Source organism: Streptomyces sp. AV19 (assembly GCF_015999245.1).
In the GTDB taxonomy this organism is placed as follows: domain Bacteria; phylum Actinomycetota; class Actinomycetes; order Streptomycetales; family Streptomycetaceae; genus Streptomyces.
Genome location: NZ_JAEAMR010000003.1, coordinates 47340 through 105010 on the forward strand (window position 1 = coordinate 47340; position 57671 = coordinate 105010).

Sequence of the window (57671 nt, forward strand, 5' to 3'; positions counted from 1 at the left end):
GGGGGCTCCCGGGGGCGGCGGGCGCGGGCCCGGGGCCGGGGGGCGGGCCCGGCCCGCCGCCCCCCGGCCCCCCCAGCGCGCGCTCGCCGGCGCGACGGCGGAGGCCGTGGGCCGGGCCCGCCGGGCCCTCGCCGCGGTCACGGGCGCGGCGCTGCTGACCGGCGCGTGCGCCCAGGCGGGCACGGTGGCGTACGCGCTGCCGGCGCGCGCCGCCCGGACCGTGCGCGAACACGTCCCGGCCGTCGCGCCGTGGCCGTCGTTCGGCTGGGCGGCCGGTCAACTGCCTGGCGATGCCACGGTGATGACGAACGACTACTTCGCGCTGCGGATGCTGCCCGCCTACGGGCCGTACACCGTCGCCCCGGCCTGGCCCGACGTCTTCCTGCCGGACGAACGGGCGCGCCGCGAGGCGACCCGGCGCTACTACGCGCCCTCCGCCTCCCGGGCCGAACGGCTCGGCCTGCTGGGGCGGTACGGGGCGCGCTGGGTACTGCAGAAGGACGGCGCCCCCGGCCTGCGGCCGGACGACCCGGCGCTGCGACGGACGGTCCGCGGACCCGGAGGGTTCGCGTTGCTGGAGGTGGAGGCCCGATGAGCCCGATGAGGAGGGCGGCCGGGAAGGCGCGGACGCCGGAGGGGGCGGGCGGGGACGGGCTCGCGCGGTGGGCGCGCGGCCGTGCCTCGTGGCCGCTGCTCGCCGCCGCGTTGCTCGTGTACCTGCTGAGCGCCGGGCGGATGCTGGGCGTCCGCCGTACGGGCATGGACAACGCGGTCGTCGTCCGGGCCGCCCGCCACCTGCTCGACGGCGGGTCGCCCTACGCCGACAAGCGCTTCCTCTACCTGCCGGGCGCGGTCTTCGCGGCGCTGCCCCAGGCGCCGTTCTCCGACCGGACGCTGACGCGCGCGGTGCCCTTCGTCACCGCCGCGTTCGTGCTCGCCGGCGTGGTGCTCGCCCTGCGGATCTTCGACGTGCGGGCGGACAGCCGGCTCGCGGCGGCCGTGACCGCCGGGCTCGCGCTCTTCCTGCCGTTCCAGGGCATCGTGCACCTCGGCAACTGGACGGCCGCCTCGGTCGTCGCGTTCCCCGCCGCGCTGCTGCTGGCGCTGCGCGGCCGCTGGAGCGCGGCGGGGGCGGTCGTCGGCGCGGCGATCGCCCTCAAACCGATGCTCGTGCCACTGTTGCTGCTCTTCGTCCTGGCGCGCCGATGGCGGGCGTTGGCCTGGGCGGTGGCCCTTCCGTCCGTGATCTCCTCGGCGGCGGCGCTCGCCATGCCCCGGCCGCAGCTGTTCCTCACCAAGACGCTGCCGTTCCTGCTGCACGGGCAGGACGACTACGCCGCGCCGTACGACGCCTCGTGGACCGCGGTCCTGCCCCGCCTGGGCGTGCCGCACCATCTGGCGTTCGCCCTGGGGGCGTGCGCCGCCGTCGCCGCGCTCTGCTTCGCGCGGGCGCGCTGGCGCGCCGGGGGCGACGAGGCGTTGCGGCTGGTGGAGTGCGGGTCGCTGCTGATGCTCGCGGCGTTCCTGGTGTCCCGGCCGTCCTTCCTGCACTACGCGCTGGTGATCCTGCCGGCGCTCGTCGCGTCGGTGGTGGTGCGCGGGGCCGCCGCGCGCCAGGTGTGGTTCTGGATGCCCCTGGTGCCGCAGATCGCCGGAGTGCCCTGGCCGGAGCTCGGCGGGTCGCGGAGGCACGCCTTCAAGGACATCGTGATGTTCACCGGGGCCGCCGCGGTCCTGGCCCTGGCCGTGTGGCGGAGGCGGGCCACGACCGCCCGGACGGTGACTGTCAGTGGTGCCCCCTACTCTCTGGGTAGTGATCCGGAGCCCCGGAGCCCATCGGAGACGAGGTGACCCATGCCCGCCGCGCGCCCCCTTCCCGACGTCAGCGTCGTCGTGATCGTCCACAACGACGCGGAACGGCTTCCGCGCGCCGTGCGGTCCGTCCTGACCCAGTCGCTGCGCAACCTCGAAGCGCTGATCGTGGACGACGGCTCCACCGACGCCACCCCGGACGCCGTCCGCCGCCTCGCCGCCACCGACCCCCGGGTCCGCCCACTGCGCCTGCCGGCCAACAGCGGCGGCTGCGGCACCCCGCGCAACGCGGGCATCGACGCGGCCCGGGCGCCGTACGTGATGTTCCTCGACAGCGACGACGAACTCCCGTACCACGCCTGCAAGTCACTGCTGCTCACCGCCGAACGCACCGGCGTCGACCTGGTGGCCGGCGAGGTCACCCGGCTCTTCGAGGACACCGGCGCCACCGGCCTGTGGTACCCCCATCTCTTCGGGGAGGCACGGGTGTTGGCGGGCATCGCCGAGGCGCCCGAGTTCTTCCTCGACCACCTCTCCACCAACAAGCTCTACCGCGCCGCCTTCCTCGCCCGGCACCGGCTGCGCTTCCCCGAGGGCCTCCACTACGAGGACCAGCACTTCAGCGCCCGCGCCTACACGCTGGCCGAGCGCTTCGCCGTCGTCCCCTGGCCCGTCTACACCTGGCGGCTCGACCCGCGGGCCGCCTCGATCACCGCCGGCCGCCACCGCATCCGCAGCGTCGAGGACCGCGTCGCCGTCGCCCGGCTGACCGACGCCTTCCTGGAGGAGAGCGGGCACGCCGCACTCGGACCCGCCAAGGACGAGGCGTTCCTCCGCCACGACCTGCGCCTCCACCTCGGTGACCTGCCCTTCCAAGGGCCGGGCTGGGCCGCCGGGTTCGCCGCGGCCGTCACGCCCTACCTGGCCGGCCTCGCCCCGCGCGCCGTCGAGGCCCTCCCGCGCGAGCAGCGGATCTGCCAGTACCTGCTGAGCGCCGGCCGCCACGCCGAGGCGGCCGACTGCGCCCGCACCCTCGGCCGGCCCCTCCTCGCCCCGCGCCACACCGTACGCGCCGCGGGCCGCACCTACTGGGGCGCCACCCCTCCCCCCGACGCCCGCGCCGCCGCCGAACTGGACATCACCGACTGGCACGTGACGGACCAGCCGTTCGCCACCGCCGCGCTGCGGCACGAGGTCACCCGCGTCACCCCCCACGGCACCCGCCTGCGGATCTCCCTGCGCACCCACGATCCGGCGCGGCTGCTCGCCGGGCCCGTCACCGCCGAGCTGCGCCTCACCGCCCGCACCGCCCCCCTCGCCGTGCCCTTCGGCTACGCCCCGGCCCCCGACGACGCGACCGTGCGCACCGCCGACCTCGTCCTCGACCTCGGCAGCGCCCGCCTCGGCCCCCAGGGCTTCGGCGGCCGCCGCCACCCCGTCGTCGTCCTCGAACGCCTGGGCCTGCACCGCACCGACCCCCTCCTCGCCATCCCCGGCGCACCCGCCCTCCGCGCCCGGATCAACGGCCACGACGTACGCGTCGGCTGCGAGGACCGCGGCGCGGGCCGCCTGGAGATCCGGTGGGAGCGCACGGGCGTCCGCGCCCGCGCCGAGATCCTCGCGCCGCGCCTGGCCCCCGTCCGCCGCCTGGCCCGCCGCGCCACCGGCCCCGGCGCCCGGGGCCTCGCCTGCCGTGAGCTCCACCGGCTGCCCGTCGACGACGAGCTGGTCGTCTTCGAGGCCCTGGAAGGGCGCGGCTACGCCGACAGTCCCCGTTACATCCACGAGGAACTCCTGCGCCGCGGCCTCCCGTTGCGCGCCGTCTGGTCCTATGCCGGCAGCCGCGCCGGCTATCCCGAGGGCGTCCCGCTGGTCCGGCGCGGCAGCTGGGAGCACCTCCGCGCCGTCGCCCGCGCCCGCTACTGGGTGGACTCCCACGGCTTCCCCGCGCACCTCGCCAAGCGCCCCGGCACCCGCTACCTCCAGACCTGGCACGGACAGGCGTTCAAGCACATGGGCTTCGACGTCCCCGAGCTCCGGCTCGCCGGACCCGGGCGGCGCCGCCGGCACCGCGCCATGATCGGCCGCTGGGACGCGCTCGTGGCCCCCAGCGAGGAGTTCGAGCGCACCTTCGTCCGCGCCAACGAGTACACCGGAGCCCTGCTGCGCACCGGACTGCCGCGCAACGACGTCCTCGTCCGCTGGGACGAACCGGCCCAGCGCGAGCGCGCCGCCGCCGCCCGCGAGCGGCTCCAGATCCCGGACGGGGCGCGGGTGCTGCTCTACGCGCCCACCTTCCGCGACGGGGCGCGCGGCAGCGGTGAGTCCGTCCGGGCGGACCTCGCGGAGCTCGTCCGCCGCACCGGCGGAGCGTGGACGGTCGTGGTCCGCCCGCACTACTACGAGCGCTACACCGTCCCCCGTGAGCTCGGTCACGCGGTGCGCGACGGACGGGAGTTCGCCGACCTCAACGACCTGCTCCTCGCCTCCGACGCGCTGCTCACCGACTACTCGTCCGTGATGTTCGACTACGTCAACCTGGGCCGGCCCGTCCTGTTCCACGCCGACGACTACGACCGGTACCGGTCCGCGCTGCGCGGTACCTACTACGACCTGCCGGCCATCGCCCCCGGCCCGTTGATCACCACCGCCGGTGAACTCGCCGCCGTGCTGCGGGACCTGGACGCCGTGCGGGAGGAGTGGGCCGGGGCGTACGAGCGGTTCCGGGCCCGGTTCAACCCGTACGAGACCGGGGCGTCCAGCAAGGCCGTGGTCGACCTGTTCTTCGCCGAATCCTTCTCCGAATCCTTCGCGGGAGGTGCCCGGTGACCCGGCGCAACCTATTCCTGATCGGCGTCGACGTGGACTCGATGGGCGGCTCCCAGCGCGTGCTGCACACCCTTGCCCAGGGCTTCGCGGAGCGCGGCCACCGGGTGGAGCTGATCGGCATCCGGCCGAGCCCCGAGCCGCACACCTTCCACGCCCGCCCCGCCTACCGGCGGGCCACGCTGCACCGGGCGCCGGCCGCCCCCGACTCCGACGCCGCCACGCTCGGCGAACTGCTGCGGCCCGCCCGGCTGCGCGCCCTCCGCGCCGCGCGGCGGGACGGCGAGCGGGCCCGCGCCCGGCTCGCCCGGCGGTTCGCGGCGGTGCGCGACGGATACGTGGTGATCGGCTCGCCCTGGGCGGTGGACTGGCTGGCGGGGGTGGAGCGGGCGCACCTGAAGTGCGTCGGGCAGTACCACGAGTCCTTCGCGCAGGCCGCCTGTTCGGCCAACCTTCGGCTGATCCTGCGGCATTACGCCTCGCTGGAGAAGGCCGTCTTCCTCAGCGAGCCGGACGCGGCGGAGTTCCGGCGGCTGCGCCTGCCGAACGTGACGGTGGTTCCCAACCCCCTGCCGTTCGCCGCCGGTCCGCCGGCCCCGTTGGACACGCGGCGGGTCGGGGCCGTCGGCCGGCTGGATCCCGTCAAGCGGCTCGACCGGCTCGTCGACGCGTTCGCCGCGGCGAGCGCTCAAGTGCCCGGCTGGGAGCTGCACTTCTTCGGTGACGGGCCCGAGGAGCCGGGGCTGCGCGAGCGGGCGGCACGGCTCGGCGTCGCCCACCGGGTGCGGTTCCGCGGCACGGTGCGGGACGTGGCGGCGGCGTACCGCGAGCTGTCGGTGCTCGCGCTCACGAGCGAGTACGAGGGCCGTCCCATGGCCCTCGCCGAGGCGTCGGCGTGTGGGGTGCCCTGCGTGTCCTTCGATCTGTCGGGCGGGGTGCGGGAGTTGGTGGCGGACGGGGAGACGGGTGTGCTGGTGCCGCCGGGGGACGTGGGCGCGTTCGCGGAGGCGCTGGGCGGGTTGATGGCGGATGCGGGTCTGCGAGGGCGGTACGGGCGGGGTGCGCGGGAGCGGGTCGCGGGGTTGGCGCTGCCGGTGGTGCTGGATCGCTGGGAGGCGCTGTTCGAGGAGGTGGACCGGTGAGGGATTTCGCCCCTGGCCCTCCCCCAGAGGGGGTACCCCCACTTTCGCCGTTTCTCCCGGGGCTGTGCCCCTCGGCCCCGCAATGCGGCTCCGCCGTATCTCCCTCGAACTCCCCGGAGGGGGCAGCCCCCGGACGGGCTGAACAGCGCGCCCGGGCGCGGAAACCAGCCCGTCCGGGGGAGCTTGAGGACAGTGCCCGGAGGGCGCTTCGGGGGGCAGGGGGCGGAGCCCCCTGCGGAACGCTGAAAGGGCGGGATGGGGGAGCGCTCTCCCTAACCCCACCACCGCAACCGCCTCGCCACCGCCGTCAGCGCACCCCCGACCCCCACCACCACCCGCATCGCCAGCGCCCCGCCCCCCGTCGCATGGGGACGAAGGAGCAGCACGCCGTACCGCAGGCTCGGCAGGGCGACGCGGCCGCGCGGCAGGGGGCCGGTGGCCCGCGCGGCCGTGCGGAGTACGCCCCCGTGCGCGCAGTGCAGGCGCACGCGCACCTCCCAGGTCCGGGTCCCGTACGACGCCAGCGGCCCGAGGCCGAAGCGCAGCCGGGCGGACCAGCCGGGGCCCTCGGGGTGCAGGGGCGTGCGGAGCACCAGGGCCCAGGAGCCGCCGCGCGGGCGGAGTTCGACCTCGGCCGTGTGCGGCCGGGCGGCGGCGAGGCGGCCGTAGAGGTCGTGGACGTGCAGGGTCAGGTCGGCCCGCAGCAGCAGGCGCAGCGTCGCGTCGACGGTGACGGGCAGCCGCCGGGTGGGAGCCGCGGCGAGGCCGTCGAGGACGGCGGCGGGCAGGTCGTCGGCCCACACCGGCCCGCCGGACACCGCGGCGTAGGGCGGCAGCAGCCGGGCCGGCCGGGCGGCGAGCTGGGCGAGCCGGTCAAGGTCGCGCGGGGCCGGCGCGGCCAGGACCACCCGGGCGATCCAGCGGGCGGGCGCCCGGGCGGCCGCGAGCTCGGCCTCGTCGTAGCCGGCCAGGCACGCACGGGCGGCGCGCCACCACGCATGCCGGTAGACGGCGTCGCGCCGCGGCAGTTCGCGGACGTATATGCGCAGGTCGTGGTCGAGGAACTTGACGCGTGCCGCGAGGGCCAGCCGCTCCCGGCCGGCCGCGCGATAGATCTGCTCGCCGCGCCGGTGGGCGCGCACCCGGGCGTGCCAGTTGGCGATCCGGTCGCGGTCGAGCGAGAGCGACGGCCGGGCGGCACGGCGCCGCACGTGCCAGACGTAGACGGTGTCGGGGACGGTCGCGACGGCAGGTCCGGCCGCGAGGAGCCGGGCGCTGAAGACGAAGTCCTCGTAGGGATAACGGCCTTCGGGGAAGAGGACGCCGTGCTCGGTGAGGAAGGCGCGTGCGTAGAGCTTGTTGACGCACAGGGTGTCGTGGAGGAGCGCCGGATGGTGTTCGGGGGAGGGGTGCAGGGCGGCGGTCCGGTAGAGGCCGGGCTGCCAGCGGGTGTCGATCCGCTGGGGGAGTTCGCGGCGGACGCACAGGCCCGCGGCCACGGGGACGCCGTGCCGCAGGGCGGCGCCCAGCAGTGCCTCCGCGGCGCCCTCGGGGAGCACGTCGTCGCTGTCGAGGAACATCACATACGGAGTCCGGGCGGCGCGCAGGCCCTCGTTGCGGGGCGTGCCGCAGCCGCCGCTGTTGACGCGGCGGTGGATGACGCGCAACCGGGGGTGGCGCGCGGCCAGCCGGTCGAGGACGGCGGCGGTGCCGTCGGTCGAGGCGTCGTCCACGGCGATGACCTCGGCGACGGCGGGATCCTGGGCGAGGGCGGAGCGGACGGCGTCCGCGACGTGCGCGGCGTCGTCGTAACCGATGACGATCACGCTGACCAGGCCGGGGGGCAGCGTGCCGGGAGCGTTCGGCCGGCCAGGGGTTCCGCTCTCGTTCACCGTCACGGAACTCATTTTTATCCGGCGAGTACGACAAACCGGGCCATTGTGGGGCCGAATGTGTCGAGGAGCGGGAGGGAGCGGCGATGGGGCGGACTCCGGTGCGGGCCGCGCTGACGGATCGGGCGTCGACGGCCGCCGCCGGGGCGGTCGCCACCGCGTCGGCAGGCGGTCGCGGGCGGGCGGCGGCGCGGGCGGCCGTGCTGGGCCCGGCCGGCGTGGCGGTGACCCTGGGCCTGTGGGGGCTGGACCGCGGTTCGATGTGGCGCGACGAGGGCGCCACCTTCCAGGTGGCCCGCCGTTCGGTGCCCGAGATACTCCGGCTGCTCGGCTCCGTCGACGCCGTGCACGGCCTCTACTACCTGCTGATGCACGCCGTCCTCGCGGTGCGCGCGGACGAGGTGACGCTGCGGCTGCCCTCGGTCGCCGCGACGGCCTGCACCGCCGCCCTCGTCGGGGCGCTCGGCAGCCGGCTCGCCCGGCCCCGCGTGGGCCTGTGGGCGGGCCTGCTCTACGCGGTCAATCCCTTCGTCGGCCGCTACGCCCAGGAGGGCCGCTCGTACGCGCTGGTCGCGGCGGGCGCGGCGCTGGCGACGCTGCTGCTGGTCCGCGCCGCCGAGCGCGGTTCCGCCGCCCGCTGGTGCGGCTACGGGGCCGTCGTCATGGTCAGTGCACTGCTGCACGAGTTCGCCGTCCTGCTGCTGCCCGCGCACGCCCTGACACTGTTCGCCTCGCGCGTGCCGTGGCGGACGTGGCGCGGCTGGGGGTGCGCGGCCCTGGCCGCCTGTGCGGCCGTCGCGCCGCTGGCGGTCTTCTCCCGGGGGCAGAGCGGGCAGGTCTCCTGGATCAGGACGCCCGGCTCCGCGGAGGCGAAAGCGCTGGTCCTCGCCTTCGCGGGCCCGAGCGATGCCGTCCTGGCCGGCACCCTGGCGCTGGCCGCCGTCGCCCTGCTCGCCCCGCTGCCCCGCACCGGTCCGCCGGCGGCGCCCCGGCTTCCGCTCCACGCCGTGGCCCTGCCGCTGGCCCTCGTCCCGCCCGTCCTGCTGTACGCCGCGTCGCAGAGCACACCGGTGTTCCTCGACCGCTACCTGCTCTTCGGTCTCGCGGGCGTCCCCCTGCTCGCCGCCGCCGGAGCGGAACGGCTGCTGGGGTTCCTGCCCCGGCGCGGCGTCGCGGTGACCGTCGGCGTCGCGGCGATCGCGGCGTCCTTCCTGTGGCAGCTCCCCGTCCAGCAGCGCGAGCGGCTCCCCGCGAGCCGGGGCGACGAGCCCGCCCGGGTGGCCGCCGTCGTCGGCCGGCTGGCGAGGCCGGGCGACGCGGTGCTGTTCCTGCCGCACCACGAGCGCCGCATATCCCTGATGTACCCGCGCGACTTCACCGGCCTGCGCGACCTGACGCTCGGGCGCGGCGCCGCCGCCTCCGGCACGCTCTACGGCGAGGAGGCCGACTCGGCCGAACTGCGCCGCCGCCTGGCCCGGTTGCCCCCAGGCACCCGTGTCTGGGTGGTGTGGGACACGACCACCGTCGGCGGCCGCTGGTTCCGGGCGCAGCGCGCCGAGTACGCCAAGTCGCGCGTGCTCGGCGAGCTGTGCCGCGAGGAGGGGGCGACGGTGTACGTACGCGGCGGCGCGGTCACGCGGTACTCCTGCCGGCCGGGGCAGGCGGGAGGTATATCCGGCGTTCCCGCCGCGCCTCCCGCTTCACCACCCCCTGCTTCACTGCACCCGACTACTTCACCGCCCCCGCCATCACGCCGCTGACGAACTGCCGCTGGAAGGCGAAGAACACCGCGAGCGGTACGACCATGGAGAGGAAGGCGCCCGACGCGAGGATGTCCACGTTGTCGCCGAACTGCCGCACCTGCTGCTGGAGGGCCACCGTGATCGGCGGGTTGCCGCTGTCCGCGAAGATCAGCCCGACCAGCATGTCGTTCCACACCCACAGGAACTGGAAGATCCCCAGCGAGGCGATCGCCGGACCGCCCAGCGGCAGTATCACCCGCAGGAACAGCCGCAGTTCGCCCGCGCCGTCCAGCCGGGCCGCCTCCAGCAGTTCGCGGGGGATCTCCGCGAAGAAGTTCCGCAGCAGGAAGATGGCGAACGGCAGGCCGAACGCGGTGTGGAAGAGCACCACGCCCGGCGTCGTCTCGAAGATGCCCAGGGTGTTGAACAGCTTGGCCACCGGGATCAGGGCGACCTGCACGGGGACGACGAGCAGGCCCACCACGCCCATGAACCACCAGTCCCGGCCCGGGAATTCGAGCCAGGCGAAGGCGTAGCCCGCGAACGCCCCGACGAGGATCACCAGGACCGTCGCCGGCACGGTGATCAGGGTGGTGGTGAGCAGCGAGTGCATCACCTTGTCGTTGTGGAGGAGGGTGTCGTAGCTCGCGCCCGTCAGCTGTCCCGGGTGGGCGAAGACCTGCCACCAGCCCGAGGAGGCGATGTCGGACCGGTCCCGCAGGGAGGACAGCAGCAGGCCGACGGTGGGCATCAGCCAGAACAGCCCGACCGCGACGAGGAAGAGGCGTACGGCCCCGCCGCCCAGCCGGGCGGCCAGCCGGGCGGCCAGCCGGGCGGGCCACGCCCGCCGGGCCGGCGCGGTGTCCACGGTCGTCATCGCCGCCGCTCCTTACGCATGCGCCGGATGTTCACGATCACCACCGGCAGCACCAGCAACAGCAGGAGCACGGCGATCGCGCTGCCCAGCCCCTGGTTGACGGCCGTGCCGAAGGACGACTGGTAGAGCTGGAGCGCCAGCACGTTGGCGTCCGGCAGGCTGGAGCCCGGGGCGATGATGTAGACGAGGTCGAAGATCTTCAACACGTTGATCATCAGCGTGATGACCACGACCCCGAGCACCGGCGCCAGCAGCGGCACCGTGACCCGGCGGAAGACCTGCCACTCGTTCGCGCCGTCCACCCGGGCCGCCTCCAGCAGTTCGCGCGGCACGCCCGCCAGGCCCGCCGCGATGAGCACCATCGCGAAGCCCGCCCACATCCAGATGTAGGCGCCGATGATGGACGGCGTGACCAGCGTCGGGCCGAGCCACTCGGCGCCGCGGTAGCGCTCGGCGAAGTTCGCGGCGGGCAGCCGCAGCCGGGCGCCGTCGGCCGCGGCCGACAGCGTGAACGTCCCGTCGGAGCCGGTCGTCGCCGACGCGACGGTCCGGCCGTCGCGTACCGCCTCGACCGTCACCCCCGACAGGGCCTTCTCACCCTTGTCGACACGGCCCGGTGCGCCCCCGCCGCCACGCACGAAGTCGAGCCAGACCGTCCCCGTCACCTTCCCGGGCTCGGCCCGGGCCGGTGCGGCGGCCCGTTCGTCCTCGGCGTCCCCGGGTTTGACCGCCACCAGCGGTACCGGCGCCGGGGTGCCGGCCCGCAGCGCGGACTTCGCGGTGAACGCCCCGTCGGCGTCCGCCGTCAGATCGCCGCCGGTGCGGGGATGCGCCCCCGGATACGGGGCGGACGCCGCGAAGGTGTCGTGGACGCCCACCCACACGGCGTTGGCCACACCCCGGTCCGGGTCCTGCTCGTACACCAGCCGGAAGATGATCCCCGCCGCCAGCATCGAGATGGCCATCGGCATGAAGACGACCAGCTTGAACGCCGTTCCCCAGCGCACCCGTTCGGTCAGCACGGCGAAGACCAGGCCGAGGACGGTGGCGATGCTGGGCGCGACGACGACCCAGATGACGTTGTTCTTCAGGGCGGTACGGATCCGGGTGTCGGAGAACACCTCGTGGTAGTTGTCGAACCCCACGAAGCCGTGGCCGGAGGCGTCGAAGAGGCTGCGGTGGACGGAGTACCCGATCGGGTAGACGACGAGCGCGCCCAGCAGTGCCAGCGCGGGCAGCAGGAACGCGGCGGCCACCCAGGGGCGGGTGCCCGACACGGGCTTGACGCGTCGCGGGCGCGTGGCCGGCGGTGTCGCGGTGGTCATGGGGCCGCGCCCGTCAGTCGCCGAACGCCTTGGCCGCGTCGGCCTCCAGCTTCCGCTGGGCGCCCGCCACGTCCGCCGGGTTCCGCAGGAAGTCCTGGAGGTCCTTCCACTCGCCCTGGCCCGGCTTGCCGCCGAACGCGGCGGGCGCCTGGTCGGACATGTCGAAGCGGAAGTCGTCACCGGCCGCGACCAGCGCCTTGGCGATGGAGCGCTGGACGTCGTCCGGGTAGGCGGCCGGATCCAGGTTGCGGTTGGCGGAGAGGAACCCGCCCTCGCGGGCCCAGATCGACGCCGCGTCCGGCGAGGCCAGGAATGTCAGCAGGGCCTGCGCGGCCTTGCCGTCCTTGAGGGCCACGCCCACGTCGCCGCCCGTCACCACCGGGGCCTTCGCGCCGACCTTGGGGAACGGGAAGACCTTGGCGTCCGTGCCGATCCTCGCCTTCGCCGCGGTGATGTTGGCGGCGGCGAAGTCGCCCTCGTAGACCATGGCGGCCTTCGCCTTGTCGCCGCCCGCGAAGGTCTGGGTGACGGAGGCGGGGAACGGGGTCTGCAGCGCGCCGTCGTTGCCGCCCGCCAGCAGCTCTTTCTTGCCGAAGAGCTGCCCGAGCGTGGTCAGGGCGTCCTTGACCGACGGATCCGTCCACTTGAGCTTGTGGGTGGTCAACCGGTCGTACTTCTCCGGTCCGGCCTGCGAGAGGTAGATGTTCTCGAACCAGTCGGTGAGCGTCCAGCCGTCCGCGCCGCCGACCGAGACCGGCGGTACGCCGTAGTCCGCGATCGTCTGCGCGGTGCGCAGCAACTCCGGCCAGGAGGAGGGCTCCTTGACCCCCGCCGCGTCGAAGACCTTGGTGTTGTACCAGACCAGCGACTTGTTGCTGGCCTTGAAGTAGACGCCGTACGGCTTGCCGTCCGCCGAGCCGAGCGTCTGCCAGCCCTTGGCGAAGTTCTTGTTCAGCTCGGCCGTCGCCTCGGGGGAGAGCGGCTTGAGCCAGCCCTTCCTGGCGAACTCCCGCAGCACGCCCGGCTGCTGGAGCAGCGCCACGTCCGGCGGGTCGCCGCCGGCCACCTTCGAGCCGACGAACGCCGACATGTCGTCCCCGCTGGGCACGAACGCGACCTCGGCGCCGGTGCGCTTGGCGAACTCGTCCAGGACCTTGGTGAAGCTGCGCTGCTCGGCGCCGGTCCAGACGGCGGTCACCTTGATCTTCTGGCCGTTGAGCTTGGGGAGCGTGACGGTGTGGGGTATGACGTCCGAGGTGCGGGACGCGGATGGGGTGCCCGGTGTGCCGTCGTTCTTGTCGTCCTTGCCGTCTCCGCCGCCGCAGGCCGCCGCGGACAGGGCCAGGGCTCCTGCCGCCAGTACGGCCAGCGTGCCGCGTGCCGTGCGGCTCCTCGTCCGTGTCGTACGCATCGCCGTCCCTTCCGTGCCCGGTCGTCGCGGACGGCCGCCCCGTACGTTCGCCCCCGTACGACCGCACTTCCGTGCGACAGTCCTACGCCGGGGCGGGGGTGCTCGCAATACCGCCGTCGGTGTCAACTCGGCGATCGTGACAGGGATGTGATGGTGGGGCGGGGTGGTGGGGTGGGGGGTGGTTGGTGGGGTTTTTGTGCCCCGGTCCCGCCCTCACAGCAGCGGCGGAGCCGCCACCGCCCCCGCCGACTGCGCCGCCCGCTGCAGCGCGCTCGCCAGCAGCGCGAGGTCCGTCGGCCCGTTGCCCAGCTCGCGCAGTGGCCGGCGCGTCGGCGGGTCGCCCATCCGCTGCCAGTCCAGCGTCACCACGGTCGGACGCTGCGTCGCCGTGCGCGGGATCCGGCCGGTGACCCGCCCCGCCTGGAACGGGGTCACCGCGCCCGCGCGATGCAGACGGCCGCGGCCCGGCGCGGGGCCGTCCGTCGCCCCGCCCCCGTCCGAGGCCGGGGCGATCTCCAACGCGGCGCGCAGGGCGGCCCGTTCGGCCACCGCCGTGTCCGCCGTGCGGTCCGGGCGGCCCGACGCGGCGACCAGGTGGATGCCCAGCCGCTCGCCCTCCCGGGCGACGGCGTCCAGCGCCCGCACCACCGAACCGGCCGCCGGCCGGCCCGTGCTGCCCAGGGCCGGGGCGACCAGTGCGTCCAGGTCGTCGACGAGCACGACGAGCCGGGGCAGCGCGTTCTCCGTGGTGTGCGCCGGGCCGTCGGCCCGGGCCGCGCGCAGCTTGAGCGTGCCGGTGGCGGCCGGCTCCAGGTCTCCGGAGGCGCGCGGGGGCACCACCTGCGGCGGGGGCGGGGAGTGCCGCTCGTGCCACGCCGCGAAGTCCAGCGTGCCCAGCAGCTCGGCCCGCCGCTTGAGCTCCGAGCCCAGCGCCTGCGCGAACTCCCGCATCCGCAGCGGGTCCGCGGCCGCCAGATACGTCGAGACGTGCGGCAGGTCCGTGCACATCCGCAGGCCCTCGCCGCGCTCGGACGCCGCGCCGTCCACCAGGACGAGCGAGAGGCGGTCCGGCCGGTCCGCGGCCGCGAGCGACGCGGCGAGCGAGCGCAGCAGCTCGGTCTTCCCGCTGCCGGGGCCGCCCTCCACCAGCAGATGCGGCCCGTCCGCCGCCAGGTCCACCGACAGCGGGCCGTGCGGGCCCGCGCCCAGGACGGCGACGGCCCGGCCGCCCGGCCGGCTGCCGGGGTCCGTGGCCGAGGCCCAGCGCGCCGTCAGCGAGGCCGGGGTGGCCCGGGCCAGGCCCAGCTCGTCGAGCAGCCGCGCGGTGCGGGGCAGGGCCGCGACCCGCGCCGAACGGGCGTCGCCCTCGGCCGCGTCCGCCACGCGCAGCGGCGCCAGCGCCCGCGCGAAGCGCTCCGCCCACGCCCCCGACACCGCGTCGAGGGCCGCGACGACCGTGCTGCCCGGCGGCGGCACGTCGGCGCCGCCGCGCGGCGCGTTCCCGATGACCTGGACGACCGTGGCCACGTCCCCGCTGAGCAGGGCCACCGCCCCGCAGTGCGGGAACGCGGGCGATACCGCCCGCGCGGTCTCCAGGGCCGCCGACACCGGTGAACTCGCCGTCGTCGACGGGGCGTCCGCGAGGCAGACCAGATGGATCCCGGCCGCGCCGCCGCGCGCCGCCAGCCGGGCCAGCGACTCCCGCAGCGCCGGGGTGCCCGGGTCGCCGTCCACGACCACCACCGTGCGTGGCCCCCGGTGGGCCTCGGCCAGCGCCGCGACCTTCTCCTCGGGCGCGGTCGGCCAACTCGGGCCCAGCGGACCGTCGTCCAGCCTCCGGACCAGCTCGGCGGTGCGGGCCGCCGCCTGCTCCCGGTCGTGGGCGACCAGCAGCCGGCAGTCCTGGCCGTGCGCCGGACGCAGCTGGGGGAGCCAGCCCAGCCAGGCCCACTCGGCCTGCCGCTCCGCCGCGGTGCGCAGCGGATCCGCGGCGATCAGGACGTACTCCAGCACCGACGGCGAGTGCAGCGCGGCCAGTTGGGACAGGACGGAACGGGCCAGGCCGGCCAGCCGGACCCGCGGCCCGGCCAGGCCGAGCGAACCCGCCTGCCGCAGGCCCACGGTGACCGGCACGGCGGGCAGCAGCACGCCCTCGCCGCCGTGCGGGCCGGGCACGTAGCGGTCGGCCGTGCCCAGGCGGACGGTGAGCAGGTCCGGATGGTCCGGGCCCCGCTCCCACAGGCGCGGGCCCGGACCGAGCGCGGTCAGCAGCACGGCCGCCGGGTCCGGCCAGCGCTCGCGCAGCGCCGCGGCGGTCTCCACCGTGGCCGGCGCCCGCGGGGACGGGACGGCGCCCGGCCCGCTGTCGTCCTCGGAGCGCGGCTGCTGCCCGCCGCGCCCTCCGGCGAGGCGGCGCGCCCAGGCCGCTATGCCGCGGTTGCGGGGGCGCTTGGCGTCGGGGGCGGGGGGCGCGTCCGCCGGGCCGGGGGCCGGGTGGATGCGGGCCGTGCCCAGGGCGGTCGCGGTGTCGGCCGGGCGCGCGACGTCGTCCTCCGGTGCCGTGGCCGCCGCCGTCCAGGACGGCTCGTCGGTGCGCTGCTGAGGGGCGCGGAGGGGGACGCCGCCGGGGCCGTCGACGGTCGTCACGGAGCCGGCGGCGTCGCCCTGGGCCCCGGCGGAGTGCGGGTACGGCGCCGCCGCCCCGGCCCCTGTCCGGTACACGGGCGACCGGGTGCCCCACGCGGGCGCTGTGCCTCCGGTGCCGTCGACGTCCGTGCCCGGCGCGGGCATCGAGGCGTTCCACGGGGACGTCGTCCCGCGCGGGCCGCCGTCCTCGGTCCGCTGCGGCGGCGTACGGGTGCCGCTGGGAGGTGTCCGTTCCTCCGGCTCGCCGGTGCGGGGCGCGGTGGCCGCGGGGTCGCGCGGGGGGACGACGCCGCGGTGAGCCGTCGTCCGGCCCTCCGGTCCGCCGGGGGCGCCGCTGTCGTGAGGCTGCCCGGCGGCCCTCCCTTCCGGCCCGCCCTGCCCGGCCGTACGGGCCGGGACGCCGCGCGGGTCGTCCTCCGGCGTGCGGGAGCGCGCGCGCTCGCCGGGGTGCGCCCCGGCCTCGTGGTCGGAGTGGCCGGAGCGGCCGGACCACTGCGGCCCGACGGCTCCCCGGCCCCGCGCCCCTTCCGTCCGCGCGGGGGCGCTCCACTCGGGGGCCCGCTCCGCCGCCGTCCCGTGCGGTCCGTCCGTACCGCCGGTGCCGGGCGTCCGCTGACCGTGCCCGCTGCCCGTCGCGTACCCCGTCGGCCCGGGGAACGACCCGGGTGCCTCCGCGCCCGCCACGGGACCGCCGGGCGCCCGCGTGTCCCACGCGGACGGCCCGTCCGCTCCCCGGCGCTCACCGGCGGACTCGCGCCCGCCCGCGCTCCGATGCCCCCCGCGCGCCCCCGCGTCGCCCGTCCGCGGGGTCACCCGCAGGCGCCCTTCCCCGTCGGGGGACGTCGGCAGGAGATCCGGGCCCTCCCCGGCCGGAGCCGGGGTGTCCGGCCCGTGCAGGACCAGCGTCGACTCGCCCGCCCGCAGCAGCGCCCCGGGGCGGAACGGGACCGGGCGGTCGTCCACCGGGGTCGTGTCCAGCGTGGTGCCGTTGGTGGAGCCGAGGTCGTGGAGGGTGACGCGGCCGTCGTCGCCGAGGGTGACCGCGCAGTGGAGGCGGGAGACGTCGGGGTCGTCGACCGGGACGTCCGCGGAGGAGGAGCGGCCGACGCGGACCTCGCCGCCGTGCAGCAGGTGCACCCCGCCCGCGTCCGGACCGGAGACGACGTGCAGCCGGGGGGTGCCCGCGAGCGGCGGGCCCGCGTGCCGCTCGGGATCCGCGGGGGCGCCCAGGGAGAGCACCGCGCCGTCGATCAGCGGCGGCTCGCCCAGCGCGCAGCGCTGCGCGTCCAGCCGCTCCTGGCCGGCGAAGACGACGACCGCCCCGCTCCCCAGGTCGGAGCCGGCCGCCGCGAGGGCGGCGGCGAGGCCGCTCGCCACCCCGGCGAGGGCGGTGCCCGCGGGAGCGGTCACCAGAACGTCGCAGGCGTGCGCGGCGTGCCCGCCGAGCGGTGGCCCGAGGACGGTCAGCCGGATCTGCATCGGCGTCCACAGTCCCTTCCTGCCCTGGTACCGACGGGGAAGGACCGCCCCCACCGGCGCGCACGGGCACTTCGGCACGTACAGGTCACGACGGAGCGCGGGGCCTCCGCGCCGCCCCCACCGCTCCGTGCTGCGAGCATCCTCGCACCTGCCGCCGACAGCGCGCCCGGCGAGAGCCGATTCGTGATCATGAACGACCGGCCCCTTGCTCGAACGGGAGTCGAAGAGGAGGCGAAACTGCCCGGGGGTGAACGATCGGCGACCGGATCGCGGGGGATTTCCCCTTCGGTCCCGTACGGCGGGTGACCGCCGACGACCGGTGTCGGTCTCTTTCCGCCCGGCCGTCGATCGCCCCATGACATTCCCGCAGCAACCGGCGGCAACCAACCGTCCGGAACACGCGTCTTTCCCCGGAGCCCCACGGATTCGTCAAGGCGACGGTTCGCGGGACAGCACTACAGTGGGCGGAGGGCCGAGCTCGGGGAGAGGCCGTCACACAGTTCGACACCGGGACCGGGAGCACGGTCCGGATCACGACCAGGGAGCGCATGACGTGCGGCCGGTAGGCAGCAAGTACCTGCTCGAGGAGCCGCTCGGGCGCGGGGCCACGGGCACCGTCTGGCGGGCGAGCCAGCGCGAGGCGGCCGGAGCCGAGGCCGCGGTGGCCGGGCAGCCGGGCGAGACCGTCGCGATCAAGGTGCTCAAGGAGGAGCTGGCCAACGACGCGGACGTGGTGATGCGCTTCCTGCGCGAGCGCTCCGTCCTGCTGCGGCTCACCCACCCCAACATCGTCCGCACCCGCGACCTGGTGGTCGAGGGCGACCTGCTCGCCCTGGTCATGGACCTGGTCGACGGCCCGGACCTGCACCGCTACCTGCGGGAGAACGGCCCGTTCACCCCGGTGGCGGCCGCCCTGCTCACGGCCCAGATCGCCGACGCGCTGGCGGCCAGCCACGCGGACGGCATCGTGCACCGCGACCTCAAGCCGGCCAACGTCCTGCTCAAGGACGAGGGCGGGCGGATGCACCCGATGCTGACGGACTTCGGCATCGCGCGCCTCGCCGACTCCCCGGGCCTGACCCGCACCCACGAGTTCGTCGGCACCCCGGCCTACGTCGCCCCGGAATCGGCCGAGGGCCGCCCGCAGACCTCCGCCGTCGACATCTACGGCGCCGGCATCCTGATGTACGAGCTGGTCACCGGCCGCCCCCCGTTCGCCGGGGCGACCGCCCTGGAGGTGCTGCACCAGCACCTCAGCGCCGAGCCGCGCCGCCCCACCACCGTCCCCGAGCCCCTGTGGACGGTCATCGAGCGCTGCCTGCGCAAGCGCCCCGAGGAGCGGCCGAGCGCCGAGAACCTGGCCCGCGCCCTGCGCGTCGTCGCCGCCGGCGTCGGCGTGCACGCCAGCGCCGCCCAGGCCGAGGCCGCGCTCGGCGTCGCCGCGCTGCTCGCCCCGGACCCGCAGCCGGCCGTGGTGCCCGGCACTGGTGAGGGAAACCCGGCCGGCGGCTTCGGCGACGCGGACCCCACGCAGGTCCTGCCGCCTGCCACCGGCGTTCCCGGAGGCTACGACCCCGATGCGGCGACCAGCCTGCTGCCCGGCGCGGCGCAGGGTCCGGGCGCGGACCCCACCCAGGTGCTGCCCGCCGGTTCCGGCCCCGGCGCCGGTCCCACGCAGGTGCTCCCCGCGGGCTCCTACGGCGGGGCGGACCCCACCCGCGCCATGCCGCCGGTGGACCCCGGGCCGCCGCAGGCCGACGGCCCGCACCCGTGGCAGACCCAGCTGCGCGCGGCCCGCGACCGCAACGACCAGACGCAGGTCCAGTACCTGGACCCCAGCGAGGACCCGCTGCGCCGGCGCCCCACGCGCCGCGCCGCCCCGCAGCAGGGCTACCCCCAGCAGCCCCAGCAGCCCCAGCAGTACGGGGCCCCGCAGCAGCCTCAGCAGCAGCCCTACCGCCAGCAGCCGCAGCAGTACGCCCCGCAGCAGCCGCCTCAGCAGCCCCAGCAGCCGTACGCGCCGCAGCCCGAGCGCCGGCGCCGGCCGGAGCCGCGCTACCAGCAGCCGCCGCAGGCGCCCCAGCCGCAGCCGTACGCCCCGCCGGCGCCCGAACCCGCCCCCCGGCGCGAACCCCGCCCGCCGCGGCAGCGCAGCGCCAACCCCATGCGCATCCCGGGCCTCGGCTGCCTCAAGGGCTGTCTGTTCCTGATCGTGATCCTGGTGATCGGCTCCTGGGCCGTGTGGGAGTTCACCCCGCTCAAGGACTGGGTCGCCGACGGGAAGAGCTTCTGGGACGCGGCGTGGGACTGGGTCACCGACACCAAGGACTGGATCGCGAGCCACAGTCCGAAGTAGCCCCGGAGTCCGGGTGACCGGCCCGCCGGGTTCGGGCACCCGGCCACGGGCCCACCGGATCGGGCGGCTTGTGCCGCGGAAGTGAGGATGGGCACCGGCCGGTGCCCCTAGCATCCCCTCAGCCGCGTAGGTTGGTCGCGCGCGGATCGGTGCGACGCGCCTGTCGGGATGTCTGAGGAGTCGGGGAAGAGTCTTGGCACGGAAGATCGGCAGCCGGTACACCGCCCACCAGGTCCTCGGCCGGGGCAGCGCCGGCACGGTGTGGCTGGGCGAGGGGCCCGAGGGCCCGGTGGCCATCAAGCTCCTGCGCGAGGACCTGGCGTCCGACCAGGAGCTCGTCGGCCGGTTCGTCCAGGAGCGGGCGGCCCTCCTCGGCCTCGACCACCCCCGGGTGGTCGGCGTCCGCGACCTGGTCGTGGACGGCAACGACCTGGCCCTGGTCATGGACCTCGTCCGGGGCACCGACCTGCGGACCCGGCTCGACCACGAGCGCCGGCTGGCCCCCGAGGCCGCCGTCGCCGTCGTCGCGGACGTCGCCGACGGCCTGGCCGCCGCGCACCGGGCCGGCGTCGTCCACCGCGACGTCAAGCCGGAGAACGTCCTGCTCGACATGGAGGGCCCGCTCGGCCCCGGCGGCGCCCACCCCGCGCTGCTCACCGACTTCGGCATCGCCCGCCTCGTGGACACCCCGCGCCCCGCCCGCGACCGCACCCGTGCCGCGGCCCCGCGCAGCGTCATCGGCACCCCGGACTACGTGGCCCCCGAGATCGTCGAGGGCCTGCCGCCCCGGGCGTCCGTCGACGTCTACGCGCTGGCCACCGTGCTCTACGAGCTGCTCGCCGGGTTCACGCCGTTCGGCGGCGGACACCCGGGCGCGGTCCTGCGCCGGCACGTCACCGAGACGGTCGCCCCGCTGCCGGGCATCCCCGACGAGCTGTGGCAGCTGATCGTCCAGTGCCTGGCCAAGGCGCCCGCCTCCCGGCTGCGCGCCTCCGAGCTGGGCTCGCGGCTGCGCGAACTGCTGCCCGCGCTGGCCGGACTGCCGCCGCTCGACATCGACGAGCCGGGCACGGAGGCGGACGCGGCGGACGCCGCCGAGCAGCCGCCCGGCGCGGTCTACGCCCCGCCGTCCGCGATCCCCGGGCCGCCCCGCCGCGGAGCGGTCCCGCTCGTCCCGGCGCCCGCCTTCGACTCCAGCCGTGACACCCACACGAGCATGCGCGTCCCGGGCCCGGAGGAGCTCGCGGGCGGAGCGCACGGCACGGCCCGGGCGCCTCGCGCGGCGGGCGAGCGCCGGGCGGGCTCGGCCCGGCACCGCACGCTGGCCGAGGAGCGCAGGCGGCGGCGGATCAGGCTGGGCGCGGCCGCGGTGGCGCTGGCCGCGGCGGCGGGCGTGGGCGGCTGGTACGCCACGGCCGGCCACGACTCCGGCGACGCGAAGCCCGGCGTCCACCGCACGGACGCGCCCCAGGGGCAGCTCCCGTGAACGCCGGACCGGGGCGCCCCGCCCCGCGCAGCGGTTAGGCTGGGTGCGTGGCAGTCGTTGATGTATCCGAAGAGCTCAAGTCCCTCTCCTCCACCATGGGGTCGATCGAGGCCGTCCTGGACCTCGACAGGATGAGGGCCGACATCGCCGTGCTCGAGGAGCAGGCGGCCGCCCCGTCCCTGTGGGACGACCCGGAAGCGGCGCAGAAGATCACCAGCCAGCTGTCGCACCTCCAGGCCGAGCTGCGCAAGACCGAGGGGCTGCGCGGCCGCATCGACGACCTCGGGGTGCTCTTCGAGCTCGCCGAGGCCGAGGACGACGCCGACGCCCTCGCCGAGGCGGAGTCCGAGCTCACCGCCGTGCGCAAGGCGCTCGACGAGATGGAGGTCCGCACCCTCCTGTCCGGCGAGTACGACTCCCGCGAGGCCCTCGTCAACATCCGCGCCGAGGCCGGCGGCGTGGACGCCTCCGACTTCGCCGAGCGGCTCCAGCGGATGTACCTGCGCTGGGCCGAGCGCCACGGCTACAAGACCGAGATCTACGAGACCTCGTACGCCGAAGAAGCCGGCATCAAGTCCACCACGTTCGCCGTCCAGGCCCCCTACGCCTACGGCACGCTCTCGGTCGAGCAGGGCACCCACCGCCTGGTGCGCATCTCGCCCTTCGACAACCAGGGCCGCCGCCAGACGTCCTTCGCGGGCGTCGAGGTGCTGCCGGTGGTCGAGCAGACCGACCACGTCGAGATCGACGAGTCCGACCTGCGCGTGGACGTCTACCGCTCCTCCGGCCCCGGCGGCCAGGGCGTCAACACCACCGACTCGGCGGTCCGCCTGACGCACATCCCGACCGGCATCGTCGTCTCCTGCCAGAACGAGCGCTCGCAGATCCAGAACAAGGCGACCGCGATGAACGTCCTCCAGGCCAAGCTGCTCGAGCGGCGCCGCCAGGAGGAGCAGGCGAAGATGGACGCGCTCAAGGGCGACGGCGGCAACTCCTGGGGCAACCAGATGCGTTCGTACGTCCTGCACCCGTACCAGATGGTCAAGGACCTGCGTACCGAGTTCGAGGTCGGCAACCCGCAGGCGGTCCTCGACGGCGACATCGACGGCTTCCTCGAGGCCGGCATCCGCTGGCGCAAGCAGCAGGAAAAGTAGGACGGACCAGGGCGGATCCGGGCATACGGCCCGGATCCGCCTTGACGCATGCCCGAAAACTCGCAAGGGTGGCGGGCGGCATGCGTATCACTGGGATGCGTGTGGCGGGGGGCGACACAAGGCCGCAAGGCCGCCGCTGACGTTTCGCGGACCTCCCAGGACCACCACCCGGTGCACGGCTGCCCCACCGACGAATCCAGCTACTGGGGGTAGCAGGCATATGACGAACAAGACGCGGCTGCGCGTGGCGCGCATCACCGCGGGCGCGGTGATAGCCGCGGGCGCATCGCTGACGGCCGCGGGCGCGGCCTCGGCGGCCGGCGTGGACGTCCCGCTGGGCGGGCTGTCGACGAAGACGGCGAAGGTGCAGGGGACGGGGGGTGTGACCGCTCCCGACGGGCCTACGGACCCCACGCAGGAGCCGACGAGCATCCCGCAGCCGACGGGTGACCCGGAGCCGACGGGCAAGCCGGATCCGACGGGTGACCCGGAGCCGACCGGGAAGCCGGACCCCACGGGCGACCCGGAGCCGACGGGTGACCCCGAGCCGACGGGCAAGCCGGACCCGACGGGTGACCCCGAGCCGACCGGGAAGCCGGACCCCACGGGCGACCCTGACCCGACGGGCAACCCCGACCCCACGGGCAAGCCGGATCCGACCGGCGACCCCGACCCGACCGGGAAGCCGGACCCCACGGGCAACCCCGACCCGACCTCGAAGCCGGACCCGACCTCCGAGCCCACCCGCGACGGCGACGAGACCGCCGAGCCCGTCCCCGGCAGCACCCCCGGCGGCAGCGACGACGCCACCACCTGCCCCGTGGACACCGGCAGCGGCAACTGCAACACGGCCGCCGACAGCGCCGGCGTCAAGCCGGTGCAGCAGGCCAAGCCGAAGGAGGAGCTGGCCCAGACCGGTGCCGGTCAGACCTCCTTCCTGGTGGTCGGCGCCGCGACGATGATCGCGGGCGGCATCGGCTTCCGCCTCCTGCCGCGTGTGATCAACCGCAACACCCCTGCCTGAGCAGGTCCGATCGGAATCGATCGAGCGTGAGCGGGCGGGCGCGCAGCGTCACGTCCGCGCATGACGAGGGCCCGGGGTGCGTCGCACCCCGGGCCCTCAAGTCTCTGCGGGACCGTCGCTCAGCCGGCGAAACCGCGGGCGAGTATCGCCACCGCGACCAGTGCCACCAGCAGCGCGACCAGCGTGGCCGGCGTCAGGCCGGCGAAGACGCCCTCCTGCTGCTGGAGCCGCTCCCGGCTCGCCCGGCAGACCGGGCACCGTCCCTCGCTGACCGGGGCTGCGCAGTTGGCACACACCAGTCGGTCGCATGTCATGCGAATTCCTCCTCCGGTACGTCCAACGCGAGGGAAAGCCGTGCGGTTCCCCCTACCACTGTGCCAGCTTTCCCGCCCTTCGGCGCGACCGGTACCCGGGAGCCGACCCGATCGGTGTTGCGCCGCGTCCCGCCGCCCCGGCCCGTCGCCCGCCCGGGACCCGATTGTCCTCGATTTGTCCCCGTAGGTAGCGGTAATAAACCCGTCAACACAGGACGCCGACTGCGCGTACACGCGTCGTTCGCGTATGGTCACGCACACCGACGGGCGCCGCGACCGTGGCGTTCCGTGCCGCTCCCCAGGTCGCACGTGGTGCACTCGTGATTCGATTCGACAACGTCTCCAAGTCCTACCCGAAGCAGAACCGCCCGGCGCTCCGGGACGTCTCGCTCGAGATCGAGAAGGGCGAGTTCGTCTTCCTGGTCGGTTCCTCCGGCTCCGGCAAGTCCACCTTCCTCAGACTCCTGCTGCGGGAGGAGCGCGCCAGTCACGGCCAGGTGCACGTGCTGGGCAAGGACCTCGCCCGCCTCTCCAACTGGAAAGTGCCGCAGATGCGGCGCCAGTTGGGCACCGTCTTCCAGGACTTCCGGCTGCTGCCCAGCAAGACGGTCGCCGAGAACGTGGCCTTCGCCCTGGAGGTCATCGGCAAGCCGCGCGGCGAGATCCGCAAGGCCGTCCCGCAGGTCCTGGAACTGGTCGGGCTCGGCGGCAAGGAGAGCCGGATGCCGGGCGAACTCTCCGGCGGCGAGCAGCAGCGCGTGGCCATCGCCCGGGCGTTCGTCAACCGCCCGATGCTGCTGATCGCCGACGAGCCCACGGGCAACCTCGACCCGCAGACGTCCGTCGGCATCATGAAGCTGCTCGACCGGATCAACCGGACCGGCACGACCGTCATCATGGCCACCCACGACCAGCAGATCGTGGACCAGATGCGCAAGCGCGTCATCGAGCTCGACCAGGGCCGTCTCGTGCGCGACCAGTCGCGCGGCGTCTACGGCTACCAGCACTGAAAGCCTGCACTGAAAGGCAGTGAAAGGACGCCATGCGCGCCCAGTTCGTTCTGTCGGAGATCGGCGTCGGTCTCCGCCGCAACCTCACGATGACCTTCGCGGTGATCGTGTCGGTCGCCCTGTCGCTGGCCCTCTTCGGCGGTTCGCTGCTGATGAACGAGCAGGTCAACTCGATGAAGGGCTACTGGTACGACAAGGCCAACGTCTCGATCTACCTCTGCAACAAGACCGACAAGGCGAACTTCTCCTCCTGCGCCAAGGGCGCGGTCACCGACGAGCAGAAGAAGCAGATCAAGGCCGATCTGGAGAAGATGCCGCTGGTCCAGAGCATCCACTTCGAGACGTCGGACGAGGCGTACAAGCACTACAAGGAGGAGTTCGGCAGCCAGCCGCTGGCCACGGTGGTGACGGCCGACCAGATGCAGGAGTCCTTCCGCATCAAGCTCAAGGACCCCACCAAGTACGAGGTCATCTCCAGCGCGTTCCAGAAGCGCCCGGGCGTGCAGACCGTCGAGGACCAGAAGGACACCCTCAAGAGTCTCTTCAACCTCCTCCGGTACATGAACTGGGGGGCGTTGGGCGTGATGTTCCTGATGCTCGTCGTGGCCCTGCTGCTGATCGTCAACACGGTCCGCGTCTCGGCGTTCAGCCGGCGCCGGGAGACCGGGATCATGCGGCTGGTGGGCGCGTCGAGCTTCTACATCCAGGTCCCGTTCATCATGGAGGCGGCCGTCGCCGGGCTGCTGGGCGGGATCCTCGCCTGCGTCCTGCTGGTGTCCGGGCAGCAGTTCCTGGTCAACAATCTGCTCGCCACCCATATCGACGTCATCCAGTTCATCGGCTGGGACGCGGTGCTGACCAAGCTGCCGCTGGTCCTGGCGACCGGGCTGCTGATGCCCGCGCTGGCCGCCTTCGCCGCGCTGTGGAAATACCTGAAGGTGTAGCGGAGGGGCCGTGGTGCGCGCGGGACGCGGGCGCCGTACCGTCAACTCCCCGTACGGGGACCGGTGGTGGCCTAGACTCTCGCGCATGCCCGGCCCGCCGATGTTCGTACCGCGCCGCCGCCTCCGCCGCGGCGCGGTGCTGACGCTGGTCTTCGCCGCAGCCCTGGCCACCGGGGCCGCCACCGGATCGTGGGGCGCGGACGCCCGGCAGGGGCTCCCGTCCACGGCCCGCGCGCCGCTCGCCGCGGGCACGGAGGACGGCAAGGCACCCGGTCCGTCTGCGGCCCGCCCCCGCGGGCCGGCCGCACCCGACCGCTGGGGCGGTGTCTACAGCGCCCGTGAGTACCAGGGCTTCGAGCGGTCCCTGCGCGGCGAGTACGTGGGGGTCGGCCTCTCCGTCCGCCGTCTCGGCGACGGGGCGATGGAGGTCGAGGGCGTCGAGCAGGGCGGACCCGCCGCCCGGGCCGGGATCACGCCCGGCGACCGGCTGCGCACCGTGGACGGGGTGGAGGTGACCGGCCGGCCGGTCACCGACGTCGTCGCCCGGCTGCGCGGCGGACCGTCCGGGACGGGCAGTCCCGTGCGGCTGGGCCTGGACCGCGCCGGGCGCTCGGCGGCCGGGGAGGGCGCGGTGCGGGAGCGCACGCTCCGCCGCGAGCGACTGCGCACCAGGAGTGTCGTCTCCGACCGGTTCCGCGACGGCGCGGCCGCCGGCACCCGGATCAAGGTCGCCTCCTTCACCCGGGGCACGGGCCGCGCGGTGCGCGAGGCGGTACGGGCGGCAGGCCCCCGCGAGGGCGTCCTGCTGGACCTGCGCGGCAACGCCGGCGGTCTGGTCACCGAGGCCGTCACCACCGCGTCCGCCTTCCTCGACGGCGGTCTCGTCGCCACCTACGACGTCCACGGCCGCCAGCGGGCCCTGTCCGCCCGCCCCGGCGGGGACACCCGCCGGCCCCTGGTCGTCCTCGTCGACGGCGGCACCATGAGCGCCGGCGAGCTGCTGGCCGGCGCGCTGCAGGACCGGGGCCGGGCCGTCCTCGTCGGCTCGCGGACCTTCGGCAAGGACTCGGTGCAGATGCCCCGCGCGCTGCCCGACGGCTCGGTCGCCGAGCAGACCGTCGGCCACTGGCGCACCCCCGCCGGCCGCACCGTCGAGGACGGCGGCCTCACCCCCGACCTGGTCGTCCACGGCGACCCCGAGCCCCGGGCCCGCGCAGTATTGGGTGGCCTGGGGCCGGGGTCGTAGTGCGAGAATGACCGCACCATGGGAAAGCAGCAGAAACAGCAGAAAGACGCGGGGCGCAAGCTCGTCGCGCAGAACAAGAAGGCACGGCACGACTACCACCTCCTGACCACCTACGAGTGCGGCATGGTGCTGACCGGCACCGAGGTCAAGTCGCTGCGTCAGGGCCGTTCCTCGCTGGTTGACGGCTTCGTGCAGATCGACGGCGGCGAGGTGTGGCTGCACAACGTGCACATCCCCGAGTACGCCCAGGGCACGTGGACGAACCACAGCGCGCGCCGCAAGCGCAAGCTGCTGATGCACCGCGACGAGATCGACAAGCTGGAGTCCAAGGCCGGCGAGACGGGGCACACGATCGTGCCGCTGGCGCTGTACTTCAAGGAGGGGCGGGCGAAGGTCGAGATCGCGCTCGCCAGGGGCAAGAAGGAGTACGACAAGCGGCAGACCCTGCGCGAGAAGCAGGACCGCCGTGAGTCGGACCGGGCGATCGCGGCGGCGCGCCGGCGTCAGCGGGAGCGCGCGGCGAAGTGACCCCGCCGGGGGAGCCGCCGGAATTCACTGGCACCGCCCGCCGCCGGTCACGTACGATGGCGGCAGCACGCCCCCCGGGGCGGCAGTTTGAAAACACAACATGGGGATGATCGGTTTCGACAGCGGATGTCGAAGCAGGGGAAGCGAGCCGAGGAAGCGGCAATGATCTCGTTAACCATATGTCGCAACCAATAATCGCCAACACCAAGCGCGATTCCTTCGCCCTCGCTGCCTAAGTAGCGACTTGCGAAGTGTCAGCCCGGGGCTGTTCCCGACCCGGATCCTGGCATCAGCTAGGGAACTAAACCACTGGGCCCGGTCACGGGGCCCGGTGGGAAATCAAACAGTGACTGAGCCCGTCGGAGACTTGTCCGCGTGATCTCCGGGGCTGAGAAAATCGCAGCGGACTGCGCTCGGAGAAGCCCTGATTCTGCACCGTTGGACGCGGGTTCGATTCCCGCCATCTCCACTCCCCATGAAAAGCCTCTGACCTGCATAAATAGCAGCAGGTCGGAGGCTTTTTCATGCCATGGGGGCACCGTGGGGGCACGGGGGTCACTCGGGTGGCCCGCACGCCCGGTGCGTCGCGTCGCATGTTCTTGGTCTCCGACGAGACCCAAATGGACGATGTGATGGTGAACACAAGATCGAGACGGCCTCAAGGCGTCGAGTACCGGCGCCGGGCGGACGGCACTACGGGCTACCGGGTTCCGTGGCGCGAGGGCGGGCAGCGGGACGGAGGGAAGCGATCTCGCACGTTCGACACCGTCCACGAGGCCGTGCAGTTCCGCGGGGCGCTCGTCGCCAACGGCTTCCGCGACCCGTACGAGGATCCGGAGTGGGCGGCGCACCTCGGCGTCGTTCCGGCGGCCGCGAAGGTGAAGACGTACCGGGACGTGTTCCGCGAGTACCTCGCGACGCTCGTCGACACCGACCGGCGCACCGTCGCCGAGTACGAGACCGCCTTCGACAACCACATCAACGCGGCCGTGGTCGTGCTCCCCGACGGCCGGGCGGTGGGCCCGCTCGGACGGATGGCCGTCGATCGCCACGATCGCGATGTCGTGCAGGCGTGGGTCAATCACATGCGGACGAAGACCTACGGCAAGAAGGTCAAGCGCACCTACTCGGCGAAGACCATCATCAACATCCACGGTTCGGTGATCTCCCCGGTCTTCGACTACGCCGTGGACCGGGGCTACATCCCCGCCAGCCCATGCCGCGGGGTGAAGCTGCCCGAGCGTAAGGGGCGCACCGTCAAGCTGGAGCACATCGTCGACGAGGCCGAGGCGCCGGCGTGGATCGACTGCGCGTACGAGGTGGACGAGGACACCGGGGACATCACCGCCACCATCCTCGGCACCGGCGTGCGCTGGGGCGAGCTGATCGCACTCCGGCCGTGCGACGTCAACGCGCAGGCACGAACCTTGTCGATCATGCAGGTGGTCAAGGAGGACGAGAACCGTCAGCCGTACATCTGCACCCTGGAGGGCAAGTCGGCCAACGCCTTCCGCACGATCGCGCTCGGTCCGGAGGCGCTGAGGATTCTGCTGGCGCGGGCGAAGGGAAAGAAGCCCAAGGATTTGTTGTTCCCGCCGCCTGGTACGCGGGGCGGCAAGATCTGGCGTAACGCGCACTTCAACACGGCCAGGTGGAAGAAGGTCAAGAAGCTGGCGGCCGAGCGAGGACTGATGAAGGACCCGCACCCGCACAGCCTCCGGCACTCCCACGCCACCGCACTGATCCCGCTGCACGGCATCGAGTCCGTGTCGAAGCGGATCGGCCACGGGAACGTCACCGTGACGAGCGGGATCTACTCGCACCTCATCCCGGAGACCGACGCCCGCATGGCCGAGTCCGCCGAGGGGCTGCTCATGGGCAAGAAGCCGCGGCGCCTGCGTGCTGTCGCGTAGAGGCTGAGTGCTGCGGCCCCTGCCTCATGGCGGGGGCCTTGGTGTTCATAGCTTGCCGGGGGCGTACGGCTCTTCGTTACCGTCGCCGTCCACGATGACGATTTCGCTGGTCACCTTGGACTTGGCCTGTCGTTCGTCGGCTTGTTGGTGTCGCTGGGCAGGTCCGAAAAGGAGCTGGGTCAGACGCATCCTCGTCTCGTGGCTCCATTCCACGGCGCGCCACCGGGTGGTGATGTTGCCGTTCACGGTCACGTGGACCCAGCACATCTCCCCCTCATCCTCCACCCACGTCCAGCCCGGCCTCTGGTCGGGCGGCGGAATCTTGCCTTCGCAGCGGCAGTCGGGGCCGGCGCCTTCGTGGCACGGTTTCGCGCTTGAGTTCGCCATGGCGCTGACGCTACCGGCGCGGGTGTCATGCGGTGGAAGAAATCAAGTTTCCGGTTATCACGACGAGTTGGAGCCCAGGTTGGCTCCCGGCTCGGGAGTATCGGGGCGGCCGGACCGGTGGTGCGTCGCTGCCGCAGCGCCTCTGTATCAGCGGGCGGCAGCGACACCTGGTCAAGCCCGTGCGAACCACCTCCGTCGCTCGGCGTCGGTCACGACGTGGCGATGCGCATCAAGTTCGATCTGACCGATACGCGTGTAGTGCTCGACCACGGCGGCGCCGAACGCTTTCTGCGCCACCGGGCTGTCGCGGAAGCCCTCAAGCGCTTCCTGGAGTGAGAGAGGGACACTCCTCGCGTTCTCTGCCTGGTAGGCGTTGCCGGTGAACGGCGACGAGGGCTGCAAGTCGTAATCCGTGGCGTCGAAGATGGCGCCGAGCGCGGCTGCCACGGCGAGGTAGGGATTGGCATCAGCGCCGGGCAGACGGACCTCGATGTGCAGGTCGTCGCCGTGGCCGACGACGCGAACGGCACAGGTGCGGTTGTCGAACCCCCACGTCAGGCGAGTTGGGGCGAACGACTCGTTGGTGAGCCGCTTGTACGAGTTGATGGTGGGCGCGTACAGCGGGGCCAGGTCGGCCAGGGAATCGACCAGCCCGGCGATGGCGTGGCGTGCGAGTGGGGAAAGGCTGCCGTCTTCGGCTGCGAGCACTGGCTGGTCATCGCGCCATAGGGACAAGTGGAGGTGGAGTCCGTTCGCCAGACCGGTCTCGGGAGCGGCCATGAACGTCGGCGCCCACCCTGAACGTTGGGCGATGGAGCGTACGGCGTGCTTGAGGACCGTGTGTCCGTCGCATGCGGCCAGAGCGTCCCCGTACGGGAAGGTGACTTCCACCTGGCCGGGTGCGGACTCGGTCTTGACGGCTTCGACCGGTAGCCCGGCACCGGCCAATGCGGCTTGGAGCCGGCGCAGGAAGCGGTCGAGGGCCGGGTCGTGGTCGAGGGCGTAGTCGAGGTTGTCGGCCGCCACGGGGCGGAGGCCCCGGTAGTCGGTTTCGGCGGCTTGGGCGTAGCTGCCTTGGTAGAGGATGAACTCGGTCTCCAGACCGGCCTTGACGGTGAGCCCGCGGTCGGCCAGCCGTGCGAGCTGGTGGCGCAGCATCTGCCGTGGCGCCACCTCGAGCGGCTGTCCTTGATGGTCCTGGGCATCGGCGTGCACCAGCACGGTGCGGGGCATCCACGGAAGCGCGCGGATGGTGGAGAGGTCGGGCACGGCGTGCAGGTCTTGGTAGCCGCTGTCCCACGAGGTCATCGCGAAGCCGTCCGCCGGGGTCATGTCGACGTCGGTGGCCAGGATGTACGCGCACATGTCCGCGTCCCCGGTGGCGATGCGCTCGACGAAGTGCCGGGCGCCGTAGCGCTTGCCCTTCAGACGGCCCTGAAGATCGGGCAGAGCGAGCAGCACGGTGTCCACCTGCCCGGACCGGACGTGCTTTCGGAGTCCGTCGATGGTGAGGCGCCCCGCTAGGCGGCTTGCCGCGGTCCGCTCGCTGACGGCGGTGAATCGGTTCGGCGTGGTGGTCTCCATCAGACGATCTCTTCCTCGAGTTCAGCTGTCTCGCGAGCGCTGCCGTAGGTGGGGGTCTCGTAGGAGCGTCGGCCGGCCACCTGCCACCAGATGGTGGCCAGGAGGAGGACAGCGGCCAGGGCGACGGGGGCGTAGTTGAAGGTCTCGGCCGTCACCGGGTAGCTCTGCGGGAGCAGGAAGAGCACGGTCACGAACGCCACCCAGAGGACGGCGATCCAGCCGGCCAGAGGGCCCCAGCTACCCAAGGACCACGGGCCCGGCCGGAAGGTGCGGCGGTTGCGCAGGCGGAGGTAAATGGGGATGGCGTAGGCGGGCGTGATGCCGATGACGTTGATCGCCGTGACCGCGCCGTACGCGGTGGGGCTGTACAGGGACGGCGCCGCGAGCACCCCCGCGACGACGACGGACAGCCACACGGCGCGGACGGGGGTGCGGGTACGGTCGGAGACCTGCCGCCACCACCGCGACCCCGGCAAGGCGCCGTCCCGGGAGAACGCGAAGACCATGCGGGAGCAGGCGGCGACCTCGGCGCTGCCGCAGAACAGCTGCGCCACGATCACGATCAGCAGCAGGGCTTTCGCGCCGCCGGTACCGAGGGCGTCGAGGAAGATCTGCGCGGGTGGTACGCCGGTGTCGGAGTTCTGGGTGCCGGCGTAGTCCTGGATGGCGAAGGTGAGGCCGGCGAGGAGGACACCGCCGGCGAGCCAGGACCAGGCGATGGCGCGCACGATGCCGCGGGCGGCGTTGATCTGCGCGCCGGTGGTCTCCTCCGACAGGTGGGCGGAGGCGTCGTAGCCGGAGAAGGTGTACTGGGCCAGCAGCAGGCCGATCAGGATCACGTACCAATGCGCGTTCCAGCCAGTGTCGTTGACGAACTTCCCGAACACGAAGGACGCCGACTGGTGATGCGAGGGCACGACCCACAGAACGCCGACGATCACGGCGACGCCGAGGATGTGCCACCAGACGCTGACGGAGTTGAGGATGCTCACCAGCCGGACGCCGAAGAGGTTGAGTAGCCCGTGCAGGAGCAGGATGCACAGGTAGATGACCATGGTCTTGCTCGGCGTCGGCTGGAACCCCCACTGGAGGTTGGCGAAGGCGCCGGTGAACTGCGCGGCCCCGTAGTCGATGCCGGCGATGGCCCCGAGCAGGCCGAGCAGGTTCAGCCAGCCCGTGTACCAGCCCCACTTCTTCGAACCGAGCTGATCTGCCATGTAGTAGAGGGCGCCGGAGGTCGGGTAGGCGCTGGTGACCTCGGCCAGGCTGGCACCGACGAACATGACCATGATGCCGACGGCGATCCAGCCCCACATCATCACTGCGGGACCGCCCGTGTTCAGCCCGAAGCCGTACAGCGTCATGCAGCCGGACAGGACGGAGATCACGGAGAAGCTGATGGCGAAGTTGCCGAATGGGCCCATGCGCCGGGTGAGCACCGGCTTGTACCCGAGCGTGCGTAGCAGTTCGTCGTCACGCAGGTCGTGCGACTGCCGGTCGACCAGGCCAAGCCGTCGGCTGTGGATGGACACGAAAGACCTCCCCAAGATGAGCGAACGGCGCAACGTGCACTTCCCTGGTTGCGCCCCACGACAACTGATCAGTGCGATGTTCTTGCCGCGGACAGACACTGGCTCCGCGCACGCACGAAGGCGCCCTCGGCCAATCCCGGACGATGGGGGCCGTCGGTGAGGTGGACCCACGGCTGCAAGGCCCCGTGGGGCCCCAGAGCCTCGAACACTGCCGCGGCCTCGACGTACCGGTGGGCAGCCCACAGCGCGAAGGCCAGGTGAGAAAGGTCCGCCACCGATCGCCTCAACGGCTCGATGTGCGCGACCACGGCGAACCACTGATGGAACGCCTTGAGAGCGTCGCCGCGGGCAGGATCTTCGGCCCACTGCCGACGCAGGAGCGGGTCCTCCCGCCCTTTGCGTCGTGCCTCCTCCAGCTGCTGGCCGTAGGACTCGGCATAGGCGTAGAGGGGGAGCGCGAGGAGCGCCGACCCGAAGGGAGCCCACGAGCCCACCCACCGTCCGAAGTCGACCGCCGAAGCCGAGGCTGCGGCGCCCGCGGTGCAGCCGTTGAGGAACTCGAACACGCGATGGAACGCTTCCCGAGGCTGCTGATCACGGTCCCAGACACGCCGGAGGAGACCCCACGGACCGGGCGGCAGCATGTACTCCCACGGCTGGACACGGTGCTCGGCCCGCTGCTGGTGTTCATCCAGCCGCGCCAGGGCAAGCAGACACACCCACGGCACCGGATCCGCCGGCACGGCCTCAGCGGCGACTAAGCATGCATGACGTGCCAGGACCTCAAGATCCTGGGCGCCGTAGTAACGCCTCCGGTGCGCGCGCCGGGCCCGCTGAACCAACACACGGGCCCACATCACCCGCGCATCAAGACTGTTCCGCTCCTCCTCCGACCACGCCTCCACGGTCGTGGTCCCTGCCGCCACCACGCCCAGCACCTGCGTACGCGATGTCCGCAGCGCCCAGTCGGCACCCGTACGAGCGAGCAGATCGCGCATCGCGACCCAGCGCCCGGCACGCACCTCTTCCACCGCTACCCGGAGGGGATCGTCGAACCCTGCCGGGTGATACACCGGGCGGAACTCGTACGGGTCCGTCATCGCGTGCTCGCCTTTCATGGGACACCTCTGCGTCAGGGTTTCGGCGAAGTCTGTTGCCGCTGTCGGCCGTGCGCTCGTATGCTCCTGGGCAACGCGTCGACGGAGACGAGTAGCTGCGGGATCACGCGAGCCGAGAGAGCTGCCGGTAGCTGGGAAGGCGGCCTCGCGCCCTGGGGTGAAGACCCTCCCGAGCGCGGGGAGGAACGGCCATTCGGCCCAATGCCCCGCCGGCTGGCCCCCGTGACCGGGCCCGAATGAGGCCGCCGCCATCGAGCGGTGGTGAAAGTGCGGTGGCACCGCGAGTTGCCCTTCTCGCCCGCACTCCCAAGGGATCATGACGAGGTCCTTTGGAGGACTGTGATGATCCACCACACCGACCGCGTGCTCGTCGCTGACCTGCGCGAACACCTCGGCCAGACCATCTCGATCTGCGGCTGGGTGAACACCCTCCGCCTCCAGCGCAAGATGCAGTTCGTCGTCGTCCGCGACCACACCGGCATGACCCAGGTGACCCACCAGCGCGACGGCGGCGAACTGGAAGCCCGGCTCGAACAGCTCACCCCCGAGTCCTCCGTCCGCATTACCGGCCGAGTAGTCGAAAACCCTGTCGTCAAGCTCGGTGGCCTGGAGATCATCCCCGAAGCGGTCGAGGTGTTGAACCGTGCCGAGACCCCGCTCCCCATCGACGAGCACACCGCCCTGGAGCAGCGGCTCGACTGGCGCTTCCTCGACGTCCGCAAGCGGCCCGCTGCCCAGCTCCTCTTCGCCGTGCAGACCGCCCTTGAGCAGGGCATGCGCGAGTACGCCTACGCCCAGGGATGCACCGAGATGCACACCCCCAAGCTCATGGAGACCGCCTCGGAGTCCGGCGCCGAGGTCTTCAAGCTCGGCTACTTCGGCCGTGACGCCTACCTGGCCCAGTCGCCCCAGTTCTACAAGCAGATGGCGATCGCCGCCGGCATCGACAAGGTCTTCGAGGTCGGCCCGGTTTTCCGCGCTGAGCCGTCCTTCACCTCCCGGCACGCCACCGAGTTCACCGGCGTCGACGTCGAGCTCGCGTGGATCAACGACGTCGAGGACGTGATGGCCTTTGAGGAGCGGATGCTCGCCCACGCCATCGCCCAGGTCGCCGAGAAGCACGGCGAGGCCATCCGGGAGCACTTCGGGGTGGACGTGGTCGTGCCCGAGGCGCCGTTCCCGCGGATCACCATGGCGGAGGCCCAGGAGATCCTCCGTGCCAAAGGATGGGACCCGGAGGGGGTGAAGGAAGACCTCGACCCCGAAGGCGAGCGGGGCATCGCCGCGCACATCAAGGAGCAAACCGGACACGAGTTCGTGTTCGTCACCCAGTACCCAGTGAGTATCCGGCCCTTCTACCACATGCGCCCGGTCGGCCAGCCGGACGTCACGCTGTCCTTTGACCTGCTGTGGAAGGGGCTGGAGGTCACCACGGGCGCCCAGCGCGAGCACCGCCACGATGTCCTGCTCAAGCAGGCCGCCGAGAAGGAGATGAGCACCGAGCACATGCAGGACTACCTCAACGCCTTCCGCTTCGGCTGCCCCCCGCACGGCGGTCTGGGCATGGGGCTCGGGCGAGTCTTGATGGTGCTGCTCGGTCTGGACTCGATCCGGGAGGCGACGTTCCTGTTCCGCGGGCCCAACCGTCTCACCCCGTAGTCGCGAGAGGGAGGTGCCGCCGGCCGTCGCGTGTGGACGGTGGCACCCCCCACGATCAATACCGGGTGTTCCGGAGATCATGCAGCCACGCCTCGGCGGGGTTGTCGTCCCAGTACGCTCGGAGCGCGAGCTCACGCTCGGAGTAGTGCCCCTGGTGGCACAGGCCGCCGTGGGCGAGCGTGATGCTCAAGGCGAGTGGCGACTCCGTGGTGACCCAGTGGGGCGTCAGCGCATGACTCCATAACTGATCGCCGGGCTCCATGCGGACGGACTGCCGGTCGGCGGGATCGTGCTCGGGAGGCTCCTCCGCGGTGGTCTCCCCGATGACCGCCGCCTCCGCCGACAGGATGCGGTCGGGGGCGAGGTAGCTGTGGAAGGTCTTCGCGCCTTCGACCTGCCAGACCAGGCCGTGCGAGTTGTCGTTGTGGTACGTCGAGGCGGCGCCGCGGGTGGAGATGAAGAGGATCGGCGCGCAGCGTTGCCAGGTGAAGCCTTCCGAAGCCAGGAACGTGCGCCACGGGATCATGACCTGCTCTTGGAAGCCTGCGAACAGGTCGTCGTAGAAGCGGGCGAGATCGAAGTGCACCAGCCTGAAGGGCCAGGCGACGATCTCGCTCAACGGCGCGGTGCGGAACTTCTCGGTGCGTTCCATCCTCACGGCCCAGTCGTCGTCGCCGAGGATCGTGAAACGCACCGCGTTGTCACGCCGCACGCGATCAAGGACGTCGACGGCTGTCGGAAGCTGGAACTCGAAGGGGACCAGGGGGCTGGTGATGCGGAAGTTGGGTGGAGTTCGCCATCGGGTGGTGAACTCCACGGCTGTGGTGACGTGGGGACGCATGCGGACCTCGTGTGTCATCTGGAAGGTCGACAGATGGCGGCGCAGTCCGGGGTGACCCGGTCCTCGGCGCGGCTTCCGAGGAACGCCTTGATGGCTGCGCGGGGAGCGTGGACGCTGATGCCGGCCTTCCCGTACGGGCAACGGCGTACTTCGCCGTTGGCCGACACGTACAGGGCCGAGGAGTGGCACCCGCGGCGTCGTTCCGGGTAGAGCTGCATGGTCCGCAGGCCCGTCAAGTGATCCTGAAAGTCCTGCGAGAGCACGAAATAGCGGCGCAACACCTCGGCGTCCTCGCGTTGTTGTGCCACGTATTCGTGCAGGGAGATACCGCTGCGGCGTCGGCCAGCAGGGTCCAGGGTGACGGGGCTGAGCTGGACCTCGACGTCCACGTGCTCCACCAACCGGTGGATGTCGCCGCATTCGTCGCCGGAGAGCTTCCAGTAGGTAAGGTGCAGGACCTTGCCCGACGCCGGGACCGACCGCAAGGTCGCTGCTGCCGATTCCGCCGACCTTTTCGTACGTCCAAGGAGCATCGCACCGTGCGAGTCAGCGGACACCGTCACCGTCTCCAGCAAGTGACCGATCTCGCTGAGGCGACTCACTTCCTCCTGCGTCCGGGCAGAGGTGACCATCGAGACGGACATGCCGAACTGGTGGGCCAGACGCACGAGCGTCCGCAGCTGCGGGTGGTGGGTCGGTTCGCCGCCGGTGAGACAGACTCCCCCGACGCCGATCTCCCTCAGCCGCGACAGCGTTCGGGCATAGGTGGTCACGTCGAGAAAGCCATGGGCGCGGTCGGCGCGGAAGCAGAAGCCGCAGGCCACCGCACAGTGTCCTGCAGTACTGATCAGCGCGGACCGAAAATGGAGCGAGGATTCGGGCGCTTCTATGGGCGTGGCGGTCTCGAGGGTCATTGCACCCCCGTGTTGTCCCAGGCCGCGATTCCCACGGTGCTGGTGTAGAAGGCGCACATCTCCGGGTCTGGGGAATCTCCGCCTATGAGGGCTTGTTCGTTGCGGGACGGACCGCCGCAAATCGCCAGTGCGGGGCAATCGCCGCATTCATGGATCGGCGCGATCACCTTCGCAATCCCCGCCAATAGCTCGGGATTCGCCCGGAGATCGTCGATGCTGTAGAGGAACGAGGGCTCTTCGAAGTTGATGTCGCACAGGCTGACCCTGTTGCCGGGGAGCAGCGCGGCGTTGAGGCTGCGGTCCCCCTGCATGTGGTCGAAGAGCATCGGCCGGCGCGTGTCGAGGGCCTGGAAGGCGCGGTCCAGGACCGAGAAGAGCATCCCGCCTCGCCCCAAGGCCGTCATCCGCGCTTCGTGCAACTCATGCGCGAGATCACGGCCGTTCACACGCCAACGTCCGCCCGCAGGGATGGGGGTGTTCACGTAGATGAACTTCAGCCCGAGGTCATCGATGATCCAGGCCACGGTTTCGGCAAGGCGCCCGATATTGGCCGCCGTGGGGGTCAGGTTGCAGCCCACATGGAGGTTGCCCGCCGCGAGCAGACGATGGACATTGCGGCGGATGCGGTCGTCAGCAGGCTGTCCTCCGAGGAGGAAGCGGTTGGCCGAGTTGATGTCCGGAGGGCCGTCGATGGAGACGCCGACGCCGTATTCGTAACGGACGAAGTGCTCCAGGGCCGCTTCGGTCAGGCGGGCGCCATTGGTGACCACGGTTCGACGGACCCTGCCGACACCGTGCTGACGGGCAAGGTGATCGGCCAGTTCGTCCCCGTACTGCATCAGGTCGAAGCGGATGGTCGGCTCACCGCCGAACCACTGGATCGACACCTCCTCCTGCCCGCTGTTCTGCTCGAACAGGTAGCAGAGTCCTTCGGCCAGTTCGGCCTCGGTCATGTCCGGCTTGCCGGTGTTGGTGTCGACGAAGCAGTACGTGCAGGCCATGTTGCAGCGGTCGGTGAGCACCACCCGGAGTCCGCTGATGCGGCGCGGCGTCGGGTCCAGGCCGAGGATGTCGAGGCGGTTGCGGAGTGCTTCGCGGCGGTCGGCAACGGGGCCATCCGAGGTGAAGCCGAGCTCTTCGAGAGCCTTGTGGGTCGCGGTCGGGGGAACCCCGGCGAGGTCACGGACCTCACCGGGGTCGAGGTACACACTCTCCAGTGCCACGGGATCGAGGAGAACCGACTCCCCGTCCCGCTCGTACTGGAAGTACCTCCCCCACAAAAGGCGGGGTCGGGTCACTGCGATCAGGCCGCTTCCTCTTCGGCGATCCCCAGCTGTGCCATGACCTTCCGCACGGTCTCCTCACCGGCGGCCTGGAGCTTGGCCGACGCCGCGGGGGAGCCCCCGTCGGCGAGGACGATCACACCCGGCAGCGTGGGGTTCGGCGCCATGAGCGTGATGCCGGCCGGCTCGGTGCTCACGACCATGATCGCGTCTTTCAGCTCGACCCAGTTCACCTGGTCTTTGATCGTCTCCAGGATCTCGGACTGCTTCTGCTGGAACGAGGCGCGCTCGCCCATCCACACTCCCGCCTTGCTCTTGGAGTCGACGACGTCGGCGTAGATCAAGTGGTCCTTCTTCTCCCGTCGCGATTGCGGCATGACTGACCTCCTCTGATGTGGTGGTGGATCTGGTGACGGAAACGGCCGTCGCGGCGGTGCCGCGCCCTGCGATGTCGAGGGCGGTCTACCAACTGCGGAAGATCAACGACGTGGCCGTTTCGCCGGACGGCTGTCGACGATGGCACTCCGCGCCCTGGCCGGTGATGAGCATTTATGAGCGATCGCGCCAACCTGCGCTCGGATCGCTCTGGTGAGCACAAGAATGCGGTCCATGGTGACCACTGACCGTCGCCGGTGTGTACAGTGCGGTACGCCGCTGAGTCGCTCCAACTCCCTTACGCGGTGCTTGCCTTGTCAGCGAGAACCAATCGCAAGGCTTGACCCGGCGTTCTGGACCAATCCGACGGTGCGGAAGGCCGCTGAAGCCTGGGACTTCGGTGCCGTTGTACGGCTGCTCCGCCAGCACACCGGGTTATCGCAAGCGGCCGTCGCCCGGCTGGTCAACATCGACCAGGCCGAGGTGAGCCGTCTGGAACGCGGGCGGAAGAAGATCCGCGACCGTCGCCAGGTGAAGCAGTGGGGCGAGGCCCTGGGAGTGCCACCCCAACTCATTGGGTTGCTCCCCCGCGGACACGACTCCATCGAGGTGGCACGGCCGATCGACGGACATCCCAGTCTTCCAGTCGGGCCGGGACAGCTTCTCCTGCCCGCAGGGCAACGTCTGCCTCCGTCGGTTCTGCCGGTGCTGACGGAGTCGGCTTCTACGCTCAGCGGCGACACGGTCACCGTGGCGCTCAACCGCGGCATCGAAGAGTGGGCCCGAATGCCGCTCCGGGCCTTGATCGCCGCCACCCACGTCGTTGATGGCCACGAACGGCACTTCGTAGCGGACGCCCGTGAAACAGTGCCTCAAGGCCGCGTACTCGCTATCCCCGCGGCCTACGAACTCGACGACCTCACCTATGGAGTGCTCTGGGCGGTCACCGGATTCGACGCATCGCTGCTCGGAGACGACGCGGACCTCCACGAGTGCCTGGCGCTGTCCCCACAAGACCTGCTGCGCAACGGTGAGAGCTTGGCAAAGGTGAGCGGTCTGACCGGTGGGGCACAGATGTTCCTCGGGTCGCAGGCATGCGCCCAGTTCATTCTTGATCAACGTGACGAGCTTGCTGACGACCCCCTCTTCTGGACACGCGAGCAGCGGGGAGAAGAAGCAGCCACCTGGTTGTTCTTCAGGCACAAGCACAGGTACCTCCGGGAGACGGCCCCCGCTCGAGCGCACAGTGGTGTAGGCCGCGCCTTCTGCGTTCCCCGTTGGGCGGTCGACACCTCGCCCTCGTACGAGAGGGTCTTGCTCTTCCTCGCTCTGGCTCTGATGGAGGCCCACGGAGTCACGACATGGCTCGTCGATGAAGCTGATCTACAGCGGACGGACGGGTTCGTGTTGGTGCCCGGCCGCAAGGCCGCGATCGCTACGTGGGTGCGAGCGGAAGCCGTCGCGCAAACGATGCTGACGTCGGGGCGGCACACGCTGCGCACGTTCACGGACATCACGCGGCATGCACAGGCGCACTCGGTCACCGTGGGAGGAAGCCCGGGTGAACGTCTCGTGGCGACGGCCGAGTACCTCAACCTCGACCACGAGTGGCTCGCCCGCCGATGCCGACAGCTTGCGGCTGGAGGAACGCGACGGCTAGCAAGACCGCGAAGCCGCCACCTCAGTCTCGCCGCTCTCGACGTCGCCTGCTCCTTCGTCGCGGCCGAATTCCGGTCAACTGGCCGTGTCACCAGGGCCGGGACTCGGTAGCCTGCACGGAACGATCTCCCGACGCGTGACCACTCGGATGATGGGCAGGGGGCTGACGAGGTGGCAGGGGCAGTGAGAACAGTCGCGATCTACTCCCTCGGGGGAACGATTGCGATGACGACCGACCCAGACACCGGTGGGGTGGTCCCAGCCCTGTCTGCCCACGACCTCCTCGCCACTGTTCCCGGCCTTGACGCGCTCGGCATCAACCTGCGGGTGCACGATTTCTGCCGGGTACCGGGAGCGTCGCTCACCTTCGAGAACCTCGCCATGCTCAGCGAGGCGATCAACGCGATGCTCGACGAGGGCGAGGTTGACGGCGTCGTGGTCACGCAGGGGACCGACACGATTGAGGAGACCGCTTTCTTCCTTGATCTCTGCCATGCTCACGCGGCCCCCGTCATTGTCACGGGCGCGATGCGCAACCCGACCATGGCAGGACCGGACGGCCCTGGAAACCTGTACGCCGCCGTGGTCGCCGCGGCCGACCCGAGGCTGCGAGAATCCGGCTGTCTCGTCGTCATGGGCGATGAGATCCACGCAGCACGGCACGTCCGCAAGTCCCACACCACCAGCCCAGCCGCATTCACGTCACCGAGCGCCGGCCCGCTCGGCCGCATCGCTGAAGACCGCGTCCACCTCGTCGGCAGGCTGCCTGATCGGCCCGCTCCCATGAAGCCCCTGGCACAAGGCGCCAGGGTCGGCCTCTATACCGTCAGCCTGGGGGACGACGGAGCCCTGCTCGGGCGATGGGACGACGCCTGCGACGGCCTGGTCGTCGCCGCTTTCGGGGTGGGACATGTACCGCAGCAGCTCGTGGACGCGCTGGAGCAACTGGCCACGCGCATTCCCGTAGTCCTGGCTTCACGGATCGGCAGCGGTCCGGTACTGACCCATACGTACGGCTTCGCGGGGTCGGAAACGGACCTCATCAAGCGCGGCCTCATCCCGGCCGGATCCCTCAGCCCTTATCAGGCCAGGCTTCTTCTCCACCAACTGATCGCCCACGGAACAGGGCGCGACGCAATCGCAGCGACCTTCACGACGTTCGCCAACTGACCTCAACAGATCCCAGAAGGGAAGGCGCGTGCGCGCCCACGAACTGACCATCGGCCGAACCTTCGGCGTCACCTTCGATCACGGCGAAGACTTCTTCGACGCCCTCTCCACTTTCTGCCGCGAGCACGGAGTACGCCAGGGATACATCCCCTCATTCATCGGTGCCTTCGCGGAGGCCGAGATCGTAGGGGCCTGCGAAAAGCTCGAGAACCCGGACGCCCCGGTCTGGTCCAAGACCTACGTCACCAACGTCGAGGCGTTCGGCGCTGGCACGCTCGCGCACGATCCGGAGAGTGGCGCCATCCTGCCGCACATCCACGTGTCCGCCGGCCTCAAGGCACAGTCTGCCGACGGCCGCACGAGCCACCTCCTGAGCGCCAAAGTCCAGTTCCTCAGCGAGTTGTTGGTGGTCGAGGTCGTGTCACCGAACATGACCAGGCCGCGCAACCCCCGCCTATATGATGTGCCGCTGCTTACCTTCGACTGAAGACGATAGGCGCATCGAATAGCGTGCCTATGGCTCCCGGCGGGGAGCCCGGTCCATTTGTTGACGACGCACCAGTCGATATCCCGGCTGTTCATTATGAGCCTTCCCTGGCGTATTCGGGATTTGGAATCATGCTCCGGTGGAGATAATTGATTTCGATTCCGGAACGCTCGGCGAGCTGGGTTTGCTTGTGCTGCTCGTCAGTAGTCACACCGGTATCGCCATCACGGGTCGTGACGACTATCGCTGGCCGCTCTTTTGAATCGATAGTTTTGTTCAGGGCAGCCCCCATGAGATCGCGGAACGTGCGTGGGTGGCCCCAGCAGATATAGCGTGTTGCGGCGCCGTTCGTGGCGTAACAATGCATGGGCTTCTCGCCGGTGGAGTCGGGTTTGACACTCCACTCTGGACCGCAGACTGATTTGACGATTTCGTCAGGCCCCCGGAATCGCATGACTGTGTACGGGGAATACTGTCCGAACCCCTCCTGGGCCCGGGCATACTCCTTCATCGCTACGTCTTTGATCCAGACACGCGCCTTTGCCTCTGTCATGAAGGATAGGAGAGTGCCACCCACCTCAGGATCTTCGACCCACTGGCGATACTGATTCGCCTTCTCCGAGTTGCCCAGAAAATCCCAATCCAGTTCGTGAGCTTGTCGATACAGCTCAAGCAGCAGCGTCTCGCGCGTTTCTGGAGGAAGGTGCGAAGCCCCCATGCGATCGATTTTTTCGACTTCTTCAACAGATTCCGGACCGATTGACATGTCTGACGGGTTGGCCTGCGCCAACAGGCCCGTATGCTGCAGCATGAATAGCTGTCGACGTGTGCGAGATCGGAACTCAGTCTGGAGCTCAAGCCTCGGTCCGCGCTGTTCGCCTCTTATCTTTCGCCACCAATCCTCCTTGAGGTCGTTGGTCACGAAGAGTACGTCGCACTGCCTTCGCGACGCTTCGATCAGTAGCTGTTCCCATACCAAGTAGTCGCCCGCCCCAAGATCCCCATCCTTCTCTTGGTCCCGATATCCAGGGGGCTCCTTGGCTTGAGCTCTACGTTTAGCCTCCTTCAACGCGACTGTGTGATCACTCTCGGACATCGGAGGGCCGACCCTACCTGCGAGCACGGTAGAAAGCCTGGAAAGAAGTGCGTCTTGATTGGTGTCTCGGGCGTGCGGGATCGTATCGTTCTCCGCCTGCTCTTGGACCACCTTGCAGACTTTTTCGAATACCGATCTGAAGTGCCCTATGATCTCGTCGCGACGTTCGTCCGGAAGGGCTGAACTCTTGGCCCAGACTGAGATGGCGTCTTTTGCGGTTCGCTCCGCCTTCATCAACAGTGCTTCGGCTTCTCTCGCACTGTCCCTCGGAGTGTTGAGCGTGGACTCGCGGTTCCGCCAGAACTCCACCAATGCCTGATGAGGTACCCAGAACCGCTCGCCCAGGGCCTCCATGATGGCGAGTAGCCCGTCCCGTGTTTCTTCGGTGTATCGGTACAGATTAAGCAAGACGTTGGCGTCGAAGACGACCATGCCGCGCCTCAGTACGCGACGGTAATCATCCGGCGAGGGCGTTCGATACCCTTCGAAGCCGTCAAATAGCCCATATCCGCCACCCACTGAAGTGCCGCCACCTGCTGACGTCATGTGATGTTCCCCTCCCGATACATCTCCGCAGAACGGGCAATAGTGATTAGGCGCCCATGGCAGGTTCTGTGTATTCGGGGTTCGGGATCATGGTGCGGTGAAGATGTGTAATGCTGACAGAGCAGTGCTTTGTGATATCGACTTGGCGTTTGCGGTCAGCGGTAGAGATGTTCTCGCCATCTCGGGTGGCGATTACTATGGCCGGACGCTCCGTTGAACTGATGGCCTCATTGATGGCCGCCCAAACGAGATCACGGAAAGTTCCGGGGCGTCCCCAGCATACGTAGCGAGTAGATTCACCATTGGTGGCGTAACAGTGGTTAGGTTTTTCTCCTATGGAGTCAGGCTTTACCGTCCAGCCGTCTCCGAATGCGGCTTGGACGATTTCACCCGCTCCACGGAACCGGTTTACGGCATAGCGGGTGTAAAGACCGATCCCTTCCTGGGCGCGTGCGTATTCCTTCATGGGCACGTCTTTAATCCAGACTCGTGCGTCTTTCTCGGGGCCGTATGCGAGAAGGACGCCACCCACTTTGGGATCCTCGATCCAGCTACGATACTGAGCGGTCTTCTCGCCGTTGCTCAGGAACTCCCAGTCCAGGTTGTTGGCTTGCCTGTAGATCTCGTACACAAGGCGCTCGCGAACGGCTGCGGGGAGCTGCATGGGCGGCATTTGAGGCGTCACTCCTGGGATGCGAGGGCGGCGGGGAACTGCAAGCGATGTTCGTCGTACGCTGTCTCGAGGCTGGCCGCGTCCTTGATCCACTCGTCCATGAGCGCGGCCACCCGCTGATCGCTGAAGATGATCTTAGATGGGTTGACCTTCGGCAGTGTCTCGATTTCGCCATCGCCGTCCAGGGATCGCTTGAGATTGAGAGCGGCCGCGATGCGGCGGAGGTCACTGACGAAGTCCAGCACGGTGACGCGCTCCTTCCCCTCGCGCAGTCGGAGGCCACGGCCGAGTTGCTGCACGAAAATACGGCGAGAGTGCGTGACTCGGGCGAAGCAGAGGATGTTGACGTCGGGAACGTCTACGCCCTCGTTGAGGATGTCGACCGATGTGAGGATGGGGACTTCACCTGAGCGGAACGCCAGAAGACGGTTCTGACGTTCCCGCTTCGACAGGCCGGCATGGATGGCGGCGGCACCGGACCACAACGGAGAACGGCGCAGCAGATCGGCGAGGCGCTCGGTGTGTTCGATGGTGCGGCAGAAGACGATGGCGCGAGGCTCTTCTGTCTTTGCCCAAGCTGCCGCGAGTTCGTCACGAACAGCCTCGTCTCGCTGGGGGAGGAAGAGTTTGGCGTTGAGCTCAGCGAGGCCGTAGTCGTGATCGCTGGCCTCACGCACGGTATCCCAGTCGACGTCGTCGACGAACAAGCGGTAGTCGACCTGCGCGAGGTAGCCGCGCCGCATGCCTTCTTCGATGCCAAGAGTGAAGCTGGGCTGACCAAGTTGATGAGTGATGTCATGTTTGTCGCCGCGCCATGGGGTCGCTGTAACACCAAGGTGGCGAGACTCGCGCAGGATGCTGAGCAACTCGTCGTACTGACCGTCTTCACCGATGTGGTGGGCCTCGTCGATCAAGACGAAATCTGGGCGGTAGCCGAAGCGTGCGGCTCCCAAAGCTGAACTAACGGTCGCACAAGTGAGCCCGGAGAGTTCGTTGGGTCGGCTGTCTCCTGTGAGGAGGCGTGTGGGTACACCCTTGGGCAGGTGCCGCCAGAGTGCCCTTTCCAACTGTTGGACGAGGTCTTTCGCGTGAGCGACTACGAGAACCTTTCCTTCTGCGGTTCGGCGCAGATGCTCGGCGATCACCTCACCGCCGACGACGGTCTTGCCCAGGCCGGTGGCGAGGATGAGCAGGGCGCGACCGGTCGCGTCGAGATCGGTGTTGATGGCTTCCAGGGCCCCGGTCTGGTAAGGCCGCAGGGTGACCTTTCCGAAGTGGTCAGGCAGGCGATCGAAGCTGGTGGAGAGATCAGTGCCTGCCCAGAGCATGATCTTGGGGCCGAGGCGGGCGAGGTCGTTCGATCGCCGGCGGGCCTCTGGACTGAAGCGGGTGTTGGTGACCACTACGGCGTGGTGCGCGCGGTAGTGGTCACGAGCCCGGGCGATTTCGTCTACAGCCTCGCTACCGACCGCGCCATTTCGTTTCCACTTGCATTGGAGCACCCAAGTCTCGCCCTTGAGCCGGGCCAGAATATCGCCCCCCTGGTCGCCGGAGCCATCGATGTTGGAAACATCCGTGAAGCCCAGATGCCAAAGAAGTCGTTCGATCCGACGGGGGAATTGTAGTGGCCCGACGTCTAGCAGAGAGGCGGCAGTAAGGAACCCTGACACTTGGCACCTATCTACGTGTTGTCAGTAATGAGATCGCGGGAGATCAGACGGCAGCTGATGCGAATCCTGGCCAGTTCTTCCACATCGAGTCGTGGGCGGTGCTGCTCGAGCAGCGCGAGATCGCTCAAGGGGTTGAGTAGACGCTCGACGACGAGTGCTTTCGCTTCAGGGTCACTCAGGGCCACGTATCCACGCTTGAAGACACTGCCATCGAGGAAAGCCTGAGGGGATTCCTGGATGATCCGAATCAGGGCGCTGGCCGGTGTGTAGCGGATAAATTCTCCGTTGGTGAGCGCGTCGTTCCAAGAGAACTCCCCTCCGGACTGGACCGCGAACTTGCGCTCAGCCATGGCTCGTTCGTCTTGTGTAAGCAGTAGCCAATGAATAGCGGGGTTCTCGGATACGGGCGACACCATGGACCCACGTACTTGGTCCAACAAGCGTTCTGATTCCTCTGCCATCGCGGCGGGGGTCAGTCGAGGGCTTCCAGTCTGCGATTTGAGCTGGGCGATGATTTCCGTGAGAGGCATTGAGAGGCTGTTCGCCCGCACACGCATGTACTCCGCCACCTCGACCAGGGCCAAGTCGCGGAGGTCGGCTCCGTTCTCTCTGAAGAGATGGTGTCCGGTGTCGAGGAAGACCTCCAGGCGCGGCGCACGGATCATCGACACGACAACGGGGGCGGCGCGACCATCGTTCGTGACGAGTGCGTGGCCCCGGACCGCCCATGCCGCGAGCTCGATGCGGCCGAGTTCCTCGAGGTAGTAGTCGCCAGCCAAGTCCACGAGAGCCTCGGCGTTCCCGCGGTAGCGCTGGAGCCGTTGGTCCATCGTCTCGACGGGAGCGGCTTCTTCTTCACTCGCTTCACCCGGGGCGGCGGAGGCGGCACTCTGTGGGCTCGCTGACTCCGAAGCGTCCTGGTGGTTGAGGAGATCGGAATCGAAGCCCGGTAGGATTTCGTCGCTCTCAGGTGTCGCTTCCGCCGTTACAGGGTGGTCATGCTGGTAGGCGGCGCGGTACCAGACTTCGTCGTCCTGATAGTCGCGATCGCCCTTCCTCATCAACTCAGCCCATACGAGGGCTTTGTCATGGAGCGCGTTACGGCCGTCCCCTGGAATTAGATAGTTCAATCCAGCGTCTTGGCGGCGGAATCCCGCGTAGAGCAAAGCGAGCGGACTACGGTTTTCCGGAAGACCCAGCCGCTTGGCGATCTTCGGGCGCAGAGGGCTGACCCCGCGGATCTCACGCAACACTTGGCGCCATTCGGCGGTCTCGAACTCGAAGGCCGTCTTCTGATAGTTGGGGGCGACGTGGTCACAGTGGATCTCGCCCACGATGCGGCCCATGGGAGTCTTCGAATCGATTGGATACTCAAGTTCCGGTTCGGCGAGGCTGTCCTCGTCCTGCCAGTAGAAGACTCTCTTGTCCTTGAGTAGGATCTTTCGCCCGTTGCGAAGGAAGTCGACGCCGTAGTCAGTGCGGTGGAGGTATCGCTGAATACCGATCCATCCCCAGATCTTGCGTTCCCGGAGTTCTAGACGGTCTTGACCGCATTCCTCACAAAATTCCGCGTCGGCCGAACTCCAATAGCCGCATACCATGCACGCCTTCTTGGCGCTCAGGTGGTGTTCGATGTGTTGGACGGCGTGGATATCGACGCCTTGGCGGGTGACCGTGCGTTTCTCGTCCCACACGCAAGGAAGGCGAGGCTTCACCTTCTTGCCGTTCAGCGTGAGCAGGAACCCTTTCGCATGGAGTAGGTAGCTGTAAACCTCTCCAAGCTTTTCCCTGATCACGTTTTGTGTCTGCGGGCGGCAGAGAGTCGCGTATTGCTCCTGTTTGAGGTCGCTAATCGTGATCGTGGTGCCGTGCTCGTCCGGGCTGCTCTTGGGCACCGAGCGGTAGGGCGCTTGGTATTGGGCTGAGTCCGCGATCTTCACCAGGTCCAGGGTCACCTCGATCCAATGAGGGTCGCCAGCCCTGCTGGTGCGTACGGTGGTGCGTCGGCCAAGGCGCGCCGTGCTGATGTTGAAGCCCATGCCGAACAGGCCGAGCGATCCGTGTCGACTGTTACTCGTCCAGCCCGCGCTGATGGCGTTGGTCACGGCGTCCAAGCTCATGCCGCGCCCATTGTCCCGCACCGTAATCTCGGCGGTCGCGCGCTGCGAGTTGGCCGGCGGCAGGGAGATGGAGACAGAAGGTCGCTCGCCTGTGTCACCCGCGGCCTGGAACTCGTCGAAGGAATTGTCGATCAGCTCGGCCAGGCACTGCCAGTGCGAGAACTCGATGTCGCCGAGCACCCCGAGGATGCGGGGGTGCGGCGTGACATTGATGTACCGGTCCTGGGTCATGGCCAACCTTCGTCCGTGTCTCGAACCTGCTCCCAACGGGCGGATTCCAGATCTGACCCGCCAGCGGCACGGCGGACATGGCTGGCCCTGGCCGGGCGTGCGTGCTGATCCTTCGCCCCCCCTGGGGCAACCCTAGTAGGTGGCACGGGCGCACGGGGCACGAAGATCATGGTCTCTGCACTCGATGACGGGATCACCCCTTATGTCCGACTACTCCTCAGGTCCGGTGGGCGGTACCCCGTACGGTGGCGATGACGCGCTGAGCCACGTCTCCGGGGGCCTCGTGTTCCCAAGCGCGGATGACGGTCCAGCCCGCTTCTTCGAGGAGCCGCGTGGTCTCGATGTCCCGCCGCTGGTTGTTCTGGAACTTCTCGTTCCAGAACTCGGTGTTCCTGGTGGCTGGCCGATGATGTTCGGGACAGACGTGCCAGAAGCAGCCATCGACGAAGACCACCACCTTTTGTTTGGGGAAGACGACATCCCCACTGCGGCGAAGCCCCTTGATCGGGCGTGCGTTCACGCGGTAGCGCAGACCCTCCCTATGCAGCAACGACCGCAACAGCATCTCCGGCTTGGTGTCCCTGCCTCTATTGCCTCGCATGGACGCGCGTACGGCCGGGGACGACGCCTTCGATCCCTTGGGCAGGGTTTCCTCCGCTAGCAGCCCCATGGCTCGAGCGCGCTCCCAGGCCGCGGCCAGATTGGCCGCGCGGGTAGCGTGTTCGACCTCGCCCAAGTAGACCTCTGGGGACTTGCTCCCGTCGCCCCAGCGCAACGTGGCCCGGATCCGCCGGGTCTTGGCGTAGAGCCTCAATGAGACAGAGGCATGCGCGAACCGTCCATCTCCGAGATCGACCAGACGCTGATGGCTGCCGCCGGCCGCCCGGTCTTGCTCAGCGGATTGGGCCGCGCGTGTCCTTCCCGGCCTTCCTTTCCACGCTCGGTCGGGAGGCGTTTTGTCGTTCCAGGGGTTCTGGGGCGACTTCGCCGTGCCGCTCATGAACCTCCTTCCGCCCTGTCGAGAGCCGCCGCTACGGCGTTGGCGAACACGGCTCCCAGCTTGACCGGGACCGCGTTACCGAGCTGCCGCATCTTCTCTCCTCGAGGGCCTTCCAGCTTCCAGCTGTCGGGAAAGGTCATGACGCGGGCGGTTTCCCGCACGGTCATGTAGCGGTGCTTGTACGTCCAGCCCGTGGGGGATTGGGGATCGCGATACCGCTCGTCGGTCAACATCACGGACTCGCCACCCGGCACACCGTGCACTCCCGCCTTGACGGTCTTCGCCGGACGATCCAGCGCGTTGGGGGTATGGCCCTTGTAGATGCGGGCACCGGGCCAACCGATGTGGTCGGTAACTCCCCCCGCTCGGTACTCTTTGCGGTCCAGCCTGTCCCACGGGATCTTCGGAAGGGATTTGCCTTCGTTCTCATCGATGCCGGCGATCGCGTCGCGGAATGTCCGCCATGGCTGGAACTTCGGGTCTACTTCCAGCTTCTCCTTGGGAAGCCCCGCCATGACTTGATCGCGTACATCGCTGGGGACTGTGGGGTGGCGCCCCCAGTAAGAGTTGTCGATCATGGAGTTGATCAGTGCGTGCTCGTGATGCGTGGGCAACACGTCGTTCTTGAACCGCTCGATATCGACCCCGAGGTCGGCGCGGAAGGCGACGATGATTATGCGGTGCCTGATCTGGGGGACGCCGTAGTCCGCCGCGTTGACCCTCGTCATCACGACTTCGTAGCGTGTGGATGGATCAGAAGCGGGCTTCTCCCGCGCTACCCGCAGGTAGGCGTCGTGCTCCTGCCAGGTGGCGTCCGGGTCACGCAACTCGAACGGCATCTCCATCTCACGCAGGATGTAGTCCAGGTACGGCTTGAATGAGGGGCGCGTGAGCCCCTTGACGTTCTCGCAGATAACGGCCTTGGGCTGGATCTGGCGCATCGCCTTGAACATCTGCGGGAACATGTTCCGCTTGTCCTCGTCCCCCTTCGCGACGCCGCCGAGGCTGAACGGCTGACATGGTGGGCCGCCGGCGAGCACGTCGACCTTGCCGTGCAGGTAGCGCATGTCGAGGTCCTGTACGTCGCCCTCCACGAGGGGCCAGGGCTCCCCCGGTTCGGGGATCGCTTCGCTGTCGCCCCGCGGCTTCGCGCCGTTGGCCTGCAAGGTCTGGCAGGCACGCTTCGCGAATTCGTTGAACAGCAGTGGCCGGAAGCCCGCGCTGTGGACGGCCATCGCCAAGCCGCCCGCGCCAGCGAACAGCTCAACACCGGTACGACTTTTTGACTCTTCCCGCAGCTCAGACATTGTGAAAGCATACCGCGGAAATCGCGATCATCAAGCCTTGATGGGGGAGAAGGTTCCTTTGATCTATGGGTGACTCGGGATGGTTCAGGTGGCGTACGCCTTGACCTGCACTTCGATCCCGTACGGCAGCTGAGGCGAGGCGCCGCCGCAGAGCGCGATGATCCCGTTGTCCTGGTGCTGCGGCACCCCACCCAAGGCGGCATCATGTCCAGCGCGCCGTCGGGGCACCCCGCGGGCCAGAAGGCGCGGACCGCACTCACCCCCGTCCCGCCTCGGTGTTAAGCCAGTGGCAGGAAGGGATGCACGAAAAGCTCGCCCTCGACACTCCCCGCTAAGATCAAAGTCGACTCTGGGACTGGCACGGTGAACCGATCCCATACCTGTTCGGGACGAACCCCTGGGCAGCCTCCCTGTCGTACTCGCCTCCAGCCGCCTTGCTCGGCGCCGGCGCCGCCAATCTCCAGACCTGCGGCCGACTGATCAACTACGACGGGCCCTGGGACCTTCAAGCCGGTGCTGGGCGAACTTCGGTGGCGGTCACCAGCGGTCCGCCGGGTAGACGGTGACGGTTGCGCGCTCCGCGTACGGGGACCGTGGCCGGTCGGCGGCCTCCCGCTCGGCAGCGCGCTGCTCCTCGAATGCGGCGGCCCGCTCCCTGCACTGTTTGCGCCAGGCGGCGGCGCGGCGCTCCATCTCCCATTGGGCTCGGCGCTGCCGCGTGTTGTAGGTCGGGCCTTCCGGCGCAGCGGCCGGTGGAGGCGTGGGCGGAGGTTCGGGCATCGGTGGCTGCCCCCGCATGCCGGACTCCTGCCACCGGTGGCACGCCTCCTCGTGCCGGCGGCGCCGTGCCACCAAGACGAGCTGTTGGTCCCGCGCAGACGGTGCGCGCAGGAACAGGACGGACTCGGCCTTCGGCGGGGGCAGGAGGTCACGCACCCGTGCGACCGCCTGCGTGGCCTTGTCGATCTGGGCGATGGCAGCCTGCGCGGCCTGCTGACGACGACCCATCCCGGGCCCCCTTTCGGCACTTCAAAGAAAGTACGCAGCCGACGAATCGGACACGCGTACATCACTGCTTAAGATTCCACGGCACGCTGCTGACCTGCGTAAACGGGGGCGGGGCCGCACTGCTCTCAGGCGGGCTTGCAGATGCCTTGGGTGACCTCGCACTGGGTGCACCACCAGTACTCCTGGTACGAGCCTTCGCCCTGCACGGGGATCGTGCCGCAGTGCCGGCACGCGGGCGCGGGAGCGAACGCGACCGGGGCCTTTTGGGCGGCCTTTAGCGCGGTCTTTAGATCGCTGATGATCCCGTTGCGAGCGCGGTTGTACGCGACAGGATCGGTTGCCTTGTCCTCAAGCGCGTGGGTGAAGAGGTCCGCCGTGATGGCCTTCTTCAGCGCGGAGGACTCCTCTCGTCGGCCTTTCAGCGTCGCCAGAGGTGGGTCTGGGACGATCTCGGCTTCCTGGATGCCGTCCTCGCTTTGCCCGTCCGTGTTCTGTGTGGTGCCGGTCGTCTGCCGCTCCTGGCCGTCGTCGCCGTAGCGGGCGATCCGGGCCTGCTTGATGGCGGCGGCGGTGAGCTTGGCCTTCTTCTCGGCACATTCGGCGACGACGTCAGCGAGGAAGCGGCGGGTCTCGTCCTCGCCTTGATCACGCAGCACGGGGGCCGTCTCGATGGCCTGCTGGCGGTTCAGCAGCACAGGCTTCGAGGGGGTGTCTGGAATTCCGGACACCACTTCGGCGCCGTCGTCGTTCCTCTGGACAGGCAGGGCCGCGTCCTGCCCGGCTGAAGCTTCAACTTCCGTCCGCTGCCGTGTATTTGGGATTCCAGACATCGCGACCACCATGACCGGGGCCGCCTTCATGATCTCGTAGTAGGTCGGCCGTTTCAGCCCCCATCGCTTCTCGGCATAGTCCTCGATGGTGCCGTACTGCTCGGCATGCAATTTCTCGGAGGCGATCCCGCGCATGGCGGCCGAGACCTCGACATCGAAGCGAATCCTCGCCGCCTGGATGGTCTCCTCCGCCCTGCCCTGGGCCGCGGCGATGGCGGCTTCGTACGCGGCCAGACGCTCGGCCGAGTCGGTCGCCTCGATCTGGGCCGGGTCGATCGGCTGCGGCGCGAAGAAGCCAGCAACGGCGCGGGGCCGCTGTTCGTGCTCGCGTCGGTTCCTCACCGCCAGGTGCCCGCGCCGGGAGGTGTTGAGTGGATCGGCCCGGTTCTCCTCGGCCGCCTTAGCCGGTGTTACCTGATCTCCTTGCAAGGATGGTGGTAATCGCTGGGTGGTGAGCGGTGGCCAGCATGCGCATCGCGGCCAGTATGCCCAGCGCTCTGGCCACCTGTCAGTCGCGTCCGGCGCCCTGGGGCGCGTGTCGCCGCGCTGGTCTCCTGCCCCGTACGCCCGCCGCGCCCGGCGCCGCAGCCCGAGGGCGGTCTCGTCGTCCAGCCCGAGCTGTTCGCTGAGCCGGAGACAGTCCAGCCGTCCCTGTTCGCGGTCTGAGCCTGCGAAACATGCGAATTCTGCGAAATAAGTCCCGTGTAAGCCTGTGACCTGGGCAAACAAGGCCGGGACTCTTCGCTGAGGGCGCGAAAGAACCCGCGAAGAATGTCTGGGCGGCCGAGTGCTGCGCGGAAAGCGCGGGAAGCGCGGTAAAGGCAGCACGCCCGCTGTGACCTGGGACTTCGTGCCGGTGTTTCCGCGCGTCTTCCCACGCACTTACCGAGCGCCCTGGTCAGTCGGCCTGTATCCGCCGCCGGACCAGCCCGGCCACCACGTCCCCGACGGCAGCCCACACTGCACCGGCCAGCACCACGGCGACCGTAGCGAGGGCCCAGCGGACGGGGCTCACCGGCGCTCCCACTCGTACTCGTCGTGCCCGTCCCACACAAGCCCGGCCTCGGCGGCATCGTCCAGGGCGTCGTGTGGCTCGTGCTCGTTGAACTCGCGGACCGCATCAAGGTGTTCCGGCATGCCGCTCATCACGCCGTGGCCAGGTACCGTACCGCGTACGCGATCGAGCACACCCCCAGGATCAGACCTTCCATCTCCAGGTCGGCGGTGTCGCCGTACCGATCCTCACCGGCATCGTTCAGGTGACAGCCGGCGGTGAACGAACCGAGAGAGGCACGCAGCCGGGAAGCGTGTTTGAGCTGGAGGGGGATGTGCAGCAGCTGCTTCTCACTGACCCACACCACCGTGCCGGCGGCTTCTTTGCGGTGCACGACCCGCACCCCCTCCGGCCGACCTGGCGTGTTCCACGTGTAGGTGAGGACCGGCCCCCAACGGGTACGGGCGGTACGCACATCGCGGGCCACCCGGTCGGCGACACTGCGACCCGCGCACGAGGCACACACCCGCACATCGGCCTGGACACCGTCATCGGGCAGCTGGGCGAGGAGACGGACGATGGCAGCAGCGGTGTCGGTGTAGGGGGTGCCGGGGCGGGAGACGTAGGTGCCGCGGACGTCGATGGCGCCCCCGCGGTGGCAGGTGGCGGCCACGATGGCGGTGGGGCGTTTGGTGTCGCCGAGTCCGGCGTCGATGATGTGCCGCTCAGGGGGCGGCTCCCACTGCCCGGCCTCCACCGCGGCCTGGCGGGCCTGGGCAGCGATCAGCTGGGCGGGCGTGATGTGCGGCGTGTGCGGAAAGTTCGGGATGCCCAGGATGCTCACCACGGGGTCTCCTCGATGTCGCAGGTGCGGTTGATGCGGGCCACGGTGGTGGCCCAACGACGTCCGGCCCAGCAGGCGTGCTGCGCGGCGGAGACCAGGTCGTCGTGCTGGGTGGAGCGTCCGTGCTCGTAGCGCATCTTCCCGCCCGGCGTGTTCTTCGCCCGGTAGGCGGCAAGCTCACCAGCGAGACGGTGCGCGGCCGGCAGGGTGGGGTCGATGTGCACGGCCTGCTGCTCGGCATCCACGAGCAGCGTGTGCACCAGGTCGGTCTTGGGCACGGTCAGGTCCGGCCACTGCCCGCCGACCTTCGTGCCGCCGTGCGCGGTGACCGCGAGCACATCCACCACGTCGGCGCAGGCGCGGGCGGTGATAGCGGTGCGCAGCGACTCGACGACCGCACGCCCCACGCCGGTTGCGTCCACGGCGATCAGCACCGGCCAGCCCTTGAGGGCGGCCCGCTCCGTCCGTCTCACCGTCCACGCCGTCAGCTGTTCGTACGGGGTGCCGAGTGGGGCGGTTTCGCAGACCACCGCCCGCCACCGGGGCACGGGGCCGGTGGGGCGGCGTCCGTCGGGCACAATCCCGACCCAGGCCGCGCTGTCGCGGGACTGGCCGACGTCCATGCTGAGGATCAGCAGCCGGGCCATCAGGTGGGCCAGCCCTCATCGCGCTTCGGATCATCCCAGTCCGGGCCGAAAATGTCCGCGGGGAACAGCAGGCGGTCGTTGTCGGTGAACATGCCGTCGATCAACTGCGCCGAGAACACGCCGCCCACCGACCCGACGAAATCACAATCGATCTCCGCCGCCGCCACATGGGCGGGCACCGACGCCCGGTACGCCTCCACCCACTCCGCTGACACCCGGCCCCCGGTGTCCCGCCAGGTCGCCGACCAGCGCCGCCACGCTTCCCCCTCCTGCTCATGAGCCCGGTACCACCAGCCCGTCTGACCCCTTGGCGTGCTGGCCGCCACCAGCGACGAACCCGGGACCGCCGCCAGCATCGGCAACAACACCGCGAAGTACACCTCGTCACCGACCCAAGCACCCTCATCAACCGCCATGAGCCCGGTGGACAGACCCCGCACGCTCCCCGACGCCGGGATCGCGATGATCCGGCCCCGCGATCCCGGCGCCAAATGCAGCATCGTGACCGCGTCCCGGTAGAGCGTCAGCCCCGCCGCCTGAGCGATCTTTTTGCACTTCAGGATCAGCCCGGCGGCCTGAGCGGCGGTCGGCGCCACCACCACAACATCCAACTCCGGCTCCACCAACGCCCTGTACGTGCACGCCACCGCCAACGACAAGCTCTTGCCCGTTTGCCGCCCGCACCTCAACAACCCCCGCAGCCCCACCGGCCCATGCAGCCGCGCCCACACCTCCGCCGATACCCCCGCCACCCCGAGAAACTCCTGCTGCCACACATCCAGCCCCACCCCCGCCCGGGACGCCAGCAACAACGGCGAGGCCCGCACCGCCACCGCATCCAGCAGCCCGGCCACAGCCCTACGCCTCCCCCTGCTCCAGGGCCCGCCGGTCCCGGCGCTCCACCGCCCCGATGAACGCCTCCCGCGCCCCCGGCACCGTACGGAACAGCTCCTCCATCGCCTCGCCCAGCTCCCGCCCAGCCTCCGACTCCAGCAACGCAGCCACCTGCCCACGCCGCCCCACGACCGTGTCCTGCGGAAAGACCCCCGACGTCGCCCATTCCCGGCTCTCCCGCGACGCCATCAAGAACAACTCCGTCGCCCTCGAAGCCGACACCTTCCTGCCCACCGCAGCATCCGGCAGCATCGGCACCAGATTGCGTACCGCCCTCTCCATCCCGTCCTGCACCATCACCGCCGTCCGCAGCACCGCCGCCGACCCGCCGCGCATCGCCATCTGGAACACGTGCGACTGATAGCAGCCCACACGCTCAGCCCACCGGCCCACGCTCGACCACTGCCTCACGGAGCCGTACGGGGCATCCATCTGCGACGCCAGTTCGACCAAAGACCGCTTCGGTCCCATGGCCAGGTACCGCTCGAACCGCGCGTACATCTGCGCGCTCTCGCCCGGCTGCCGCTCCCAGGGCACGGTGTTCTCATCCAGCTCGATGACCTTGTACATCCCAGATCAGAGCCCTTCCAAAACTGGACAGTAGTCCAACTTGTGAAATTTTGTCCCACTGTGGAACAAACTCGTCAACCACCGCCGTACCCGCACCGATGTTCCGTCACCAGCCACTCCCGCTCCAGCGAATGCACGCGCGGCAGCCAGCCCCCGCAGCACCGCCACGCCCCGCCCACTGACCGGCGCACCCGCAGCACCGGATGCCCCCACCGCAGCAGCACCACGCCGTCAGCCGGCGGCACCGTCCACGACCCCAGTCGCCACGACACCCCACTCACTGTCGTCCGCAGCACCGGCGCCGGACAGCGCGCACACTCCGCCAGCACCAGTCGACCCTCACCGCTCACTTGGCACCCCAGCGGGGGCCGTGAATGGTGCCGTCGGCCTCGATCGGCACGCCCATGAACCGGCCGGTCATGCAGCCGGTCAGCGTCTCCAATGCCGCCTCGGCCTGTCCGGTGGGGACCTGGAGAACGATCTCGTCGTGCACCAGCAGCAGCACACATCGCCCGTACTCGGTGGTGGTGGCCAGCTTGTAGAAGGCGTCGACGAGCAGGTCACGCCCACTGGACTGGATCACGTAGTTCAGCGACCTGTAGCGCTTGTTGGGGTCGGCGGGCAGGTGCCGGCCGGAAGCGGTGACGACGGTGTCCTGCTTCTCCATGTCGAACCCGAACCTGCGCAGCCGGGGGTAGGCGCGGCGGAACCGGCCGATGACATCCCGGGCGGCGTCTTCGGTGATGCCGGTGGAGCGGGCGAGCTTGGCGAAGCCGATGCCGTAGAGGGTGCCGAACATGGCCCGTTTGGCCAGCGTGCGCTGGGCGGGGGTGAATCCGTCGCCGAACATCAGCTTCGCGGTCAGGTTGTGGGGGTCGGCTCCGGCGTGGAAGGCGTCGATGAGCTTGGTCTCCTGGGCGAGGGCGGCGGCGATGCGCACCTCCACCGCCTTGAAGTCCGCGGAGACCAGGACGTGGCCGTCCTCGGCGATGACGCACTCGCGCAGCCGGGACGCGTCGTCCTCCGACACCTCCGCCTCGCCGGGGTCCGGGGACTTCTTGAGGGTCTGGAGCGCGGGCTTGTCCATGGACATACGCGCGGTGAC

Annotated in this window: 45 protein-coding genes, 1 other RNA gene and 1 pseudogene (1 of these 47 only partly in view); 19 read left to right on the forward strand and 28 right to left on the reverse strand. The window is 70.3% G+C overall.

Annotated features, from left to right (window positions below):
* From I5Q34_RS00255 to I5Q34_RS00270, 4 genes and pseudogenes are all read left to right on the forward strand, one after another.
* Positions 1-595, forward strand: a pseudogene (locus I5Q34_RS00255) (hypothetical protein); the annotation flags it as partial.
* Entirely contained in the window at positions 592-1851 is a 1260-nt protein-coding gene (locus tag I5Q34_RS00260) for a glycosyltransferase 87 family protein (protein ID WP_234428222.1), read from the forward strand. The pseudogene I5Q34_RS00255 and the gene I5Q34_RS00260, both read left to right, overlap by 4 nt.
* 3 nt (positions 1852-1854) lie before the next feature.
* Entirely contained in the window at positions 1855-4641 is a 2787-nt protein-coding gene (locus I5Q34_RS00265; RefSeq protein WP_199890014.1) for a CDP-glycerol glycerophosphotransferase family protein, read from the forward strand.
* Complete coding sequence (locus I5Q34_RS00270) at positions 4638-5780, forward strand: glycosyltransferase (RefSeq protein WP_277965272.1); 1143 nt, start codon at positions 4638-4640, stop codon at positions 5778-5780. Before I5Q34_RS00265 ends, I5Q34_RS00270 begins: the two co-directional genes overlap by 4 nt.
* A gap of 272 nt (positions 5781-6052) precedes the next feature.
* On the opposite strand, the gene I5Q34_RS00275 is transcribed toward I5Q34_RS00270, so the two are convergent.
* Entirely contained in the window at positions 6053-7687 is a 1635-nt protein-coding gene (locus tag I5Q34_RS00275) for a glycosyltransferase family 2 protein (RefSeq protein WP_199890015.1), read from the reverse strand.
* A gap of 71 nt (positions 7688-7758) precedes the next feature.
* On the opposite strand from I5Q34_RS00275, the gene I5Q34_RS00280 reads away from it, so the two are divergent.
* A complete protein-coding gene (locus I5Q34_RS00280) occupies positions 7759-9432 on the forward strand; it encodes a glycosyltransferase family 39 protein (protein ID WP_199890016.1) in 1674 nt (557 codons plus the stop codon).
* Here I5Q34_RS00280 and I5Q34_RS00285 read toward each other — a convergent pair.
* The 4 genes from I5Q34_RS00285 to I5Q34_RS00300 all read right to left on the reverse strand — a co-directional run bounded on the left by I5Q34_RS00285 (position 9401) and on the right by I5Q34_RS00300 (position 17152).
* Positions 9401-10291: a carbohydrate ABC transporter permease gene (locus I5Q34_RS00285; RefSeq protein WP_199890017.1), complete on the reverse strand. Its 891-nt coding sequence runs from the start codon at positions 10289-10291 to the stop codon at positions 9401-9403. The two genes, I5Q34_RS00280 and I5Q34_RS00285, sit on opposite strands and share 32 nt — an antisense overlap.
* A complete protein-coding gene (locus tag I5Q34_RS00290) occupies positions 10288-11616 on the reverse strand; it encodes a carbohydrate ABC transporter permease (protein ID WP_199890018.1) in 1329 nt (442 codons plus the stop codon). The genes I5Q34_RS00285 and I5Q34_RS00290 overlap by 4 nt, the downstream gene beginning before the upstream one ends.
* Before the next feature lie 13 nt (positions 11617-11629).
* Positions 11630-13027, reverse strand: coding sequence for an ABC transporter substrate-binding protein (locus I5Q34_RS00295; RefSeq protein ID WP_199890019.1), 1398 nt, complete (start codon positions 13025-13027; stop codon positions 11630-11632).
* A 213-nt stretch (positions 13028-13240) separates the two neighbouring features.
* Complete coding sequence (locus tag I5Q34_RS00300) at positions 13241-17152, reverse strand: FtsK/SpoIIIE domain-containing protein (RefSeq protein ID WP_199890020.1); 3912 nt, start codon at positions 17150-17152, stop codon at positions 13241-13243.
* Positions 17153-17705: 553 nt separating this feature from the next.
* Here I5Q34_RS00300 and I5Q34_RS00305 point away from each other — a divergent pair.
* From I5Q34_RS00305 to I5Q34_RS00320, 4 genes are all read left to right on the forward strand, one after another.
* Positions 17706-19508: a serine/threonine-protein kinase gene (locus tag I5Q34_RS00305; RefSeq protein WP_199890021.1), complete on the forward strand. Its 1803-nt coding sequence runs from the start codon at positions 17706-17708 to the stop codon at positions 19506-19508.
* Between the two features lie 193 nt (positions 19509-19701).
* On the forward strand, positions 19702-20994 hold the full coding sequence (locus I5Q34_RS00310) for a serine/threonine-protein kinase (RefSeq protein WP_199890022.1): 1293 nt from the start codon (positions 19702-19704) through the stop codon (positions 20992-20994).
* A gap of 47 nt (positions 20995-21041) precedes the next feature.
* A complete protein-coding gene (gene prfB, locus I5Q34_RS00315; RefSeq protein ID WP_199890023.1) occupies positions 21042-22148 on the forward strand; it encodes a peptide chain release factor 2 in 1107 nt (368 codons plus the stop codon).
* Between the two features lie 220 nt (positions 22149-22368).
* Complete coding sequence (locus I5Q34_RS00320) at positions 22369-23172, forward strand: LPXTG cell wall anchor domain-containing protein (RefSeq protein ID WP_199890024.1); 804 nt, start codon at positions 22369-22371, stop codon at positions 23170-23172.
* A 119-nt stretch (positions 23173-23291) separates the two neighbouring features.
* Here the strand turns inward: I5Q34_RS00320 and I5Q34_RS00325 are convergent, their stop codons facing one another.
* Entirely contained in the window at positions 23292-23486 is a 195-nt protein-coding gene (locus tag I5Q34_RS00325) for a hypothetical protein (protein WP_199890025.1), read from the reverse strand.
* Positions 23487-23806: 320 nt separating this feature from the next.
* On the opposite strand from I5Q34_RS00325, the gene ftsE reads away from it, so the two are divergent.
* From ftsE to I5Q34_RS00355, 6 genes are all read left to right on the forward strand, one after another.
* Positions 23807-24496, forward strand: coding sequence for a cell division ATP-binding protein FtsE (ftsE, locus tag I5Q34_RS00330; RefSeq protein ID WP_199890026.1), 690 nt, complete (start codon positions 23807-23809; stop codon positions 24494-24496).
* A gap of 32 nt (positions 24497-24528) precedes the next feature.
* Entirely contained in the window at positions 24529-25440 is a 912-nt protein-coding gene (ftsX, locus tag I5Q34_RS00335; RefSeq protein ID WP_199890027.1) for a permease-like cell division protein FtsX, read from the forward strand.
* Between the two features lie 85 nt (positions 25441-25525).
* The gene (locus I5Q34_RS00340) at positions 25526-26686 is read left to right on the forward strand and encodes a S41 family peptidase (protein WP_199890028.1); all 1161 of its coding nucleotides are present in this window, start codon (positions 25526-25528) and stop codon (positions 26684-26686) included.
* Between the two features lie 18 nt (positions 26687-26704).
* Complete coding sequence (gene smpB / locus I5Q34_RS00345) at positions 26705-27214, forward strand: SsrA-binding protein SmpB (RefSeq protein WP_199890029.1); 510 nt, start codon at positions 26705-26707, stop codon at positions 27212-27214.
* Positions 27215-27316: 102 nt separating this feature from the next.
* Positions 27317-27686, forward strand: a transfer-messenger RNA (tmRNA) gene (ssrA, locus tag I5Q34_RS00350).
* A gap of 121 nt (positions 27687-27807) precedes the next feature.
* Positions 27808-29127 carry a site-specific integrase gene (locus tag I5Q34_RS00355; RefSeq protein WP_199890030.1) on the forward strand — a complete coding sequence of 440 codons (1320 nt, stop codon included), beginning with the start codon at positions 27808-27810 and terminating at the stop codon, positions 29125-29127.
* Between the two features lie 45 nt (positions 29128-29172).
* Here the strand turns inward: I5Q34_RS00355 and I5Q34_RS00360 are convergent, their stop codons facing one another.
* The 4 genes from I5Q34_RS00360 to I5Q34_RS00375 form a co-directional block, all read right to left on the reverse strand.
* Positions 29173-29514 carry a hypothetical protein gene (locus tag I5Q34_RS00360; protein WP_199890031.1) on the reverse strand — a complete coding sequence of 114 codons (342 nt, stop codon included), beginning with the start codon at positions 29512-29514 and terminating at the stop codon, positions 29173-29175.
* 171 nt (positions 29515-29685) lie between these two features.
* On the reverse strand, positions 29686-31098 hold the full coding sequence (locus tag I5Q34_RS00365) for a glutamine synthetase family protein (RefSeq protein WP_199890032.1): 1413 nt from the start codon (positions 31096-31098) through the stop codon (positions 29686-29688).
* A complete protein-coding gene (locus I5Q34_RS00370) occupies positions 31098-32603 on the reverse strand; it encodes an amino acid permease (protein ID WP_234428290.1) in 1506 nt (501 codons plus the stop codon). Before I5Q34_RS00370 ends, I5Q34_RS00365 begins: the two co-directional genes overlap by 1 nt.
* A 95-nt stretch (positions 32604-32698) precedes the next feature.
* The gene (locus tag I5Q34_RS00375; RefSeq protein ID WP_234428223.1) at positions 32699-33748 is read right to left on the reverse strand and encodes a hypothetical protein; all 1050 of its coding nucleotides are present in this window, start codon (positions 33746-33748) and stop codon (positions 32699-32701) included.
* A gap of 342 nt (positions 33749-34090) precedes the next feature.
* Here I5Q34_RS00375 and aspS point away from each other — a divergent pair, with 342 nt between their 5' ends.
* Positions 34091-35407 (forward strand): aspartate--tRNA(Asn) ligase, encoded by a 1317-nt coding sequence (gene aspS, locus I5Q34_RS00380; RefSeq protein WP_199890033.1) that lies wholly within the window; start codon positions 34091-34093, stop codon positions 35405-35407.
* Between the two features lie 55 nt (positions 35408-35462).
* Here aspS and I5Q34_RS00385 read toward each other — a convergent pair whose 3' ends face one another.
* The 4 genes from I5Q34_RS00385 to I5Q34_RS00400 all read right to left on the reverse strand — a co-directional run bounded on the left by I5Q34_RS00385 (position 35463) and on the right by I5Q34_RS00400 (position 38822).
* Entirely contained in the window at positions 35463-36248 is a 786-nt protein-coding gene (locus I5Q34_RS00385; protein WP_199890034.1) for a hypothetical protein, read from the reverse strand.
* A 14-nt stretch (positions 36249-36262) separates the two neighbouring features.
* Positions 36263-37162, reverse strand: a complete 900-nt coding sequence (locus I5Q34_RS00390; RefSeq protein ID WP_199890035.1) for a radical SAM protein — start codon at positions 37160-37162, stop codon at positions 36263-36265.
* Positions 37159-38385 (reverse strand): radical SAM protein, encoded by a 1227-nt coding sequence (locus I5Q34_RS00395; protein WP_277965274.1) that lies wholly within the window; start codon positions 38383-38385, stop codon positions 37159-37161. The genes I5Q34_RS00390 and I5Q34_RS00395 overlap by 4 nt, the downstream gene beginning before the upstream one ends.
* An 80-nt stretch (positions 38386-38465) precedes the next feature.
* Positions 38466-38822, reverse strand: a complete 357-nt coding sequence (locus I5Q34_RS00400) for a hypothetical protein (RefSeq protein ID WP_199890037.1) — start codon at positions 38820-38822, stop codon at positions 38466-38468.
* Between the two features lie 367 nt (positions 38823-39189).
* On the opposite strand from I5Q34_RS00400, the gene I5Q34_RS00410 reads away from it, so the two are divergent.
* From I5Q34_RS00410 to I5Q34_RS00420, 3 genes are all read left to right on the forward strand, one after another.
* Positions 39190-40590: a helix-turn-helix domain-containing protein gene (locus tag I5Q34_RS00410; protein ID WP_277965275.1), complete on the forward strand. Its 1401-nt coding sequence runs from the start codon at positions 39190-39192 to the stop codon at positions 40588-40590.
* A gap of 72 nt (positions 40591-40662) precedes the next feature.
* Positions 40663-41649: an asparaginase gene (locus I5Q34_RS00415; RefSeq protein ID WP_307811625.1), complete on the forward strand. Its 987-nt coding sequence runs from the start codon at positions 40663-40665 to the stop codon at positions 41647-41649.
* A gap of 28 nt (positions 41650-41677) precedes the next feature.
* Complete coding sequence (locus I5Q34_RS00420) at positions 41678-42136, forward strand: PPC domain-containing DNA-binding protein (protein ID WP_199890041.1); 459 nt, start codon at positions 41678-41680, stop codon at positions 42134-42136.
* 94 nt (positions 42137-42230) lie between these two features.
* On the opposite strand, the gene I5Q34_RS00425 is transcribed toward I5Q34_RS00420, so the two are convergent.
* The 14 genes from I5Q34_RS00425 to I5Q34_RS00485 form a co-directional block, all read right to left on the reverse strand.
* On the reverse strand, positions 42231-43664 hold the full coding sequence (locus tag I5Q34_RS00425; RefSeq protein ID WP_199890042.1) for a PIN domain-containing protein: 1434 nt from the start codon (positions 43662-43664) through the stop codon (positions 42231-42233).
* A 160-nt stretch (positions 43665-43824) separates the two neighbouring features.
* Complete coding sequence (locus I5Q34_RS00430) at positions 43825-44451, reverse strand: hypothetical protein (RefSeq protein ID WP_199890043.1); 627 nt, start codon at positions 44449-44451, stop codon at positions 43825-43827.
* 8 nt (positions 44452-44459) lie between these two features.
* Positions 44460-46121 carry a DEAD/DEAH box helicase gene (locus tag I5Q34_RS00435; protein WP_199890044.1) on the reverse strand — a complete coding sequence of 554 codons (1662 nt, stop codon included), beginning with the start codon at positions 46119-46121 and terminating at the stop codon, positions 44460-44462.
* An 11-nt stretch (positions 46122-46132) separates the two neighbouring features.
* Complete coding sequence (locus I5Q34_RS00440) at positions 46133-48472, reverse strand: ATP-binding protein (protein ID WP_199890045.1); 2340 nt, start codon at positions 48470-48472, stop codon at positions 46133-46135.
* Between the two features lie 217 nt (positions 48473-48689).
* On the reverse strand, positions 48690-49472 hold the full coding sequence (locus I5Q34_RS00445) for a very short patch repair endonuclease (protein WP_199890046.1): 783 nt from the start codon (positions 49470-49472) through the stop codon (positions 48690-48692).
* A complete protein-coding gene (locus I5Q34_RS00450; RefSeq protein WP_199890047.1) occupies positions 49469-50779 on the reverse strand; it encodes a DNA cytosine methyltransferase in 1311 nt (436 codons plus the stop codon). The genes I5Q34_RS00445 and I5Q34_RS00450 overlap by 4 nt, the downstream gene beginning before the upstream one ends.
* Positions 50780-51316: 537 nt before the next feature.
* Complete coding sequence (locus tag I5Q34_RS00455) at positions 51317-51787, reverse strand: hypothetical protein (protein ID WP_199890048.1); 471 nt, start codon at positions 51785-51787, stop codon at positions 51317-51319.
* Between the two features lie 125 nt (positions 51788-51912).
* Complete coding sequence (locus I5Q34_RS00460; protein ID WP_199890049.1) at positions 51913-53046, reverse strand: hypothetical protein; 1134 nt, start codon at positions 53044-53046, stop codon at positions 51913-51915.
* Positions 53047-53628: 582 nt separating this feature from the next.
* Entirely contained in the window at positions 53629-53754 is a 126-nt protein-coding gene (locus I5Q34_RS35420; protein ID WP_267911892.1) for a hypothetical protein, read from the reverse strand.
* Between the two features lie 8 nt (positions 53755-53762).
* Positions 53763-54458, reverse strand: a complete 696-nt coding sequence (locus I5Q34_RS00465; protein ID WP_199890050.1) for a hypothetical protein — start codon at positions 54456-54458, stop codon at positions 53763-53765.
* Positions 54452-55102, reverse strand: coding sequence for a hypothetical protein (locus I5Q34_RS00470; RefSeq protein WP_199890051.1), 651 nt, complete (start codon positions 55100-55102; stop codon positions 54452-54454). Before I5Q34_RS00470 ends, I5Q34_RS00465 begins: the two co-directional genes overlap by 7 nt.
* Entirely contained in the window at positions 55102-55956 is an 855-nt protein-coding gene (locus I5Q34_RS00475) for a hypothetical protein (RefSeq protein WP_199890052.1), read from the reverse strand. Before I5Q34_RS00475 ends, I5Q34_RS00470 begins: the two co-directional genes overlap by 1 nt.
* A 4-nt stretch (positions 55957-55960) precedes the next feature.
* Positions 55961-56566, reverse strand: a complete 606-nt coding sequence (locus tag I5Q34_RS00480; protein ID WP_199890053.1) for a hypothetical protein — start codon at positions 56564-56566, stop codon at positions 55961-55963.
* 346 nt (positions 56567-56912) lie between these two features.
* Positions 56913-57671, reverse strand: partial view of a DNA polymerase gene (locus tag I5Q34_RS00485; RefSeq protein ID WP_199890054.1) — the end only. It continues 1074 nt past the right edge of the window; 759 of the gene's 1833 nt are visible here — the last part of the coding sequence; its start codon lies off the right edge, out of view; the stop codon is at positions 56913-56915.

Excerpts from the sequence above, each read along its gene's own strand:
- I5Q34_RS00400 (WP_199890037.1), bottom strand. The coding sequence starts at position 38,822 with ATGCCGCAATCGCGACGGGAGAAGAAGGACCACTTGATCTACGCCGAC.
- I5Q34_RS00260 (WP_234428222.1), top strand. The coding sequence starts at position 592 with ATGAGCCCGATGAGGAGGGCGGCCGGGAAGGCGCGGACGCCGGAGGGG.
- I5Q34_RS00470 (WP_199890051.1), bottom strand. The coding sequence starts at position 55,102 with ATGGCCCGGCTGCTGATCCTCAGCATGGACGTCGGCCAGTCCCGCGAC.
- I5Q34_RS00425 (WP_199890042.1), bottom strand. The coding sequence starts at position 43,664 with ATGGTCGTCTTCGACGCCAACGTCTTGCTTAATCTGTACCGATACACC.
- I5Q34_RS00375 (WP_234428223.1), bottom strand. The coding sequence starts at position 33,748 with ATGAAAGGCGAGCACGCGATGACGGACCCGTACGAGTTCCGCCCGGTG.
- smpB (WP_199890029.1), top strand. The coding sequence starts at position 26,705 with ATGGGAAAGCAGCAGAAACAGCAGAAAGACGCGGGGCGCAAGCTCGTC.
- I5Q34_RS00275 (WP_199890015.1), bottom strand. The coding sequence starts at position 7,687 with ATGAGTTCCGTGACGGTGAACGAGAGCGGAACCCCTGGCCGGCCGAAC.
- I5Q34_RS00390 (WP_199890035.1), bottom strand. The coding sequence starts at position 37,162 with ATGACCCTCGAGACCGCCACGCCCATAGAAGCGCCCGAATCCTCGCTC.
- I5Q34_RS00450 (WP_199890047.1), bottom strand. The coding sequence starts at position 50,779 with ATGTCTGAGCTGCGGGAAGAGTCAAAAAGTCGTACCGGTGTTGAGCTG.
- I5Q34_RS00440 (WP_199890045.1), bottom strand. The coding sequence starts at position 48,472 with ATGACCCAGGACCGGTACATCAATGTCACGCCGCACCCCCGCATCCTC.
- I5Q34_RS00285 (WP_199890017.1), bottom strand. The coding sequence starts at position 10,291 with ATGACGACCGTGGACACCGCGCCGGCCCGGCGGGCGTGGCCCGCCCGG.
- I5Q34_RS00265 (WP_199890014.1), top strand. The coding sequence starts at position 1,855 with ATGCCCGCCGCGCGCCCCCTTCCCGACGTCAGCGTCGTCGTGATCGTC.
- ftsX (WP_199890027.1), top strand. The coding sequence starts at position 24,529 with ATGCGCGCCCAGTTCGTTCTGTCGGAGATCGGCGTCGGTCTCCGCCGC.
- I5Q34_RS00280 (WP_199890016.1), top strand. The coding sequence starts at position 7,759 with ATGGGGCGGACTCCGGTGCGGGCCGCGCTGACGGATCGGGCGTCGACG.
- I5Q34_RS00300 (WP_199890020.1), bottom strand. The coding sequence starts at position 17,152 with ATGCAGATCCGGCTGACCGTCCTCGGGCCACCGCTCGGCGGGCACGCC.
- I5Q34_RS00295 (WP_199890019.1), bottom strand. The coding sequence starts at position 13,027 with ATGCGTACGACACGGACGAGGAGCCGCACGGCACGCGGCACGCTGGCC.
- I5Q34_RS00480 (WP_199890053.1), bottom strand. The coding sequence starts at position 56,566 with ATGTACAAGGTCATCGAGCTGGATGAGAACACCGTGCCCTGGGAGCGG.
- I5Q34_RS00320 (WP_199890024.1), top strand. The coding sequence starts at position 22,369 with ATGACGAACAAGACGCGGCTGCGCGTGGCGCGCATCACCGCGGGCGCG.
- I5Q34_RS00340 (WP_199890028.1), top strand. The coding sequence starts at position 25,526 with ATGCCCGGCCCGCCGATGTTCGTACCGCGCCGCCGCCTCCGCCGCGGC.
- I5Q34_RS35420 (WP_267911892.1), bottom strand. The coding sequence starts at position 53,754 with ATGCCGGAACACCTTGATGCGGTCCGCGAGTTCAACGAGCACGAGCCA.
- I5Q34_RS00445 (WP_199890046.1), bottom strand. The coding sequence starts at position 49,472 with ATGAGCGGCACGGCGAAGTCGCCCCAGAACCCCTGGAACGACAAAACG.
- I5Q34_RS00325 (WP_199890025.1), bottom strand. The coding sequence starts at position 23,486 with ATGACATGCGACCGACTGGTGTGTGCCAACTGCGCAGCCCCGGTCAGC.
- I5Q34_RS00455 (WP_199890048.1), bottom strand. The coding sequence starts at position 51,787 with ATGGGTCGTCGTCAGCAGGCCGCGCAGGCTGCCATCGCCCAGATCGAC.
- aspS (WP_199890033.1), top strand. The coding sequence starts at position 34,091 with ATGATCCACCACACCGACCGCGTGCTCGTCGCTGACCTGCGCGAACAC.
- I5Q34_RS00385 (WP_199890034.1), bottom strand. The coding sequence starts at position 36,248 with ATGCGTCCCCACGTCACCACAGCCGTGGAGTTCACCACCCGATGGCGA.
- I5Q34_RS00430 (WP_199890043.1), bottom strand. The coding sequence starts at position 44,451 with ATGCCGCCCATGCAGCTCCCCGCAGCCGTTCGCGAGCGCCTTGTGTAC.
- I5Q34_RS00290 (WP_199890018.1), bottom strand. The coding sequence starts at position 11,616 with ATGACCACCGCGACACCGCCGGCCACGCGCCCGCGACGCGTCAAGCCC.
- I5Q34_RS00355 (WP_199890030.1), top strand. The coding sequence starts at position 27,808 with ATGTTCTTGGTCTCCGACGAGACCCAAATGGACGATGTGATGGTGAAC.
- I5Q34_RS00365 (WP_199890032.1), bottom strand. The coding sequence starts at position 31,098 with ATGGAGACCACCACGCCGAACCGATTCACCGCCGTCAGCGAGCGGACC.
- I5Q34_RS00360 (WP_199890031.1), bottom strand. The coding sequence starts at position 29,514 with ATGGCGAACTCAAGCGCGAAACCGTGCCACGAAGGCGCCGGCCCCGAC.